32 protein-coding genes and 1 pseudogene are annotated in these 44,354 nt (G+C 71.0%); 12 read left to right on the top strand and 21 right to left on the bottom strand.

Going from position 1 to position 44,354, the window contains the following annotated elements:
* Positions 1-153: 153 nt before the first annotated feature.
* A complete protein-coding gene (locus ACIQTP_RS45430; RefSeq protein ID WP_095853046.1) occupies positions 154-948 on the bottom strand; it encodes a class II aldolase/adducin family protein in 795 nt (264 codons plus the stop codon).
* Positions 949-1,137: 189 nt separating this feature from the next.
* Here ACIQTP_RS45430 and ACIQTP_RS45435 point away from each other — a divergent pair, with 189 nt between their 5' ends.
* On the top strand, positions 1,138-1,656 hold the full coding sequence (locus ACIQTP_RS45435; protein ID WP_403411720.1) for a pyridoxamine 5'-phosphate oxidase family protein: 519 nt from the start codon (positions 1,138-1,140) through the stop codon (positions 1,654-1,656).
* Between the two features lie 9 nt (positions 1,657-1,665).
* Here the strand turns inward: ACIQTP_RS45435 and guaA are convergent, their stop codons facing one another.
* On the bottom strand, positions 1,666-3,246 hold the full coding sequence (gene guaA / locus ACIQTP_RS45440; protein WP_402034829.1) for a glutamine-hydrolyzing GMP synthase: 1,581 nt from the start codon (positions 3,244-3,246) through the stop codon (positions 1,666-1,668).
* A 404-nt stretch (positions 3,247-3,650) separates the two neighbouring features.
* On the opposite strand from guaA, the gene ACIQTP_RS45445 reads away from it, so the two are divergent.
* Positions 3,651-3,974, top strand: a complete 324-nt coding sequence (locus tag ACIQTP_RS45445; RefSeq protein WP_402036000.1) for a chorismate mutase — start codon at positions 3,651-3,653, stop codon at positions 3,972-3,974.
* Between the two features lie 499 nt (positions 3,975-4,473).
* Here the strand turns inward: ACIQTP_RS45445 and ACIQTP_RS45450 are convergent, their stop codons facing one another.
* Positions 4,474-5,715, bottom strand: coding sequence for a hypothetical protein (locus ACIQTP_RS45450; protein ID WP_403411723.1), 1,242 nt, complete (start codon positions 5,713-5,715; stop codon positions 4,474-4,476).
* Positions 5,716-5,938: 223 nt separating this feature from the next.
* Here ACIQTP_RS45450 and ACIQTP_RS45455 point away from each other — a divergent pair, with 223 nt between their 5' ends.
* Entirely contained in the window at positions 5,939-6,913 is a 975-nt protein-coding gene (locus ACIQTP_RS45455) for an LAETG motif-containing sortase-dependent surface protein (RefSeq protein WP_403411726.1), read from the top strand.
* 118 nt (positions 6,914-7,031) lie between these two features.
* Here ACIQTP_RS45455 and ACIQTP_RS45460 read toward each other — a convergent pair whose 3' ends face one another.
* Both ACIQTP_RS45460 and ACIQTP_RS45465 read right to left on the bottom strand, forming a co-directional pair.
* Complete coding sequence (locus tag ACIQTP_RS45460) at positions 7,032-8,837, bottom strand: GMC family oxidoreductase N-terminal domain-containing protein (RefSeq protein WP_403411729.1); 1,806 nt, start codon at positions 8,835-8,837, stop codon at positions 7,032-7,034.
* A gap of 56 nt (positions 8,838-8,893) precedes the next feature.
* Positions 8,894-10,531: a succinic semialdehyde dehydrogenase gene (locus tag ACIQTP_RS45465; RefSeq protein WP_403411732.1), complete on the bottom strand. Its 1,638-nt coding sequence runs from the start codon at positions 10,529-10,531 to the stop codon at positions 8,894-8,896.
* A gap of 590 nt (positions 10,532-11,121) precedes the next feature.
* Here ACIQTP_RS45465 and ACIQTP_RS45470 point away from each other — a divergent pair.
* Positions 11,122-13,071, top strand: a complete 1,950-nt coding sequence (locus ACIQTP_RS45470) for a glycosyltransferase family 2 protein (RefSeq protein ID WP_403411735.1) — start codon at positions 11,122-11,124, stop codon at positions 13,069-13,071.
* 483 nt (positions 13,072-13,554) lie between these two features.
* Here the strand turns inward: ACIQTP_RS45470 and ACIQTP_RS45475 are convergent.
* The 5 genes and pseudogenes from ACIQTP_RS45475 to ACIQTP_RS45495 all read right to left on the bottom strand — a co-directional run.
* Positions 13,555-14,076, bottom strand: a pseudogene (locus ACIQTP_RS45475) (protein kinase); the annotation flags it as partial.
* 102 nt (positions 14,077-14,178) lie between these two features.
* On the bottom strand, positions 14,179-15,858 hold the full coding sequence (locus ACIQTP_RS45480) for a protein kinase (RefSeq protein WP_403411738.1): 1,680 nt from the start codon (positions 15,856-15,858) through the stop codon (positions 14,179-14,181).
* 110 nt (positions 15,859-15,968) lie between these two features.
* A complete protein-coding gene (locus tag ACIQTP_RS45485; protein WP_403411783.1) occupies positions 15,969-17,747 on the bottom strand; it encodes a serine/threonine-protein kinase in 1,779 nt (592 codons plus the stop codon).
* A gap of 164 nt (positions 17,748-17,911) precedes the next feature.
* On the bottom strand, positions 17,912-20,722 hold the full coding sequence (locus ACIQTP_RS45490; RefSeq protein ID WP_403411741.1) for a protein kinase: 2,811 nt from the start codon (positions 20,720-20,722) through the stop codon (positions 17,912-17,914).
* A 225-nt stretch (positions 20,723-20,947) separates the two neighbouring features.
* The gene (locus ACIQTP_RS45495) at positions 20,948-23,236 is read right to left on the bottom strand and encodes a protein kinase (RefSeq protein WP_403411744.1); all 2,289 of its coding nucleotides are present in this window, start codon (positions 23,234-23,236) and stop codon (positions 20,948-20,950) included.
* A 184-nt stretch (positions 23,237-23,420) separates the two neighbouring features.
* Between ACIQTP_RS45495 and ACIQTP_RS45500 the strand changes: the two genes are divergently transcribed.
* A complete protein-coding gene (locus ACIQTP_RS45500) occupies positions 23,421-24,584 on the top strand; it encodes a serine hydrolase domain-containing protein (RefSeq protein ID WP_403411746.1) in 1,164 nt (387 codons plus the stop codon).
* Positions 24,585-24,734: 150 nt separating this feature from the next.
* Here ACIQTP_RS45500 and ACIQTP_RS45505 read toward each other — a convergent pair whose 3' ends face one another.
* Positions 24,735-26,441 (bottom strand): glycerol-3-phosphate dehydrogenase/oxidase, encoded by a 1,707-nt coding sequence (locus tag ACIQTP_RS45505; RefSeq protein WP_403411749.1) that lies wholly within the window; start codon positions 26,439-26,441, stop codon positions 24,735-24,737.
* Between the two features lie 261 nt (positions 26,442-26,702).
* On the opposite strand from ACIQTP_RS45505, the gene ACIQTP_RS45510 reads away from it, so the two are divergent.
* Both ACIQTP_RS45510 and ACIQTP_RS45515 read left to right on the top strand, forming a co-directional pair.
* Positions 26,703-27,911 carry a nucleotide sugar dehydrogenase gene (locus tag ACIQTP_RS45510; RefSeq protein ID WP_403411752.1) on the top strand — a complete coding sequence of 403 codons (1,209 nt, stop codon included), beginning with the start codon at positions 26,703-26,705 and terminating at the stop codon, positions 27,909-27,911.
* Positions 27,912-28,035: 124 nt separating this feature from the next.
* Positions 28,036-28,638 (top strand): hypothetical protein, encoded by a 603-nt coding sequence (locus ACIQTP_RS45515; protein WP_403411755.1) that lies wholly within the window; start codon positions 28,036-28,038, stop codon positions 28,636-28,638.
* An 82-nt stretch (positions 28,639-28,720) separates the two neighbouring features.
* On the opposite strand, the gene ACIQTP_RS45520 is transcribed toward ACIQTP_RS45515, so the two are convergent.
* The 4 genes from ACIQTP_RS45520 to ACIQTP_RS45535 all read right to left on the bottom strand — a co-directional run bounded on the left by ACIQTP_RS45520 (position 28,721) and on the right by ACIQTP_RS45535 (position 33,198).
* Complete coding sequence (locus ACIQTP_RS45520) at positions 28,721-29,845, bottom strand: GuaB3 family IMP dehydrogenase-related protein (RefSeq protein WP_403411758.1); 1,125 nt, start codon at positions 29,843-29,845, stop codon at positions 28,721-28,723.
* A 126-nt stretch (positions 29,846-29,971) separates the two neighbouring features.
* On the bottom strand, positions 29,972-31,477 hold the full coding sequence (guaB, locus tag ACIQTP_RS45525) for an IMP dehydrogenase (RefSeq protein WP_403411761.1): 1,506 nt from the start codon (positions 31,475-31,477) through the stop codon (positions 29,972-29,974).
* Positions 31,478-31,754: 277 nt separating this feature from the next.
* On the bottom strand, positions 31,755-32,330 hold the full coding sequence (locus tag ACIQTP_RS45530) for a sigma-70 family RNA polymerase sigma factor (RefSeq protein WP_060901477.1): 576 nt from the start codon (positions 32,328-32,330) through the stop codon (positions 31,755-31,757).
* Between the two features lie 256 nt (positions 32,331-32,586).
* Positions 32,587-33,198: a response regulator transcription factor gene (locus ACIQTP_RS45535; protein WP_003948568.1), complete on the bottom strand. Its 612-nt coding sequence runs from the start codon at positions 33,196-33,198 to the stop codon at positions 32,587-32,589.
* Positions 33,199-33,588: 390 nt separating this feature from the next.
* On the opposite strand from ACIQTP_RS45535, the gene ACIQTP_RS45540 reads away from it, so the two are divergent.
* Positions 33,589-33,921 carry a WhiB family transcriptional regulator gene (locus ACIQTP_RS45540; protein ID WP_060901471.1) on the top strand — a complete coding sequence of 111 codons (333 nt, stop codon included), beginning with the start codon at positions 33,589-33,591 and terminating at the stop codon, positions 33,919-33,921.
* Between the two features lie 86 nt (positions 33,922-34,007).
* On the opposite strand, the gene ACIQTP_RS45545 is transcribed toward ACIQTP_RS45540, so the two are convergent.
* Positions 34,008-34,904 carry a LysR family transcriptional regulator gene (locus ACIQTP_RS45545; RefSeq protein WP_168510402.1) on the bottom strand — a complete coding sequence of 299 codons (897 nt, stop codon included), beginning with the start codon at positions 34,902-34,904 and terminating at the stop codon, positions 34,008-34,010.
* 79 nt (positions 34,905-34,983) lie between these two features.
* Here ACIQTP_RS45545 and ACIQTP_RS45550 point away from each other — a divergent pair, with 79 nt between their 5' ends.
* The 3 genes from ACIQTP_RS45550 (at position 34,984) to ACIQTP_RS45560 (ending at position 37,347) form a co-directional block, all read left to right on the top strand.
* On the top strand, positions 34,984-35,652 hold the full coding sequence (locus ACIQTP_RS45550; protein WP_403411766.1) for an MOSC domain-containing protein: 669 nt from the start codon (positions 34,984-34,986) through the stop codon (positions 35,650-35,652).
* 129 nt (positions 35,653-35,781) lie between these two features.
* The gene (locus ACIQTP_RS45555) at positions 35,782-36,555 is read left to right on the top strand and encodes an SDR family NAD(P)-dependent oxidoreductase (protein WP_403411769.1); all 774 of its coding nucleotides are present in this window, start codon (positions 35,782-35,784) and stop codon (positions 36,553-36,555) included.
* Between the two features lie 84 nt (positions 36,556-36,639).
* Complete coding sequence (locus ACIQTP_RS45560; protein WP_403411772.1) at positions 36,640-37,347, top strand: ester cyclase; 708 nt, start codon at positions 36,640-36,642, stop codon at positions 37,345-37,347.
* 144 nt (positions 37,348-37,491) lie between these two features.
* On the opposite strand, the gene groL is transcribed toward ACIQTP_RS45560, so the two are convergent.
* From groL to ACIQTP_RS45580, 4 genes are all read right to left on the bottom strand, one after another.
* Positions 37,492-39,120, bottom strand: a complete 1,629-nt coding sequence (gene groL / locus ACIQTP_RS45565; protein WP_095853064.1) for a chaperonin GroEL — start codon at positions 39,118-39,120, stop codon at positions 37,492-37,494.
* Between the two features lie 129 nt (positions 39,121-39,249).
* Complete coding sequence (groES, locus tag ACIQTP_RS45570) at positions 39,250-39,558, bottom strand: co-chaperone GroES (protein WP_060901476.1); 309 nt, start codon at positions 39,556-39,558, stop codon at positions 39,250-39,252.
* Between the two features lie 308 nt (positions 39,559-39,866).
* On the bottom strand, positions 39,867-40,646 hold the full coding sequence (locus ACIQTP_RS45575) for a polysaccharide deacetylase family protein (RefSeq protein WP_403411776.1): 780 nt from the start codon (positions 40,644-40,646) through the stop codon (positions 39,867-39,869).
* The gene (locus ACIQTP_RS45580) at positions 40,643-41,572 is read right to left on the bottom strand and encodes a polysaccharide deacetylase family protein (RefSeq protein ID WP_402034781.1); all 930 of its coding nucleotides are present in this window, start codon (positions 41,570-41,572) and stop codon (positions 40,643-40,645) included. Before ACIQTP_RS45580 ends, ACIQTP_RS45575 begins: the two co-directional genes overlap by 4 nt.
* Positions 41,573-41,682: 110 nt before the next feature.
* Here ACIQTP_RS45580 and ACIQTP_RS45585 point away from each other — a divergent pair, with 110 nt between their 5' ends.
* The gene (locus ACIQTP_RS45585; protein WP_403411780.1) at positions 41,683-42,870 is read left to right on the top strand and encodes a methyltransferase domain-containing protein; all 1,188 of its coding nucleotides are present in this window, start codon (positions 41,683-41,685) and stop codon (positions 42,868-42,870) included.
* Here ACIQTP_RS45585 and ACIQTP_RS45590 read toward each other — a convergent pair.
* Complete coding sequence (locus ACIQTP_RS45590) at positions 42,867-44,117, bottom strand: RNA polymerase sigma factor (RefSeq protein WP_403411786.1); 1,251 nt, start codon at positions 44,115-44,117, stop codon at positions 42,867-42,869. The genes ACIQTP_RS45585 and ACIQTP_RS45590 overlap by 4 nt on opposite strands.
* Between the last annotated feature and the right edge of the window lie 237 nt (positions 44,118-44,354).

A 44,354-nucleotide genomic window follows, 5' to 3' on the forward strand; every position in this document is an offset into this window, starting at 1 on the left:
GCGGTGCAGTCCTAGACAGCTCCACCACACCGGAGGTCTTCGCCATGATCAAGCACCGGCGAGTGTCAACAACGCTCGTGATCAATACACCTAGGGCCTGTCCGACCCCAGGGCCTGTCCGACCCCAGGGCCCTGGCCGTCGCGCTCCGGAATTCAGCTGAGGAGGTCCGGTTCGCTGCGGCTGATGTCCTGCCAGAGCGGCTGGTAGTTGATCCACGCCACCAGGTCGCCGCCGAGCTGCTCCCGGGTCGCGACCGCCTGCTTGTGGTCGATGAGGATCGGGCGGCCCGCGGCCCGTGCGGTCAGCTGAACCTGGCTGGAGCGCTCCATCGACAGGAACCACCAGGCCGCCGCGTCCACCGAGTCGCCCACGGTCAGCAGCCCGTGGTTGCGCAGCACGAGCGCCTTGCGGGTGCCGAGCGCGGAGGCGATCCGGCGGCCCTCCTCGGTGTCCACGGCGACACCGGTGTACGAGTCGTACAGCGCGTGGTCCTCGTAGAAGGCGCAGCTCTCCTGGCTGATCGGGTCGAGCAGGTCACCGAGGGCGGACAGCGCGCGGCCGTGCACGGAGTGGCAGTGCGCGACGGCGACGACGTCGGGGCGGGCGGCGTGGACCTGGGCGTGCACGGTGAACGCCGCCTGGTTCACGTGGTAGCGGCCCTCGATCACCTGCCCGTCCTGGTTGGCCATGACCAGGTCGCTCACGGTGACGTGCTTGAAGGGCATCCCGAAGGGGTTCACCCAGAAGCAGTCGCTGTACTCCGGGTCGCGCGCGGTGATGTGGCCGGAGACCCCGTCCTCGAAGCCGAGCCGCCCGAAGATCCGCAGCGCCCCGGCCAACCGCTCCTTGCGATGGCGTCGCTCGTCGTCCAACGAGTCGTACATCGGCGGCATGGCGAACTGCAGCTGGTCGGTGGGCAGGGGCACGGGCGGCGTGGGCCCTTGCATAGGTCCTCCAGCACTGGCGTGTCCGATACGGAGCGGAAGTTACCTCTGGTCGGTGCAGGAGAACAGAGCCGTTCGGTGAAGAGAGTGCGCAACCGTTACGAGAGGGCCGGGGCCGGGGCCCGAGGGCGCCGGCCGAGCGCTCGCCAATACCCGACAGTAGGTGTCGGGTATTGGCGCCACCCTCACCGTATGAGCGCTGCCAACGGCCTTACCGAGAGCCCCGCCGAACATGCGAACCCCACGCGCTGGGGCACCTTCGCCGCCGCCGAACCCTCCCTCGCCCAGTCGGTCGAAGAACGTTTCGGGGCCTTCACCCACCACGTCCTCGCCACTCTCCGCAAGGACGGTTCGCCCCGGACCACCGGCCTGGAGGTGCGTTTCCTGCGCGGCGAGCTGTGGCTCGGCATGATGCCGGACTCGCTCAAGGCACTCGACCTGCGCCGCGACCCGCGCTTCGCGCTCCAGGCGAACCCGGGGCCGGGCACCGCGATGGGGGGCGGGGACGTCCGGATCAGTGGACGGGCCGTCGAGGTCGACGACGGGGCGGCCAGGGCCGCGTACGTGAAAGAGGTGGAACCGCCGGAGCCGTTCCACCTCTTCCGCACCGAGCTGACGGAGGTCGTGCGGACCTGCGTCGAGGACGACACGTATCTGGTCGTCCAGGTCTGGACGCCCGGAGAGCCGGTGCGGACTCTCAGGCGGACCTGACGGGTGGGACTACTCCCACTCGATCGTGCCCGGGGGCTTGCTCGTGACGTCGAGGACGACTCGGTTGACGTCCGCGACCTCGTTGGTGATGCGGGTCGAGATCTTGGCCAGGACCTCGTACGGAAGGCGCGACCAGTCGGCGGTCATCGCGTCCTCGGAGGAGACGGGGCGCAGCACGATCGGGTGGCCGTACGTGCGGCCGTCGCCCTGGACGCCCACGCTGCGGACGTCCGCGAGCAGGACCACCGGGCACTGCCAGATGTCACGGTCCAGACCGGCCGCCGTGAGCTCCTCGCGGGCGATGGCGTCGGCCTCGCGGAGCAGGTCGAGCCGCTCCTTCGTCACCTCGCCGACGATCCGGATGCCGAGGCCCGGGCCCGGGAAGGGCTGGCGCTGGACGATCTCGTCGGGGAGACCGAGCTCCTGCCCGACCATCCGGACCTCGTCCTTGAACAGCTTGCGCAGCGGCTCGACGAGCTCGAACTCGAGGTCCTCGGGGAGACCGCCCACGTTGTGGTGGGACTTGATGTTGGCCGTGCCGGTGCCGCCACCGGACTCGACCACGTCCGGGTAGAGCGTGCCCTGGACCAGGAAGGCGACGTCCTCGCCCTCCGCGGCCTCGGCGATGATGTCCGCCTGGGCCTGCTCGAAGACCCGGATGAACTCCCGGCCGATGATCTTCCGCTTCTCCTCGGGGTCCGAGACGCCCTTGAGCGCGGTGAGGAACCGCTCCTGCGCGTCCACGACCTTCAGCTGTACGCCGGTCGCGGCCACGAAGTCCTTCTCGACCTGCTCGGTCTCGCCCTTGCGCATGAGGCCGTGGTCGACGTACACGCAGGTCAGCTGGGAGCCGATGGCCTTCTGTACGAGGGCGGCGGCGACGGCGGAGTCCACGCCGCCGGAGAGGCCGCAGATGGCGCGCTTGTCGCCGACCTGCTCGCGGATGAGGGCGACCTGCTCGTCGATGACGTTGCCGGTCGTCCAGTCCGGCGTGAGGCCCGCACCGCGGTACAGGAAGTGCTCGAGCACCTGCTGGCCGTGCGTGGAGTGCATGACCTCCGGGTGGTACTGGACGCCGTACAGCTTCTTCTCGTCGTTCTCGAAGGCCGCGACCGGGACGACGTCCGTGGACGCCGTGACCGTGAAGCCCTCGGGGGCGGCGCTGCACGCGTCGCCGTGCGACATCCACACCGACTGCTCGTCCGGGGTGCCTTCGAAGAGGGTCGATCCGGACTTGGAGACGTGCAGGGGCGTACGGCCGTACTCGCGGGCGCCGGTGTTGTCGACCGTGCCGCCGAGGGCCGTCGCCATCAGCTGGAAGCCGTAGCACATGCCGAAGACGGGGACGCCGGCCTCGAAGATCGCTCGGTCGAGGCGGGGGGCGGCCTCGGCGTACACCGACGAGGGGCCTCCGGAGAGGATGATCGCCGCCGGGTTCTTGGCGAGCATCTCCTGGACCGGCATGGTGCTCGGCACGATCTCGCTGTAGACCCGGGCCTCGCGGACGCGGCGGGCGATGAGCTGGGCGTACTGCGCACCGAAGTCGACGACCAGGACGGTGTCGGGGGCGGCGGGGGACGCTTCTGGCACGGTTTGCCTTCCGGCGGTGAGCAGGGGGTGTGGGGTATCGAGTCTACCGGGGCTCCACGGGGACGTGCCTGCCCCGGGTTCTGCGCCCCCGCCGCCCCTACCCGTCCCATCCCCCAGTCCTCCAGGGGCTCCGCATCGCCCGAAGGGCTCGTCCTCAGACGCCGGACAGGCTGAAGACGCCCGCAGCGCCCCTCAAGGGGCTCTCGGGATCTCAGTATCCGAACCCGCTTGGACGTGGCACGGCCCTGTGGGCATACTGTTTTCATGCTTACGCAGGCGACCTTCCTGTTTACCTATGGCAACCGGCCCACCGGCTGCCATGGTCGTGCTGCTTGAGCAACTGACAAGCGACTTCCCAGGCGCCCCGGGCCGACAAGGCCCGGGGCGTCTGTCGTTTCCGGGTCCTGCCGATCCGGGGCACCTCATCCCAAGAGGAGCCCACCATGGCCGACGTACTCGACAAGACCGGCGCCCGTACCGACGAGGCCGCAGACGTGATCACCGGCGCCCGTGAACGCATCGACGCCCTCGACGACCGGATCATCGGCCTCGTCCAGGAACGGATGGCCGTGTCGAAGGTGATCCAGGAGGCCCGGATCGAGTCCGGTGGCCGCCGGGTGAACCTCTCGCGCGAGATGGAGATCCTCGCCCAGTACAGGGACGCGCTCGGCAGGCCCGGTACCTCGCTCGCCATGACGCTGCTGGAGCTGTGCCGCGGCCGCGTCTGACCCGCTGCGCAACGTACGCACGTACGCATGCCCTCTCACCCGTACGGCGCGTGACCGGGGCGCCGCGGACTTCGTTGGTCCCGGTGTCCGTGCCAGCCAGGGGCGGGCCCGAAAGAACCACGCGTGGCTCCACTGGGGCGATGAGACGTACGGATCGTGCCGTACGTCGTGGGACCTCGTCCCAGGGGTGTGACCGGACGGCAGGGGACAGCAGCCCGGTCACTCAAGAGAACGGTCGGCTCCGGGGACGCCCGGGGCCGTCCGGCGGAATCTGTTCAACGGGCCGAGCACACCCCAGGCTTCGGCTTCCGCTCCACGGTCCCAAGTCCCGTGCCCAGTGTCCGAACCCCCCACCCCGTGTCCGTACCAAGACCCGCGGCGCAACCCCCGGCGCCGCTCCCCAGGCACCGGCGCTGCCCTGACGTCGGTGCTGGCGAAGAAGGGCCCCGCGGTCTCCGTCCCGCGGGGCCCTTCGCGCGCCCGTCAGATCCCGTTCCCGTCAGGTGCGGGACAGCGTGCCGCACGTCTCCGTGCCGGAGTGCTGGATGTCCCGGCTGCGGTCGTACGGGTCGGTCGTGGGCCCCGTCGGAGGTGCGCCGGTGGGGGCGGCCGAGTCGAACCGGGGGTGCAGGAAACCGTCGTAGACATCGCAGGCGGTGTTGCCGAGGTCCTGGTCGTACCGGATGACCGACAGCTTGCCGGGAGTGGCCTGGTACTTCCGCGGGTCGAGGAGTTCGAGGTCGAGAACGCGGCGCACGATGGTGCGGGCCACCTCGGTCGAGCCCCCGCCGGCGCCCTCGGCCGAAGCGCCCGTCGCCCCCGGCGCCCCCGGCGTCTTCGATGCCTGGTCGGCCTGCACCAGGGGGTAGACGAACGTGTAGTCCATGTGGATGCCGACGGACCCGTGCGCGCCCGCCTTGAACGTCATCCGGCCACGGACCTTGACCACATCCCCGGCCGGCCGCACCTCGGCCGGGTCGAACCGGCTGAAGAGCATCAGCGGATCGTGCTTCTTGCCCGGCGCGCGCAGCCAGCTGTTCACGTCGTCGAGCATGCGGGGCTGCTTCGGGTCGAGGACGGCGAGCGCGCTCACGGGGCGCTCGCCGCGCAGGGTCCCCGGGGTCAGGTTCGCGCCGACGAGCAGGGTCTTCGCCTGCTTCAGGGCCGCGGCCACCTGCGCGCCCGTGAACGTACCGACCGGCGTCGCCTTCGGTACGACGATGGCGGCGGCGCCGTCGGCCCAGCGCTCGGCGGGCGAACCGGCGAACGGCCGGTCGAGGGTGGGAGTGTCGGGCGCGGCGCTGGAGGGAGCGGCGGTCGGAGACGCGGTTTCGGCGGGCAGCGCGGCGGCGGAGGCGCCCCCGGACGGCGTACCGGACGACGCATCGGACGACGTGCCGAAGGGGTCGCCGGGCAGCAGCGACGGCTTGACCGCCACCAGCGCCACGGCGATCGCGACGGGCACGCCGAGGATCGCCCACAGCCGGCGCCGACGGGCCGCGCGCCCGTTCATCTCCCGCCAGGCCGGACCCGTTCGCCACCCCTCCGGCTGGACGCCCCGGGCGTCCTTCTGCCGGAGCCGTTCGGTCACCATGCGCGCCCGGGCGGACGGCTCCTTCGGCGCCGAACTGCGGATGTCGCGTTCGGTGTCGCGGGCGAACCGCTCCCACACGTCGTCGGGGACGGAGGGTTGCTCGAACTCCCCGGACTCCCCCGCCCCTTCGGGCTGCTTGTCAGACACGAGGATCAGTTCTAAGTGGATCGAAAGCCTGTACACAAGGCAGATCCATGCAGATCCGCGTGTGACACAGCCCACATAAGAATTCTGTGAGTGAAGGCACAACCGTTCTCAGGTTTCGCGGGTCACACCTGCAGAACCAACGGCCACACCCGCGCCCCACACGCGGAGGCCTCATCCCATACGCGTACCGTTACGACGCGGTACCGGACTTTCCGAGGTCTTCATGAAGCTTCGCCGTGCCATGGCCCTTGCGGCCGCAACGGCAGCAATAGCCCCGCTGGCGCTGCTTTCGGCGCCGGCCGCGTTCGCGGACGAGAGCCCCACCCCCACCGCGACGGTGTCCGAGTCCGCGAGCGAGTCCGCGTCGGCGTCCCCGACCGAGACCACTCCCGAACCCACCGAGACCGCGTCCACGTCGGCGACCGCGACCCCTCCGGCTTCGAGCGCCACCGCCACCCCCTCGACCTCCGCGACCCCCACGCCGAGCACCACGTCGCCGGAGCCGTCCGGCACGCCGGAGCCCGAGCCGTCCGAGTGCCAGGACTCCAAGGTCGACGTCTCCATCTCCGGCCTGCCCGGCAAGATCGCGGCGGGCAGCGGTTGGCACAAGTTCTCCCTGAACGTGGTCAACAACTCCAAGTCCACGCTGAACGAGCTCGGCTTCTTCGCCGGCGCGTCCTCCGACAAGGCGGGCGACGACCTCTTCCAGAGCAAGAAGGTCCAGCTCCAGGCGTACAACGAGGACACCAAGGCCTGGGAGGACGTCGACTCCGAGGGTTACGCGGTCGGTTACGTCGGCTACACCGACGAGCTCAAGCCCGACTACGAGGTCGACATCCCGCTCCGTATCAACGTGAAGTCCAGCGCCCCGGTCGGCGCCGGCTTCTCGCTCGGCGCCAGCATCTACGGCGACACGGACGGCCAGTGCACCGGCTTCGGCGAGGTCGCGTACAAGTTCCAGATCGTCTCCTCGGGTACCGACACCGATGGCACCAAGCCGCAGGAAGGCGGCAAGGTTCCGGTCTCGGACAAGCCGGCCGACAAGGGCAACACCCCTGAGGTCAACGGCAGCCTCGCCGAGACCGGCTCCAGCTCGGCCCTGCCGATGATCGCGCTTGCCGGTGGCATCGCCGTCGTCGCCGGTGCGGGTGCGGTGTTCGTGGTGCGTCGTCGCAAGTCGGGTGACGCGACCGCGTAAGCGGTGACCGGCCCACCCACGTGGGCAGCAGCCTCGTAAGAGAAGAAGGACCTGGGCTCGGAGGGGGGCACAGGTCCTTCTTCGCGTTCAGACGAGCCGTCCCACCCACGGCCGCCGCTTACTGCTTCGGGGGCACCGTCGGCATCCCCAGGAACGGCAGCCGCAGCGCGCCGAAGGCGTCCGCGGGCACCGCCGGGTCACGGGGCTCGACCGGCTTCAGACGCTCGTACGCCGCTCCCGGCGCCGGACGCGGGTCCGCCTCGCCCTTGTTGGGCCAGTACGACATCGCGCGTTCGGCCTGGGCGGTGATGGTGAGCGAAGGGTTCACCCCGAGGTTCGCGGAGACCGCGGCGCCGTCGACGACGGAGATGCCCGGGTGGCCGTACAGCCGGTGGTACGGGTCGATCACGCCGGTCTCCCGGGAGTCGCCGATCGGGCAGCCGCCCAGGAAGTGCGCGGTCAGCGGCGTTCCCATCAGCTCGCCCACGTTGCTGCCCGCGAAGCCGTTGATCTCCGCGGCGACGGCGGACGCGGCCTCGGACGCGGCCCTGATCTGCTTGGGGTTGGGCGCGCCGTGGCCCTGCCGGGCCGTCAGCAGGCCCTTGCCCGCGCCCTTCGGCTTCAGGTAGGTCGTCAGGGAGTTGTCGAGCGACTGCATCACCAACCCGATGATGGTCCGCTCGGACCAGCGGCGGTTGGAGAGCGAGCGGAGCACGAGGAGGGGGTGCTTCGCCGCGTTCGCCAGCCAACCCGCCACCCTCGACGAGCCCTCCGCGTACGGGACCTGGAGGATGGACAGGCCGCCCATGGCGTTCGAACCCTTGCCGTAGCGGACGGGCTCGATGTGGGTGTTCTCGTCCGGGTGGATCGACGACGTGATGGCGACACCCTGGGTGAAGTCGGCCTTGGGCGTGCCGTGCGCCTTGCGGTAGCGGCGGTTGTCGGTCTGCGCGCCCACCAGCGCCTCCGAGTTGGTGCGGGTCAGCTCGCCCAGCCTCGGGGAGAGGTAGGGCAGTTGGCCGCCCGCCTTCATCCGGTGCAGCAGTGTCTGCGTGCCGTACGTACCCGCGGCGATGACGACCCTGCGCGCCTTGAACGTCCGCCCTTCGCCCTTGCGCTTCTCGTCCGTGGGCAGGGTGGCGACGGCGTATCCGCCCTGCGAGTCGTCGGCGACGGACACGACGGTGGTCATCGGGTGCACGACCGCGCCCGCCTTCTCCGCCAGGTACAGGTAGTTCTCGTTGAGGGTGTTCTTCGCGCCGTGCCGGCAGCCGGTCATGCACTCGCCGCACTCGGTGCACGCCTTGCGGGCGGGCCCGGCGCCCCCGAAGTACGGGTCCTCCGCCTCACCGCCGGGCAAGGCCTTCGCCGTGCCGTCCGCGTCCTGCCCGTCGCCGAAGAAGACACCGACCGGCGCCATGTGGAAGGAGTCGCCGACGCCCATCCGCTGCGCGGCCGCCTTGAGATGGACGTCGGAGGGGGTCATCGTCGGGTTGAGCCGTACGCCGAGCATGCGGCGGGCCTGGTCGTAGTACGGCGTCAGCTCCGCCTGCCAGTCGGTGATGTCCTTCCACTGCGGGTCGTCGAAGAAGGCCTTCGGCGGTACGTAGAGGGTGTTGGCGTAGTTCAGGGAGCCGCCGCCGACTCCGGCGCCCGCCAGCACCATGACGTTGCCCAGCAGATGGATGCGCTGGATGCCGTACATACCGAGCGCCGGCGCCCACAGGTAGTTCTTGATGTCCCAGGAGTTCTTGGGCAGGGCGTCGCGGGTGAAGCGACGGCCGGCTTCCAACACACCTACGCGGTAGCCCTTTTCGGTGAGCCTGAGGGCCGTGACCGAACCACCGAATCCGGAGCCGACGACGATGACGTCGTAGTCGTAAGCGGTGTCGTCCGGGTAGTGGACGGAGTTCTCCTGTGACACGTGCTGCTCTCCTCATTGAGAACGTGGTGCGGCCTGACGGAACCCTTGCCGGGGCCTTATCGCAGCCGGATCGCCTTCATCACCCTCAGGCTGCGGCTCATGAACTGCGCGTACTTCTCGTCGTCCATGCCGAGCGAGGGCGCCATCGGCAGCAGCCGCTGCTGGGCGACGGTCTGCGCCTCGGTGTACTTGAGGATGCCCTCGGAGCCGTGCCGGCGGCCGAGGCCGGAGTCCTTCATGCCGCCCATCGGCGACTGGACACTGCCGTACGCGGGCGCGTATCCCTCGTTGACGTTCACCGTGCCGGTGCGCAGCCGCGCCGCGACCGCGCGTCCGCGCCGCCCGTCCTTCGTCCAGACGGAGGAGTTGAGACCGTACGACGTGGAGTTGGCGAGTTCGACGACCTCGTCGTCCGTCTTGAAGCGGTAGAGGGAGACGACAGGCCCAAAAGTCTCCTCGTTGCAGACGGCCATGGGGGCCTCCACGCCGTCGAGGATGGTGGGCTCGTAGAAGTAGGGGCCGATGTCGGGGCGGGCGACGCCACCGGCGACGACCTTCGCGCCCTTCGCGACCGCCTCCTCCACATGCCGGGTCACGGTCTCCAGCTGCCGCTCCCCCACCAGCGAGCCCATGTCGGCGCCGTAGGCGAGGGAGGTGCCGAGCCGCATGGCCTTGGTCCGGGCGGCGAAGCGCTCCGCGAACGCGTCGGCGACGGACTCGTGGACGTACAAGCGCTCGATGGAGATGCAGAGCTGCCCTGCGGAGGAGAAGCAGGCGCGGACGGCGCCCGCGGCGGCCTTGTCGATGTCGGCGTCCTCCAGGACCACCATCGCGTTCTTGCCGCCGAGTTCGAGGGAGACGCCCACGAGCCGGGCGGCGGCGCCCTGGGCGACCTCGCGGCCGGTCCGGGTGGACCCGGTGAAGGAGACGTAGTCGGCGTGCTTGACGACCTCCGGCCCGACGACCGGACCGTCCCCGATGACGACCTGGAAGACCTCGGCGGGCAGCCCGGCCTCGATGAGCAGGTCACGCGCCCACAGGGCGGTGAGGCAGGTCTCGGTGTCCGGCTTCATGACGACCGCGTTGCCCGCGACGAAGGCCGGGAGCGCGTCGCCGACGGAGAGTTCGAGGGGGTAGTTCCAGGGCGCGATCTGGCCCACGACGCCGCGCGGGTGGCGCAGTTCGGTGACCTTGGTGAGGGTGGGCATGGCCCCGGCGTGCCGCTTGGGGCGGAGGTAGGCGGGAGCCTTCCTGCCGTAGTGGCGGGCGGCCACCACGACGGCCTGCACCTCCTCGTGCGCGTGCAGCCGGGCCTTGCCGGTCTCCAGCTGGATGAGGTCGAGCACCTCGGCCTGGCGGGCGAGCACCAGGTCGTGGAAGCGGAGCAGGACGGCGGCGCGCTGCCGTACGGGCGTGGCACCCCAGGCGACCTGCGCCCTACGGGCCCGCTCGAAGGCCTCCTGTACGTCCTCGGGGGTGGACTCGGGCAGGTCGGCCAGCTTCTCGCCGGTGAACGGGGTGTGGTTGGCGGTCCGTCCGGAGCCGACGACACCCTTGGTGAGCTGCGCGACCAGCTCGGGCGTGACCACGTCGGCGGCGGTCCGGGCGCCCACGGGGGCGGGGGCGAGGGGGTTGGTGCCGGTCTTTTCCGACTTGACCGTGCCGGTGCTTTCCGAGGCCTGCGAGTCCGTCATGAGGCGCAGCGTATGACGGAGCGGGGGCTTTGGGTACCCGTTGGTAACCCGCTTTCACCGACTGCGCACATCGTGCCAGTGGGCACTGGCAGCGAACGCCCTGATCAGGGCGTTGTTCGGGAGCTCAGCGCCGTCTGCCGACGCCGAGGCGTGCGCGGGCGCTCCTGAGCAGCGAGGTGCCCCGACGGCGTGCGCGGCGTCCGGGGCACCCTTTATGCCCCACTTATGCTCCGCCGATACCCAACGATTACCGCAAGGGAAATTTCCCAGGAAAACCCTCTTTTACCGCGCTACCCTTTCCCGCACCAATTATCCGGAGCACTGTTTTCAGGAGAAAGCGTGAGCGAATCGGTCATTCGAGAAGTGAGCTGAACCACACTCCGGGTTCTCACTTCACCGACCATTCATGTTGAACGCACTGACGACTCACGGTATGTTCACATCTCTGTCGGCACCTTCTCCCACCTATATGGATCTTGCTTACGCGGTTCCCCAAGTGGCCAGCAAACGAGGGGCGTGCCCCGTCTTGCCAGGAGAACGTGACGATGGCTGTGCCCACTGTTTCGGTGATTGTCGCTGCTTATAACGCGATGCCCTACCTGACACGGTGCATTACGTCCGTCGCCGATCAGAGCATCGGGCAGGACAAGCTGGAGATCATCGTCGTCGACGACGGCTCCACGGACGGCACGGCCGCCGAACTCGAGCGGCTGTCCGACGCGTATCCGGCCCTGATGCGGGTGATCCATCAGGAGAACTCGGGTGGCCCCTCCGCCCCGCGCAACCGCGGACTCGACCACGCGCGGGGACAGTTCGTGTTCTTCCTCGACGCCGATGACTACCTGGGGCCGGAGGCCCTGGAGCGCATGGTGGCGATGGCCGAGGAGAACGGCACGGATGTCGTCCTCGGCAAGATGGTCGGCGTGGGCGGACGCGGCGCGCCCACGTCCATGTTCCGGCGCGACCAGCCGAAGACCGACGTCTTCTCCTCGCGGGTCTACTGGACCCTGAACCCGATGAAGCTGTTCCGTCGCGACCTCCTGGAACGGCACCACCTCCGCTTCCCGACCGATCTCAAGATCGGCGAGGACCAGATGTTCGTCGGCCCGGCGTACCTGCACGCCTCGGGGATCTCCGTGCTGGCCTCGTACGACTGCCTGTACTGGGTGCAGCGGGACGACGACGGCAACATCACCCTGCAGACCGGGGGCTCCGAGCCCCGCCTGCGGTTCCTGCCGCGCATCGTCGACGTGATCCTGGAGAACGTGCCGGCCGGCCCGGGCCGCGACCACCTCGCACACCGGCATCTGACCGTCGAGGTACAGCAGCTCCTCGGTCATGTGGCGCGCGAACCCCGCGAGCTGCAGCAGAAGCAGCTGGACCGGCTCGCCGACGCCATCGCACCGCTGTGGCACGAGGGGCTGAACGACCAGCTCTCGGCGATGGCCCGGCTCCGGCTCCACCTCGTACGACACCGGATGCTCGACGAGGTGCTCGAACTGACCAGGTTCGAGAATCAGCTGGCCAAGAGCAAGGTCGCCACTCCCGTGCTGGTCGACGGGGGCCGGGCCTACGCCCGCTACCCCTTCCTCCGCGACCCCGCCCGCTGCGTCCCGGACGGCTGCTACGACGTCACCGACCAGCTCGGCCTGCGTCACCAGGTCACCCGCGCCGAGCTGCACGGCACCACCCTCCGCCTGGCCGGGCATGCCTACCTCCACCGCGTCGCCACCGAGGACGTCACCACCGACCTCGTCCTGCGCGAGCGCGACAGCGGGACCGAGTACCGGCTTCCCGTCCGGCACACCGCCACGCCGGGGCTCGGTGCGCACGAGGACGAGGGCGCGTACACCTACGAAGAGGCCGGATTCGAGACGACCGTCGACATCGACACCGCCGCGGGCGGCGCGCCGCTCGGCGACGGGCTGTGGGACATCTCCCTGGCCGTCGGCGCCCAGGGGCTGTCCCGTGAGGTACGGATCGGCAGCAAGCGGGCCCTGGACGTCTCCGGCGAGGCGGACACCCGTGTCGTGGACACCACCCGCGGCGTGCGCGCCGTCACCCTCTACACCACCAAGCCGCACGGCAACTTCACGCTCGACCTGGGCGAGAAGAAGAACCGGGTCCTGCCGCACGTCAAGTTCGGGGAGTCGCGCTGGAACGCCAGCAACCCCACCGAACTGCTGATCACCGGCCGCTGGACCCTCGGCGCCTACCCGGACGGCCCGCTGACCCTGGCCCTCAGCAACGACAGCGGCGCCACCGCCGCCTTCCCCGTCGCACGCACCGCCCACGCCGACACCTTCACCGCCCGCGTACCGGTCTCCGACCTCGCCGCCGGCGTCTGGACCGGCGAGCTTCGACTCTCCGGCTGGTCCTTCGCCCTGCCGAAGATCCCGAAGGACCTGGAAGCGAGCAAGTGGCGCCGCCGGGGTCTGCCCTGGTACGCGAAGTCGGCTTCCGGCTCCGGCGGGCGCTTCGCCCTGCTGGTCGCGAGGACCGACCTGGTCAAGGCAGTCGCGGGCAAGCTGAAGGCGTGACCGCCACCATCCTGGGCTGCGCTTCACCGACTTGACGTTTCCCTGGCCACGGGCTGTTCCGACTCTAGTTCGGACTCCGGCTCAGGTGACAAGGCGAAGGGCGGCACGGGGGCGACGGCCACGGTCAAGGCCCTGAGCGGCGCCGAGTTGAAGAAGCTGATCGTCGGCAGGGGCGACCTCGACGGATACCGCTTCGCGGCGGCCGACCAGTCCGAGCGGTTCGCCTCCTCCAAGGAGGAGATCACCGTCGTCGACGAGAAGTGCGCGCCACTCGCCTATGTCCTCACCGGCTTCGCGCCGGGCGACTCGACCGCGTACGTCAACACCATGGCCACACCGGTGGAGGCCAAGCGCCATCGTCTCGCTCTCCTCGTACGAGGGCGACGGCGCCCAGAAGGCCATGTCCTCCGTCTCCGACGCGGTCAAGGGCTGCGCGGGCGGGTTCAAGGCCACGTCGAAGAGCGCGAAGGACGGCCCCCAGAAACCGATACGCGCCGCCTCCCGCACCCCGAGGGTGCCCTCCTGGAGGGCTGCGCCCAGCGAACGGCCCCGCACCAGCTCCATGACGATCCAGGGCTGTCCGTCCACGACCGCGACGTCGTGGACGTTCACCACCGCGGGGTGGTCGAGCCGGGCCGCGGCGCGCGCCTCGCGGCGCATCCGCTCGAAGACATTGGCGCGTTCACGCTCGGGAAGGTGGTCCGGGACGCGCGGCTCCTTGACGGCGACCTCACGGTCCACCGTCTCGCCCTTGGCCCGCCAGACCGTCCCCATCCCACCGTGACCGAGCTTGCCGAGCAGCCGGTAGCGGCCCGCGACGAGCCGCCCGGTGCCGGGGTCGGGATGGGGTGCGGTCACGGGATCGGGTGCGGGCACCGGATCGAGTGCGGGCACCGGATCGAGTGCGGACTCGACCGTCGGCTCCGGGGCGACCCGGGTCGGCGGTTGCAGAACGAAACTCGTCGGTTCGTCGGACCCGTAAGGGACTCCCCCGTTGTTCCTCATGGGTCCATCCCTGTCGCGGCACGCTCTCCGGCATCCAGACCCGTCGCGCACCGGTCACAGACCCGTGACGCGGGGCGCCCCTTATCTCCTGTTCATCTCCGTCTACGGGGCCACGAAGGTGTCCAACGCCACGTCGAAGTACTCCTTCGCCTCCGTCACCTTGCCGACCGGCGCCGACACCCACACGTCGTACATCCGGCCGCCCTCCTCCCAGCAGAGGTCGTACGTGTGCCGCCCGCCCTCCGCCTCGCTGAAGCCGCTCCAGGTGAACTCCCAGAGCGCGGCGGACTGTCCGTCGTGCGTGGTCGAGGTGACGGTGCCGTCGTGGTAGCCCGGGTTCGTGGACGGCCCGTCGGCGTCGGCGCGCCGCATCACCCCGAGCGGGCCGCCCGCCTCGGGGTCGGTCGCCTTGATGCCGAGGCGGAAGGTCTGGCCCGGCGACAGATAGAAGATCCGCTCGCCCTCCGGATCGCGGGTGAAGCCGTCCGGCACGGCGAGCGAGAACCCGTCCGGGTCATGGACCGTCCGGTAGCCCGAGGGCGCCGTGCCGGATGCGGCGGTCGGCTTCTGGTGCCGGGTGACGGTGACCGTGGGGGCGGGGCTCGGTGAGGCCGAAGTCCCCGGCGCTCCGGGCGCGCTCGGGGAGTGCGAGGCGCTCACGGACGTGCCCGGCGCCGAACTGGCGGACGGAGTCGACGTACCGCCCCCGCCGCCACCCCCGCCGTGGTTCACCAGCAGCGCCGCCGACACGCCCGCCCCGGCCACGGCGGCGGCCAGCGCCGCGACGACGAGCATCGTCCGCGCCGAGCGCTTCGGGACTCGATCGGACGCGGCGGCAGGAGGAGGGACCGGTGGAGGGGAGGGGTGCGCGGCCTGCTGGACGGGCGACTTCCGCTTCGGTACGTCCCGTTGCGTGGGCGTGTAACCGGCCGACGCGGCCCGCGGCGTACGGCCCGTCTCCAGGAACGCCTTGAGCAGCCGCTCCGCCTCCACCGCGCCGAGCCGCCGCTCCGGATCGCGCTCCAGCAGCCCCCGTACGACGGGCAGCAGGGGCGCGGCCTGCGCGGGCGGGCGGATCTCGTCCATGACGACGGCGTGCAGGATGCCGCCCAACGAGTCACGGCGGAAGGGCGATTCGCCGCTCAGGACCGTGCAGAGCAGCGCGCCGAGCGACCACAGATCGGACTCGGGGCCGGTCCTGACCCCGGACATCCGCTCGGGCGCGGTGTACTCGGGCGAGCCGACGAACGACCCGCTCTCGGTGAGGGTCGTGGCGCCCGCGACCTGGGCGATACCGAAGTCGGTGAGCACGACACGGTCGCTGCCCGCCTCCATCAGGACGTTCGCGGGCTTGAGGTCACGGTGCAGGACACCCGCTTCGTGCGCGCGGTGCAGGGCGCCGAGGAGGGCGAGGCCGATCCGGGCGGCCTCGCGCGCGTCGACGGGACCGTCGGCGGAGATCCGCTCGGCGAGCGAGCCGCCGTCGATCAGCTCCATGACGATGTACGGCCGTTCGGCCTCCTCGACCACGTCGTGCACGACGATGATGTGCGGGTGGTGCAGCTGGGCGACCGCGCGGGCCTCGCGCAGGGTGCGGTCGCGCTGCATCCGGGACTCGTCGTCGGAGAGCGAGTCGTCGAGGGCGAGTTCCTTCACCGCGACCTGCCGGCCGAGCAGTTGGTCGGTGGCGCGCCAGACGACGCCCATGCCGCCCCGGCCGATCCTGGCCTCCAGCCGGTAACGGCCGGCGATCACACGGACGTTCTCCCCCTCGGTCCCCATACGCCCCATCATGCCGCACCGGACGGACGCGCTCCGGGTCCCTGCACACGCGATGGCTGTTATCCGGCCTCGTCAGACCGGTTGCGGCCAGTTCCTGTCCGTCCGGCCCGTCAGGTCTTGGGAAGCCAGCTGCGGAGTATCAGGTCGAACTGCCGCCGCGCGGTGTCCCAGTCCGCCGCGGGCGAGGACATGTAGATCGCGTATTCGACACCCTCACGGCTGAGGTACGTCTGTTCGATCGCCCGCCGCTTGCCGGGGAACGGTGTCTGCTTCTCCAGCGCGGTCCAGGTGAAGTCCCACAGGGAGCCCGGGCAGTCGCGGAACGTGTTGGACTGCAGAAGCGCCCGGCGGTAGTCGACCAGCTTGGTCAACTGCTGTTCCAGGTCCAGCTGATGTGCGTACGGGGTGGGGAAGTCCGGCGAGTCGTCGATGGCGATGCGGACGAAGTGCTTGCCGCCGTCGGGCGTGTAGTCGACCTGGTTGCCGTTGGCCTGCCGCTGCCAGGTCTTGTCGGGCAGGGAGATGGTGAAGCCCTCGACGTCGTCCCGCTGCACCCAGGAGTCGGGCACGGCGCCGGATGGCTCCTGGGTGCCCGAAGTCGCGGTCGGGGTGCTGCCGGGCTTGGTGGTACCGGGGTTCGCGGTGCCGGGCGAGGCACTGTTGTGCGAGTCGCCGTTCCGCGCGCCGTTCATGTAGTTCGTGGCCACGGCGCCGCCACCGCCGATCAGCGCGGTGAGTACGACGACGAGGGCGATCGTACGACCGCGGCGCCGTCGCCCGGACGCGCCCCCGGTGCCGGTGCCGTCGCCCAAGGGACCGGGCACCGGCGCATGAAGCGTCGGAGTCGCCCCGTGCGCGCCCGATCCGTGCGCGCCCGGTCCGTGCGCCACGGACCCGTGCGCCACGGACCCGTGCGACGCCGTCTCGTGCGCCCCCGGTCCGTGGGGCGCGGCGCCCTGCGATCCCGTGCCATGGTGCGCCGTCCCGTAGGACGCCGCCCGCTGCGCACCCATCCCCATGGTGCCCGTGTCCACGTGCTGCTGCGTCGGCACATACGCCTGCGCCGCACTCGGCCGGCGCCCCTCCGCGGCCTCGGCGAGCATCTGCTCGGCCTCATCCGCACCCGGCCGCACGGCCGGGTCCTTGTGCAGCAGCGCGGTGATGACGGGCCCGAGCGGACCGGCGTGCTGCGGTGACGCGGGCTCCTCGTCGACCACGGCCTGCATGGTGGTCAGCGGCGAGGTTCGCCGGAACGGCGACCGCCCCTCCACCGCCGTGTACAGCGTCGCGCCGAGCGCCCACAGGTCGGCGGACGGACCGGGGTCGTGCCCGCGCACCCGCTCGGGCGCCAGATAGTCGACCGAGCCGACGATCTCGCCGGTACGCGTGATGGTCGTGTCGCCCTCGACCTGCGCGATCCCGAAGTCGGTGAGCAGCACCCGCCGGTCGGAGGACAGCAGTACGTTCCCGGGCTTCACGTCACGGTGCAGCACGCCGGCGGAGTGCGCGGCGCGCAGGGCGCGCAGCACCCACAGCCCGATCCGCGCCGCCTCGGCCGGCTCGACGCGCCCCTTCTCCTTGACCTCGTCGGCCAGTGAGTTGCCCTCGACCAGCTCCATGACGATCCAGGGCCGGTTGTCGTGATCCAGGACGTCGTGCACGGTGACGACGGCCGAGTGGTTGATCCGGGCGGCGGCCCGCGCCTCGGCGTGGGTGCGCGCCAACAGCACGGCCCGGTCGCTCTCCGTCACATACAACGCGGCCGTCAGCTCCTTGACCGCGACGGCACGGTGCAGCACTTCGTCGTGCGCGCGCCACACGCGGCCCATGCCACCGCTGCCGATGGATTCGACAAGTCGGTAGCGGCCCGCGAGGAGCAGGCCCTGCATCTGATTCACGTTTCCCCGCAATGGTATTGACAGGGTCAGACTAAAGAGCGGTCCCCGCGCAGGGAACCGGCGGGGTCGTACGGAGACCGCACTGTGACGGTTCTCCCTTCCGGATACGGGAGGGAACCATTCGGCGTTCAGCGGTTCACGACTACGGGAATTGCTCAGCCGGTGACTTGGTACGTCGCCGACGCCTGCTCGTACAGCCGGGTGACCTCGTCCCGTTCGGCCTCCGGGCCGCGCACCTGCACCACGTGGTAGCGGCCGGCGACGACGATCGCGAGATTGCGGACGTACAGCGACTGCCCGGCGGAGTTCTGCCAGGTGAACTGCCCCTCCGCCATGGTCCGTCCGCCCACGTCGATCCGCCGCATCCCGCTGGACGTGGCCCATGTCGAGTCGCGGAACGGCTGCAACTCACTCTCGGTCTCGCGCTGGTACGTCAGCGGATCACTGCCGTACTTGCTGGTGCTGTCCCGTCCGGGTACGACGATGAGCTCGAAGTCGCCCTGGGAGTAGACCACCTGGCCGCGCCCGTTCTTGGGCGTGCGGTTCCAGCCGTTGGCCACGGCGACCTGGAAACCCTCGGAATCCTTGCGCAGGGTGAAGCCCTGGCCGACCGCCGGGTCGTTGGACTGCGAGGTCGTCGAACTCGCGCCGCCCGACGGGTTCGTGTCCGTGCCGGGAGAGGTCTGGTCGGGGCGCGGCCGGCTGCTGGCGCTGCCGTCGGCGCCCGTGCCCGCGGTGTTCCCGGGTGCCGGGCTCACCTGGCCCGCGGAGCCGGTCCGTTCGCCGTTCGCGTCGGTCTTCTTCGGCATGAAGACCATCGCGTACGCGACCGCCGCGGCCAGCAGGAGCAGGACCAGCAGGACCAGGTTCCGGCCCAGCTTGCGGGGCTTGGCCGACTCCGTCGACCTGGCCGGCCTCGCCTGCCGGTCGGGCTTCGCGCGCTTGTGGCGGGCGTGTGCGCTGGTGGCGGGCAGCCTGGCCCGGCGCCTGCGGACGAGCTCGCCCCTGCGCCGTACGATCGGCAGCCGACTGGGGTCGACGGGCGGCGCCGCGACCACGTGTGCGCCCGCCTCGGGCTCCGGCGCGGACCTCACCAGCGAGCGCAGCCAGCCGCTCAGCTCCTCGAAGTCCAGCCGCTCGGTGGGGTCCTGACGCAGCAGTGACTCCACGACGGGCCGCAGTGGCCCGCACTCCTCGGCGAACGCGGGTGGCTCCGCGCAGACCAGCTGCACCAGCTCCGCGGTGTTGTCCTCCGGGTAGGGCGCGTGTCCCTGGACGGCCCGGAAGAGCAGGGCGCCCAGCGCCCACAGATCGGTCTGGGGGCCGATCGGCGCCGCCAACTGCCAGTTCTCGTGCACCGGCCCGGCCTGCTCCGGCGCCCATCGCTCGGTCACCGGACCGACGACGGCCATCCGCGCCTGCCGGGCCCGCTCCGCGGCGAGCGCGGTGGCGGGACCGCGCCGCGGGGGCGCGCCGGCGACCAGTTCGTCCCAACGGCCGTTGGGGGCCGGGGCGGGGGCGGACTGCTGTCCGGGCACGAGGGCAGGGGTGCCGTGGTTGTGGATGCCGTGGGGGCCCTGGGCGCCGTGCGGGCCCTGGGGTCCCGGGGTGCCGCTGTGGCCACTTCCCTGACCGGCCGCGGGGCCGGGGAGCGCCGGGCGCCCCTGACCGCCGTCGCCGCCGGGGCCGGGACCACCGAAGCCAGGGCCGGTACCGGGGCCGGGGGTGGTTCCGGGGCGGGGCTGCGCGCTGGGCCACGCGCCCGCGCGCCCGACGCCGTACGGGTCGGCGATCTGACCGGGGGGCGGGGTCTGGGGCCGCTGCTCCACGCCCTGCCCGGAACCCTGCTCCCCCGGCACGGAGCCGTCGGCCGGTGGGGCGGGACGGGGCGCGGGCAGTGCCGCCGGACCGCCCCGCTGCTGTTCGTGCACGCGCGCCGCGGCCCGGGCCCCGGCCCGGTACGCGGCGATGGCCCCGGCCCGGGCCGCCCGGGCGTCGCCTCCGGCCTCCAGCGCCCTGCGCGCCAGGGCCGCCCCGCCGTCGGCGGGCGGCTCGCCCACGGGAGTGGCGTTCTCGGCCCGCGCCTCGATCGCGGCCCGCCGCGCGGCCTCGGCGTCGGCCCCCTGAGCACTGGCCACCACCGCGCCGGACGAGGCGCCAAGGCCCCCGCCGGACACACCACCGGCTCCCCCGCCGGGCAGCCCTCCGCTCACTCCACCAGGCGCGGTACCGCGCGTACGGGCCGCGCCACGCGGGACGCCGGCGCCCGTGTCCGTGCCCGCTCGTGAGTCCGCACCGGCACCCGCGTGGGGTGCACCGGTGCCTCCCCCGCCCCCGGGGCCCTCGAAGTCCTGTACCGGCACCGGGTCGTACCCGCACAGCGCCTCCTCCGCGGCGCCGGCGGCCAGGCCGGTCAGCATCACACGGCCGTCGTCGCAGACGAGCACCGTGCGCACGGTGATGTTGCGGTGGATCCATCCGTGCGCGTGCAGCACCCTCAGCGCGGTGACGACGTCGGCGGCGACCTCGGCCGCCCGATAGGGGCTCAGCGGCTTCTCGGCGAGCAGCGCGGCCAGCGACCGCGCCGGCACCAGCTCACTCACTATCCACAACGACCCGCCCTCGGCGAACACGTCGAAGACCTGGTCGAGCCGGGGATGGTCGGGAATCTGCGCGGCGGCCTGCGCCGCCTCGATCGCCCGTCGTACGGCGGGTTCGGTGGGCCTGCGCGTAGTCCGTGCGGAGGCGCGCCGCACCCCGCCGTCCCGCGCCACGAACCCCTCGGGCAGGCCGTCCGCGTCGAGCATCTCCGCCTCGACGACCTCCGGCAACGGCACCTGCCGGACGAGGACTTCCTGTCCGCTGTAGGTGTCGAAGGCCCGGCTCTCGGCGAGTTCGTACTCGTCGGAGGGCGGCAGCGGCAGGCGGTAACGGTCGGCGAGTACCCGTCCCGCATAGTCGTCCACGATGCCTCCCCCGGCCGCCCGGTGGTCAATTCCGTTCGCCTTGCGTCCCGTTACGGCTTCGTACGGTCCGCAACCACTCACGATACGTGCCGGAGGCAAGGCGCAATGTCGGGATGCGAGATGTCACCGCCCCGTGACCGACCCCTACAACAGACACCCCGGGCGAACCGGCCCGAACCTCACGACATGGGCACGCGCCTCACGACGTGGGTTCGGGCCCATGCCTCACGACTTCGGCTGGAACGTCTTCGTCAGTGTCTGCCACGTGTCCTTGCGCAGCCGGCTGTCCCAGTCGGACGCCTTCGCCGTGTACATCAGCCCGTACCCGAGGTGATCGTTCACGACGAATCCGCGGTCGATCGACCGGTACTTCGTGCCACCGTCCTGATAGGTGAACTCCCAGTCGGCCGTGTTCCAACCGCGGTAGTCCACCTGCTCTATGCGCACCCGCTTGTACTGCGAGCGCACCATGTACCCCTCTTGGTTCTTCCAGTCCGCCACGGGATCGCTCTTGGGCGTGGCCGTCCAGCCGACGAGGAGCTTCTGCCCGTCGGGACCGGTGAAGCGGGCCCCCGCGTCGTCCGTCGACTGGTACTTCCACCCCTTGGGCAGCCCGATCTTGAACCCCTGGCCGGCCGCATACGTCAACACGGCGGTGGAGCCCGAGGAGTCCGACTCCTTGCCGTCGCCGCTCGTCCCGCTCGCCCCGTTCGTGGCGGCGGCGCTGCCCGACGCGTCGGTGTTCGGCGTGCTGTCCGAACTCCCGTCCCCGGTCGAACCGGTGGCACCGCCCGTCTTGTCGCCGGTGTCGGTGTGAGAGCCGCTGGTCGCGTCCTTGCCGCCGCCGCCCGCGGTCGCCCCGTGGGACGCGGCCGCCTTGGTGTCACCGCTCTTGCCGTTCTTCGACCCGTTGTCGTCACCGCCACCGAGGACCAGGGCCAGCACGGTCCCGATCACGGCGAGCGCCACGACCACCGCGATGATCACCAGGGTCCGCCGCGGCACCACATCGGTGAGCGGTGCCCGCGGCACGGGCCGCGGCGGCCGCTCGGGCGCCACGGGCCACCCGGAGGCCGGCCTGGCCTCCTCGGCCGAACCGGTGGAGCCGGCACCCCCCGAACCCGCCGAGCCGAGAGCCCCCTTCGAGCCGACGGAACCGGAGGCCGAGCCCACTGGCGCGCCGTCGCGCGCGCCCGGCTTCGGGGAGCCCTCCGCCGCCTTGCCACCCTGGCCGGGTGTGACCGTCCCGGACTTCCCCGCAGCCGCGGCGGGCTTCGACACGTCCACGCGCGGCGGAGCCGGGGGAGCCGCCGGAGCCTTCGCAGCCGCCCCCTTCACACCCACCGAACCGGAAGCCGCGGTACCGCCGGAACCACCCGCACTGCCCGTGCTGCTCGCGCTGCCCGTCCCGCCCGCAGCGCCGGACTTCGCACGGGCCGTCGCCGCGGCGGTCGCCGCCGCCGTGGCCGCACCGGCGACCGAGGCGGCCTTCCGCACGGAACGCAGCGCCCCACGGAGCCGCTCCCCGGCCTCCTCGCCCCGCTTGGCCCCGGAACCGCCCGAGCCGCCCGAACTCTTCTTGCCCGGGCCCTCGTCCGGCACCGGCGGCAGCGCCACGACCTTCGTCGCGTCCGCCGGCTCCGGCACGGTCTGCCTGGGCTCGGGGGCGTGGACCACCTCGCTGAGCATCGCCCGGGCGCCCTCGTTGTCGAGCCGCTGCGCGGGGTCCTTCACGAGCAGCCCGTAGATCACGTTCTCCAGCGGGCCCGCGTTCTTCGGCTGCTCCACCGGCTCGGTCATCACCGCGGTGAGCGTCGCGATCGCGGAACCCTTGTCGTACGGCGGCACACCCTCGACCGACGCGTACAACAGCCCGCCCAGTGACCACAGGTCGGCCGCGGGGCCGGGCTTGTGCCCGCGCGCCCGCTCCGGCGAGATGTACGAGGGCGCGCCCACGAGCATGCCGGTCGAGGTGATGGACGGGTCGCCCTCGACCTGCGCGATACCGAAGTCGGTCAGCACGACCCGGCCGTCGTCGGAGATCAGCACGTTCGACGGCTTCACATCGCGGTGCAGGATGCCCTCGCGGTGCGCGGAACGCAGCACGTCGAGTATCGCGAGCCCCACCTCGGCGGCGCGCTTCGGCGTGAGCAGGCCGTCCTCGCGGATGACCTCGGCGAGCGACTTGCCCTCGACGAGCTCCATCACGATCCACGGCCGGTTGTCCTCGTCGACCACGTCGAAGACCGTCACCGCGCCGTTGTTGCGAATCCGCGCGATCGCCTTGGCCTCACGCAGGGTGCGCGTGATCAGTCGCCGTTTCTCGTCGTCATCGATGCTCGACGGGAACCGCAGCTCCTTGACTGCGACCGTGCGGCCCAGCGTCTCGTCCTGGGCCCGCCACACCGTGCCCATGCCGCCGCGGCCGAGAACATCTCCCAGCCGGTAGCGCCCGGCGAGGAGACGTTCGCTCTTGTCCTGACGGGATGCTCCCGCCCGCTCCGCCTCCGACATGCGTCCCCTCATGCAACCCGCCCTGACAGAGCCTTCATTGTCCCTCACCCGACAAGCGCTCAGCGCCCAGGGGGCCCTTCGGCCGACAAGCCCTCGGCGACCGGCACGCCCCTCACCTGCGGACCACCCGCTCGTGCGCACAGGTCCGTCCCCCATGATGTGCCGCAACAAGGAAGGAACGCCGATGCCTGCGCCCCGGACACCTCGGACACTCCTGGTCATACCCGTGTCTCTGGCCGTCCTGGTCCTGGCCCCGGTCGGTCTGCCGCGCATGGTGCCGACCGCCGGCCCTTCCCACTCCACCACATCCTCGGCCGCCCGTCACACCCCCGGGTCCGCGGCCCCGACGGGCTCGCACTCCCCCGCCGCCGCCCCGGCATCGGGCGCCACCCGTGCCTTCCGCCGTCTGCTCCCCCTTCTCGTCACCCGCGGCAAGGCTCCCGCCGCCGCTCTACTGGCCAGTGATGCCTCCGGCGCACGCTTCGCCCGAGCCGGCGACGGCATCGCCCGCGGCGACCACTTCCGCGCGGGCAGCATCACCAAGACGTTCATCGCGACCGTGGTGCTGCAACTCGCCGCCGAGCACCGGCTGTCCCTGTCCGACGCCCTGGACGCTCACCTTCCGGGTCTGGTGCGCGGCGCGGGCAACGACGGCCGGCGTCTGACGCTGCGCTCCCTGCTCACCCACACCAGCGGCCTGTACGACTTCACCGATGACACCAAGGGCGCCGTCCCCCTCACCCCGCTCCAGGCCGTCCGCATCGCACTCTCCCACCCCCCGGCCGCCCGCGGCCGCTTCGCCTACTCGAACACCAACTACGTCCTGCTCGGCATGGTCATCCGCCAGGTCACCGGCCACTCGTACGCCACAGAGGCCGAGCGCCGCATCATCAACCCCCTTCGTCTGACAGACACCTCCTTCCCCGGCGCCCGCACCTCGCTTCCCTCCCCGCACGGCCGCGCCTACTCCGCCGACGGCACCGACGTGACCGCCCTCGACCCGCGCGTGGCCGGCGCGGCGGGTGAGCTGGTCACCACGCTCGCCGACCTGAACCGCTTCTACGCGGCCCTGCTCGCCGGCGACCTGCTCCCGCCCCGCCAACTGCGCGAGATGCTCGACACCCGCACCGCGCAGGGCCTGTACGGCATGGGTCTGTATCCGGTGAAGCTGTCGTGCGGCACCACGGTGTGGGGGCACGCCGGCCATATCTCCGGCAGCTACGTGCGCACCGCGGCCACCGTCGACGGCCGTCGTGTCCTCACCTTCCGGGTGAACACGGACGGGATCGAGGACCCGGACCTGGAACCCGAACTGCTCGCCGCCGAGTTCTGCCCCCGCACCCAGTAGAACGCCCGGGTTTCGAGCAAAGATCCCAGCTCACGACACCCGTTCGAGTGACATTCACGGGAACCCCCGGACAGACCCTCATGGACGGCGGCCCGGGCAGACCCCCATGGACGGCGGCCCGGGCAGACCCCCATAGACGGCGGGGCCCGATCAGCGCGGCACGATGTCCGGCGCCCCCAGCCGCGCCGCGTCCGCCGTCTGGTCGTCCGGCTGGCGCTGGGACTCCCGCTCGGCCTCGACCCGCTTCTCGTAGTGCTCCACCTCGCGCTCGATCTGGTCCTTGTCCCAGCCGAGGACCGGCGCCATCAGCTCGGCGGCCTCGCGGGCGCTGCGCGTGCCGCGGTCGAAGGTCTCGATGGAGATACGGGTGCGCCGGGTCAGCACGTCGTCCAGATGCCGGGCACCCTCGTGAGAGGCGGCGTAGACGATCTCGGCCTTGAGGTAGTCCTCGGCGGCCGGAAGGGGTTCGCCCAGCGCGGGGTCGGCGGCGATGAGCTCGAAGAGCTCCTCGGCCAGCACACCGAACCGGTTCAGCAGATGCTCGACACGGACCACATGGAGCCCGGTGCGCTGCGCGATCCGCGCCCGCGCGTTCCACAGCGCCCGGTACCCCTCGGCCCCGAGCAGGGGAATGTCCTCGGTGACGCATTCGGCGACCCGCTGGTCGAGGCCGTGCACCGCCTCGTCGACCGCGTCCTTGGCCATCACCCGGTAGGTCGTGTACTTGCCGCCCGCCACGACCACCAGTCCCGGCACCGGATGGGCCACGGTGTGCTCGCGCGAGAGCTTGCTGGTGGCGTCCGACTCGCCCGCGAGCAGCGGCCGCAGTCCCGCGTACACGCCCTCCACGTCGTCGCGGGTCAGGGGCACCGAGAGCACCGAGTTCACATGCTCCAGCAGATAGTCGATGTCGGCGCTGGAGGCCGCGGGGTGGGCCTTGTCGAGGTTCCAGTCGGTGTCCGTCGTGCCGATGATCCAGTGCCGACCCCAGGGGATCACGAAGAGGACGGACTTCTCCGTGCGCAGGATCAGGCCCGTCGCGGCGTTGATCCGGTCCTTCGGCACGACCAGGTGTATGCCCTTGGAGGCCCGTACGTGGAACTGGCCCCTCTCGCCCACCATGGCCTGGGTGTCGTCGGTCCACACGCCCGTGGCGTTGACGATCTGCTTGGCGTGGATCTCGTACTCCCCGCCGCCCTCGACGTCCTGCACCCTGGCGCCGACCACGCGCTCGCCCTCGCGCAGGAATCCGGTCACGCGGGCACGGTTGGCGACCTTCGCGCCGTACGCCGCCGCCGTGCGCACCAACGTGGCCACATAGCGGGCGTCGTCCACCTGCGCGTCGTAGTACTGCAACGCGCCGACCAGCGCGTCCTTCTTCAAGGCGGGTGCTATGCGCAGGGCGTGGCTGCGCGTCAGATGGCGGTGGGCGGGCAGTCCCCGTCCATGTCCGCTCGTCATCGACATGGCGTCGTACAGCGCGACGCCCGATCCCGCGTACAGCCGCTCCCACCCCTTGTGCTGGAGCGGGTAGAGGAATGGCACCGGCTTCACCAGGTGCGGTGCGAGCCGCTCCAGAAGGAGTCCGCGCTCCTTCAGGGCCTCGCGCACGAGGGAGAAGTCGAGCATCTCGAGATAGCGCAGGCCGCCGTGGATCAGCTTGCTGGACCTGCTGGAAGTGCCCGACGCCCAGTCGCGCGCCTCGACCAGGCCCGTGGACAGGCCGCGCGTCACGGCGTCGAGCGCCGTCCCCGCACCGACCACGCCCGCGCCCACCACCAGCACATCCAGCTCACGCTCGGCCATTCCCGCCAGGGACTCGGCGCGCTCCGCCGGCCCCAGTTTCGCTGTCCTCACCGCTGCCTCCCGCTGTCTGTCGCGCTGGCCGCACCTGTCCGGCTACGCCCGGCTCACGTCCCCCTGCCCCAAAGTCTGACCGTGATGTCCGTCATCGGCCACCACGCGCCCCCAGCCTGTGGACAACACTCCCGGAAACGCGCCCGCCCAATACCGCGAATCGGTCATATTTACTCCTAGTCTGACATTGCGCTCGCCCGTTCTGTCCACAGGGCTTGCGCACCTGTCCCGCTTCGGTTACTGGGAAGGACGGCCCACGCCATGCCCGCAGATCTCGCCGTCATCGGACTCGGACATCTCGGCCTGCCCCTGGCCCAGGCCGCCGTCGCCGCCGGCATCCCCACGCTCGGCTACAAGACCGGGCCGGAGGGCGGCTCACTTACTCCGGCCGAACTGCGCCGGATGCTCTCGGGAGGCTTCCGGCCGACCACCAACCCCGCCGAGCTCGGCCGCGTCCGCACGGCCGTCATCTGCGCCCCGACCCCACCCGGCCCGGACGGCATCCCCGACCTGGGCCAAGTGGCCTCGGCCGCCCGCACCCTGGCCGAACGGCTGCGCCCGCACACCACCGTCATCCTGGAGTCGCCGGTCCACCCCGGCACCACCGAGGACTTCCTGCGCCCGCTCCTCGAAGAGGGCTCGGGCCTGCGCGCGGGACGCGACTTCCACCTCGCGTACTCGCCCAGCCGCGTCGATCCCGGCAACCGCGACTTCACCCCCGCCAACACCCCCAAGGTCATCGGCGGCCTCACCCCCGCCTGCACCGAGTCGGCCGCCGCCTTCTACGGGCGCCTCACCGACAAGGTCGTACGCGCGCGTGGCCCCCGTGAGGCGGAGACCGTGCAGCTCCTGGAGACCAACTACCGGCACGTCAACATCGCCCTGGTCAACGAGATGGCCGTGCTCTGCCACGACCTGAACGTCGACCTGTGGGACGTCATCCGCTGCGCCGAGACCAAGCCGTTCGGATTCCAGGCGTTCCGGCCGGGACCCGGCGTCGGCGGCCACGGCGTCGCCCAGGACCTCACGGGCCACTCGGGCCGCACCCTCCGGATGGTCGAACTGGCCCAGCAGGTCAACAGCCACATGCCGCAGTACGTCATCCAGCGCGCCGCCGCGCTCCTCAACGAGCACGGGAAGTCGGCCCGCGCCGCGCGCGTGCTCCTCCTCGGCGTCACCTACAAGCCCGACCTCGCCGACCAACAGGGCTCGGCCGCCCACGAGATCGCCCTGCGGCTGATGGAACTCGGCGCGTCCGTCAGCTATCACGACCCGCTCGTCCCGGCCTGGAACGTCCTCGGCCACCCCGTGCCGCGCGCGGACTCCCTCTACGAGGCGGCGGCCGACGCCGACCTCACGATCCTGCTCCAGCAGCACCGCACGTACGACCTGCAGGGGCTTTCCGTGAAGGCCCAACTCCTCCTGGACACCCGGGGAGCGACCCCGACCGGAGCCGCGCACCGACTCTGACCCCGGCGAAATCTCTGTTACGGGATGTCACTGCCGACTGCTACTGTGCGTCAGCTCTCGCACGCCTGTGCGCCCGAGTCCCGGGCGCTCGCAGGTGTGCGCTCACGTCCCTGGGGGGAACCACATGACTCAGTCGTCTCCGCCGCCGTCCGGTCCACCGGTCGACAACCCGTACGCGGACCAGAACCCGTACGCCGGCCAGCCGGGCCAGCCGCCCGCGCCGCCGCAGGACGCCGCCCAGGCCGGGTTCCCGCAGCAGGGTGCCCCGCAGGGCGCACCCCAGCCGGGCTTCCCGATGGCCCCCGTCGCCCCGGCCGCTCCGGTGCGCGACAAGCTCGGGCTCGGCCTCGCGGCCGCCGTTGGTGCCGCCCTGGTCGCGGCGGGCGTCTACGGAGTCGTCATCGGCCTCACCAAGCACGAGATCGGCTGGGCGGCCGTCGGCGTCGGCTTCCTGATCGGCCTCGCCGCGGGCCGGGTCGGCGGACGCAACCCGATCCTGCCGATCGCCAGCGTGATCCTGTCGGTGGCCTCGGTCTACCTCGGCCAGCTGGTCGGCGAGGCCATGCTCGGCGCCAAGGAGGTCGGCGTCGGCTTCAACGAAATCTTCTTCCACCACTTCGACGTGGTCCAGGAAGCCTGGAAGGCCGAGGCCGACCCGCTGACCTTCCTCTTCTTCGCCATCGCCGCGTACGCGGCCTTCTCCGGCGCCAAGAAGGCCGGTCAGTAACCCCGCCCGGTATGCGCGAGGGCCCGCCCACCTCATGGTGGACGGGCCCTTCGGCGTCGTACGAACCGCCGTACCGCTCCCGCTAGCGCTTGTGCTGGGAGTCCGCGACCGTCACCTCGACGCGCTGGAACTCCTTGAGCTCGCTGTAGCCGGTGGTGGCCATGGCGCGGCGGAGGGCGCCGAAGATGTTCATGGAACCGTCGGGGATGTGCGAGGGCCCGGTGAGGATCTCCTCGATGGTGCCGACGGTGCCGAGGTCGACCTTCTTGCCGCGCGGCAGCTCCTCGTTGACCGCTTCCATGCCCCAGTGGTGGCCCCTGCCGGGCGCGTCCGTGGCGCGGGCCAGCGGGGAGCCCATCATCACCGAGTCGGCGCCGCAGGCGATCGCCTTGGGAAGGTCGCCGGACCAGCCGACACCACCGTCCGCGATCACGTGCACATAGCGGCCGCCGGACTCGTCCATGTAGTCGCGGCGGGCCGCGGCCACGTCGGCGACGGCGGTCGCCATCGGGACCTGGATGCCCAGCACGTTGCGCGTGGTGTGCGCGGCGCCGCCGCCGAAGCCGACGAGGACACCGGCCGCGCCCGTGCGCATCAGGTGCAGCGCCGCCGTGTACGTGGCGCAGCCGCCGACGATCACGGGGACGTCGAGCTCGTAGATGAACTGCTTCAGGTTCAGCGGTTCGGCGGCCCCGGAGACGTGCTCCGCGGAGACCGTCGTACCGCGGATGACGAAGATGTCCACGCCCGCGTCGACGACGGCCTTGGAGAACTGGGCCGTGCGCTGCGGCGACAGGGCGGCCGCGGTGACGACGCCCGAGTCGCGCACCTCCTTGATGCGCTGCCCGATCAGCTCCTCCCTGATGGGAGCGGCGTAGATCTCCTGGAGGCGGCGGGTCGCGGTGTCCGCGTCCAGCTCGGCGATCTCGTCGAGCAGCGGCTGCGGGTCCTCGTACCGCGTCCACAGGCCTTCGAGGTTCAGTACGCCCAGGCCGCCCAGCTCGCCGATGCGGATCGCGGTGGCCGGGGAGACGACCGAGTCCATCGGGGCTGCCAGGAACGGCAGCTCGAAGCGGTAGGCGTCGATCTGCCAGGCGATCGAGACCTCCTTCGGGTCTCGCGTACGGCGGCTCGGGACGACGGCGATGTCGTCGAAGGCGTACGCCCGGCGGCCGCGCTTGCCGCGCCCGATCTCGATCTCAGTCACGTGTGTGGCCTTTCCCTCTTCGCTTCTGCGCCTCCCAGTATCCCCGACACCTACGACAAGGGCGGCCCCGGAACCTCCGGGACCGCCCTCACGTACCTGTACGGCTGGTCGTCAGTACACGTACGGCTAGTCGTTGCGGCTGTAGTTCGGCGCCTCGACCGTCATCTGGATGTCGTGCGGGTGGCTCTCCTTGAGGCCCGCCGAGGTGATCCGGACGAACCGGCCCTTGGACTCCATCTCGTCGATGGTGGCGGCGCCCACGTACCCCATGGTCTGGCGCAGACCGCCGACGAGCTGGTGCAGCACGTTGGCCAGCGGGCCGCGGTAGGGCACCTGGCCCTCGATGCCCTCGGGCACGAGCTTGTCGTCGGACGCCACGTCCGCCTGGAAGTAGCGGTCCTTCGAGTACGACCTGCCCTGCCCACGGGACTGCATGGCACCGAGGGAGCCCATGCCGCGGTACGACTTGAACTGCTTGCCGTTGATGAAGAGCAGCTCGCCGGGCGACTCCTCACAGCCCGCCAGAAGGCTGCCGAGCATCACCGTGTCGGCACCGGCGGCCAGCGCCTTGCCGATGTCGCCGGAGTACTGCAGACCACCGTCGCCGATCACCGGGACACCCGCGGCACGGGCCGCGAGGGCCGCTTCGTAGATGGCGGTGACCTGCGGGACGCCGATGCCGGCCACCACACGGGTGGTACAGATCGAGCCAGGGCCCACGCCCACCTTGACGCCGTCGACACCGGCGTCGATCAGGGCCTGCGCACCGTCACGGGTGGCGACGTTGCCGCCGATCACGTCGACGTGCACGCTCGACTTGATCTTCGCCATCCAGTTGAGCGCGTTGCTGTTGTGCCCGTGCGAGGTGTCGACGATCAGGAAGTCCACCCCGGCCTCGGCCAGCGCCTGAGCGCGCTCCAGTGCCTCGGGGCTGGCGCCGACGGCGGCACCCACCAGCAGGCGGCCCTCGGCGTCCTTCGCGGCGTTCGGGTACTTCTCGGCCTTCACGAAGTCCTTGACCGTGATGAGGCCCTTGAGGACGCCCGCGTCGTCCACCAGCGGAAGCTTCTCGATCTTGTGGCGGCGCAGCAGTTCCATGGCGTCGCTGCCGGAGATGCCGACCTTGCCGGTGACCAGGGGCATCGGCGTCATGACCTCGCGCACCTGGCGCGAACGGTCGGTCTCGAAGGCCATGTCACGGTTGGTGACGATGCCGAGCAGCTTGCCGCTGCCGTCGGTGACGGGGACACCGCTGATGCGGAACTTGGCACACAGCGCGTCGGCCTCGGCCAGCGTCGCGTCCGGGTGCACCGTGATCGGGTCGGTGACCATGCCGGACTCGGAGCGCTTCACCAGGTCGACCTGGTTGACCTGGTCCTCGATGGAGAGGTTGCGGTGCAGTACACCGACGCCTCCCTGCCGTGCCATGGCGATCGCCATGCGCGACTCGGTCACCTTGTCCATCGCCGCGGAGAGCAGCGGGATGTTCACCCGTACGTTGCGGGAGATACGGGACGAGGTGTCGACCGCGTTGGGCAGCACCTCGGAGGCGCCCGGCAGCAGCAGCACGTCGTCGTAGGTCAGCCCGAGTGTCGCGAATTTGGCGGGCACTCCGTCGACGTTGGCAGTCATGACACCTTCCCCAAATGGCCTTGATCGGTGCGGATGTCCATGCTAACGGGAAGCAAGGCTCTCCCATTCCACGGTTCGGATCGCCCTCGGGCTTCGTAGGTTCGTACGGGCGGGGTGGCGATGCCGTTCAGTTGCGGACCGGGGCCCGGTCCCCGTGGCACGGCGACGCGACTCCCGCGCCCGAGGAAAAACCGGTCCGCCCCTTGGGAGGGCTGACCCGCCGCGCCGGACGACGCGTCCCCAGAGGTCCCGGTGGCCAAAGACCCCTGAGACCCGCCTACTGCTCCGCCAGCGCCCGCAACCGGCTCAGCGCGCGGTGCTGGGCCACCCGTACGGCGCCCGGTGACATTCCCAACATCTGGCCCGTCTCCTCGGCCGTGAGCCCCACCGCGATGCGCAGCAGGAGCAGCTCGCGCTGGTTTTCGGGGAGGTTGGCCAGGAGTTTCTTGGCCCACTCGGCGTCGCTGCTGAGGAGAGCGCGCTCCTCCGGGCCGAGGGAGTCGTCGGGGCGCTCGGGCATCTCGTCCGAGGGAACCGCCGTCGAACCGGGGTGGCGCATCGCGGCGCGCTGCAGGTCGGCGACCTTGTGCGCGGCGATGGCGAAGACGAACGCCTCGAAGGGGCGCCCGGTGTCCTTGTAGCGCGGCAGTGCGAGGAGCACCGCTACGCAGACCTCCTGGGCCAGGTCCTCGACGAAGTGCCGCGCGTCGCCCGGAAGCCGGGAGAGGCGGGTGCGGCAGTAGCGCAACGCCAAGGGATGTACATGCGCGAGCAGGTCGTGCGTGGCCTGCTCGTCGCCGTCGACCGCGCGATGGACGAGCGCACCGATCACCGTCGTCTCGTCGTCGCGCATCGGTCCATGGTGCCTTGGCGTCGTCTTGTCCGTGGCACCGCGTCCGTAGTTGTGCACCGAAGCGTTATGAGCAGGTGCGCCGGAACTCATCTCCTGCGCCCTCCCCTTCCGCTCGACCGACTCGTCCCCGAGGAACTCCACACCTCAAGCATGCGGCATCCGCGGCGAAACGAGCAGCGGGCACTCGGCGGGCGCTGTTGTCGGCCCCGCCCACCATGAGGTAGGCGGGGTGCGTCATACCCCCGCGACGGCTCACCTAACGAACCAGACCCCACCGGAAACCGAGCGCCACGGCGTGCGCGCGGTCCGAGGCGCCGAGCTTCTTGAAGAGCCGCCGGGCGTGCGTCTTCACGGTGTCCTCGGAGAGGAACAGCTCGCGGCCGATCTCGGCGTTGGAGCGACCGTGACTCATGCCTTCCAGCACCTGGATCTCACGCGCCGTGAGCGTCGGCGCCGCGCCCATCTCGGCCGACCGCAGTCTGCGCGGGGCGAGCCGCCAGGTGGGGTCGGCGAGCGCCTGGGTCACGGTCGCGCGCAGCTCCGCGCGGGAGGCGTCCTTGTGCAGATAGCCGCGGGCCCCGGCGGCGACGGCGAGCGCCACACCGTCCAGGTCCTCGGCCACGGTGAGCATGATGATGCGCGCACCGGGGTCGGCGGACAGCAGCCGCCGGACGGTCTCGACGCCGCCCAGTCCGGGCATGCGTACGTCCATCAGAATCAGGTCCGAGCGGTCGGCACCCCAGCGGCGGAGGACTTCCTCGCCGTTGGCTGCCGTCGTCACGCGCTCGACGCCGGGCACGGTCGCCACCGCGCGGCGGAGCGCCTCTCGGGCAAGCGGGGAGTCGTCGCAGACGAGGACGGATGTCATGGCCGCCCTCCGCAGCTGATGCGCGTCACCTTGAGCCTCCAGGCTGGTACGAATCGTCATCTGTGCGGTCGACACTCGCCGACGGAACTGCCGTCTGCCCGAGCGCTTGTTCCTTCAACCGCCTCGGCACTCTCAACGATGGTCACTCGAAAGAGTTACGGGGCAGTCGGTCGTCTTCGGCACTCTACGTGAGGGCGCGGACACGACGCAGACATGCGCAACGGACCCTCAACGTTTCATCACAACCTATGCCCCATTCAGCCTGTTTTCTTCCCATTTGCTGGTGTCTGCGGCTAGATTCGCAATGAGTCATATTTTCATCTCCTTAGATCGTAGATGTACGGTCGGTGGGCACAGAGCGGCCCAGAACGGCAACAAGGGGACAAAGCAATGGCAGATTTCTCCCGCCTTCCCGGTCCGAACGCGGACCTCTGGGACTGGCAGCTCCTCGCGGCCTGCCGCGGGGTCGACAGCTCGCTCTTCTTCCACCCGGAGGGCGAGCGCGGTGCGGCACGGAGCGCTCGCGAGAACTCGGCCAAAGAGGTCTGCATGCGATGCCCGGTACGAGCCCAGTGCGCGGCGCACGCCCTGGCGGTGCGCGAACCGTACGGCGTATGGGGCGGCCTGACCGAGGACGAGCGCGAGGAACTCATGGGGCGTGCGCGCAACCGGCTGGTGGCGGCGTCGACCACGGGGAGTGGCGATCCCGCTTCGAACAACTGAAGGAACGTTTCTGCTTTTCAGTCCACAGTCGGGCACGCGCAGGCGTGCCCATGCTTTTTGGCGGCGTCAGCCGATTTTCGGCGTCGTCAGCGGCTCGCGGCCCGCGCCAGTTGGTCGAGCGTCGCCGCCACGGCCGGCACCTGTGCCAGGTCCGGCAGGGTGAGCGCGACGATCTCGCGCCGCACCGGCGGCTCCACCGTCACGGTGCGTGCGCCCTTGGGGCGTACGGACTCGATCGCGAGCTCCGGCAGGACCGCGACCCCGAGGCCCGCGCCGACCAGCCCGACCACGGCCGGGTAGTCGTCGGTGGCGAAGTCGATGCGGGGCACGAAGCCCGCGGCGCGGCAGACCTCCACCAGTTGTCCGCGACAGCGCGGGCAGCCCGCGATCCACGGCTCCCCGGCGAGTTCGGCGATCGCGACCGACCCGGCCCGCGCGAGGCGGTGCCTCTCGGGGACCAGCCCGACGAGCCGGTCCCGCAGCAGGGGCCGTACGACCAGGTCGTCCCACTCCTCGGCACCCGCGGCTCCCTCGTAGCGGAACGCGAGGGCGATGTCGCAGTCGCCGGCCCGCAGCTTCTCGACGGACTCCGGCGGCTCGGCCTCCTCCAGGGAGACCCGGGTGCCGGGGTGCGCGGCGCGCAGCGCGGCGAGGGCCGTGGGGACGAGCGTGGAACTGCCGCTGGGGAAGGAGACGAGCCGGACCCGGCCCGCGCGCAGGCCCGCGATCGCCGCGACCTCCTCCTCCGCGGCGGTCAGGCCCGCGATGATGCCCGCCGCGTGCCGGACCAGTGCCTCGCCCGCCTGGGTGAGGCGCATCTCGCGGCCCGTGCGGATGAGCAGCGGGGTGCCGACGGACGATTCGAGCGCCTTCATCTGCTGGCTGACGGCGGGCTGGGTGCAGCCCAGTTCACGTCCCGCCGCCGAGAAGGAGCCGGTGGCGGCGACGGCGCGCAGGACACGGAGATGACGGGCCTCGATCACCTTTCGAGCATAAGTGAGCCTTGGGTACGGCGGCGAATATTGCGTCGCCGCTTTGGACCTCATCGCCTAGCGTGCTGCCATGAAGCTTCTGTCCCTGAACATCGGCCGCCCTCGGGCGGTCCCCTACACGGACCAGCCCGAGGGTGTGACCGGCATCGACAAGCGGCCGGTGGACGGGCCGGTGCGGGTGGCGGCACCCGGGCCCAAGGGGGTCGGCGCGAGCGGCCTCGCCGGGGACGCGGTGTGCGATCTGCGTCATCACGGCGGCAACGACCAGGCGGTGTACGCGGTCGCCCGCGAGGACCTCGACTACTGGGGGCGCGAGCTCGGCCGGCCGCTGGCGAGCGGCGCGTTCGGCGAGAACCTGACGACCCAGGGGCTCGACGTGTCCGGCGCGCGGATCGGCGAGCGCTGGCGCGTCGGCTCCGAGGTGGTCCTCGAAGTCACCTGCGGGCGCATCCCCTGCCGTACGTTCCAGGAGCACCTCGGCGAGCAGCGCTGGGTGAAGCGGTTCACCCAGAAGGGCGCGCCCGGCGCCTATCTGCGGGTGATCGAGCCGGGTGATATCCGCTCGGGCGACCCGATCGAGGTCGTGCACCGGCCCGACCACGAGGTGACGGTCGCCCTCGCCTTCCGCGCCGAGACGACCGAACGGGCGCTGCTGAAAAGGGTGTTGGCCGCGGGCGACGCACTGCACCCGGAGTTGCTGGAGATGGCGGAGAAGTACGTGGCACGGCACAGCGCCTAGCCACTCGGAGCGGGGGCGCGGGACGGGGCGCGAGGCGGGGCGTCCGGGGTGTGCGGGGAACTCGTGGAGCAAGGTGGGCGTTGGGTGGCGGGGGCGCGGCGGGCCTGGTCAGGTCACTAGCCTTGGGCCATGACAACGGCTCTGATTACGGGATCGACCGCGGGCATCGGCGCCGCCTTCGCGCGGCGGCTGGCGGCTGACGGGCACAACCTCGTGCTGGTGGCGCGCGACACCAGGCGGCTGGGCGAGCAGGCGACCGAACTGCACGACCGGCACGGCATCGAGGCGGAGGTGCTGACCGCCGACCTGGCGACGGACGAGGGCATCGAGGCGGTGACCGCCCGCCTCTCCGACCGCAAGAACCCGGTCGACCTGCTGATCAACAACGCCGGCTTCGGCAACAAGGGCCACTATCTCGAGGTGTCGATGGCCGACGAGCTGACGATGCTCAAGGTGCACTGCGAGGCGGTGCTGCGGTTGACGTCGGCGGCGACCGAGGCCATGCGGGAGCGCGGCCGGGGCGGAGTGGTCAACGTCGCGTCGGTGGCCGCGTTCGTGCCGCGGGGTACGTACGGGGCGTCCAAGGCGTGGGTCGTGCAGTTCACGCAGGGCGCGGCGCGGGATCTGGCGGGCAGCGGCGTACGGCTGATGGCGCTGGCCCCCGGTTTCGTCCGCACCGAGTTCCACCAGCGGGCCGGGATGAGCACGGACAACATCCCGAACTGGATGTGGCTGGATGCGGACAAGCTGGTCGCGGCGGCGCTCGCGGACCTGGCCCGCGGCAAGTCGCTGTCCGTCCCCGACCCCCGCTACAAGGCGCTGATGGGCCTGGTGAAGGTGGCGCCGCGAGGACTGCTGGGCGGGATCACGTCGAAGACGGGCCGGAAGTACGGCCCCCGGTAAGGGCCACCGCGCGGTGGGTGCTGTCGTCCCTCCGGTGGGAAACTGAGGGTGTTCAACCGGACCCAGGGGGCCGGAGGCGACGCCATGACATTCGTACAGCTCATCGATTGCAGGACCAGCCGGTTCGACGAGATGAACCAGCTGATGGACACATGGGTCGAGAAGACCAGGGGCAGGCGGACCGCGACGCACAACGTGATCGGCAAGGACCGCTCCGACGCGACCCACTACATAGAGATCGTGGAGTTCCCCTCGTTCGAGGAGGCGATGCGCAACTCGCACCTCCCCGAGACCGACAGGATCTTCCAGGAGATGGTGGCGCTCTGCGACGGGCTGCCGAGGTTCACCGACCTGGACGTGGTGCGGGACGAGCAGTTGTTCGCGGCCAACATCCGCAGGTTCTTCGAGACGATGGCCGGCCCGGGCGAACTACCGCCGCTCAACGGTCTGATGACGGAGAGTTACCACGACCACGATCCGGCCAACGCGCAGGACACCATCGGTCTCGACGCGATGCGGCGCGAGATCGAGATGTGGCGCGGCGGATTCGACTTCACGTTCACGGTCGAGGACCAGCTCACCCAGGGCGACCGGGTCTGCACCCGGTGGGCCTGGAACGGCACCCACAAGGGCGACTTCATGGGGATCCCGGCGACCGGGAAGCAGGTCACCATGACCGGCACGACCGTCTTCCGCTGCCAGGAGGACGGGAAGATCGCCGAGGGCTGGTGGCAGTACGACCAGCTGGGGCTGATGGGTCAGCTGGGGGCGTTGGACGCGCTGGAGCAGTAGCCGGAGCAGTAGTAGCGGCCGGAGCAGTAGTACCTGGGCAGTGGTACTGGGCGGAGCGGGTGGTGCCGGTCGGAGCAGGGGGTACCGAGTACGGGAGAAGCCCCCGTTCCGTGCGGAACGGGGGCTTCTTCGGGAGTACGAGACTCAGTGGGAGTGCCCGTGGCCGTGGCCGTGACCGGCGTCGGCCTCTTCCTCGGCCGGCTTCTCGACGACCAGGGTCTCGGTCGTGAGGAGCAGGGAGGCGATGGAGGCGGCGTTCTCCAGGGCGGAGCGGGTGACCTTGACCGGGTCGATGACTCCGGACTTGACCAGGTCGCCGTACTCGCCGGTGGCGGCGTTGAAGCCCTGGCCCTTGTCGAGCTCGGCGACCTTGGAGGTGATGACGTAACCCTCCAGGCCGGCGTTCTCGGCGATCCAGCGCAGCGGCTCGACGGCGGCCTTGCGGACGACCGCGACACCCGTGGCCTCGTCGCCGGTCTTGTCGAGGTTGCCCTCGAGGATCTTCACGGCGTGGACGAGCGCGGAGCCACCACCGGAGACGATGCCCTCCTCGACCGCGGCGCGGGTCGCGGAGATGGCGTCCTCCAGACGGTGCTTCTTCTCCTTGAGCTCGACCTCGGTGGCGGCGCCGACCTTGATCACGCACACGCCGCCGGCCAGCTTCGCGAGGCGCTCCTGGAGCTTCTCGCGGTCCCAGTCGGAGTCGGTGTTCTCGATCTCGGCCTTGATCTGGTTGACCCGGCCGAGGACCTCCTCGGAGTTGCCGCCACCGTCGACGATGGTGGTGTCGTCCTTGGTGACGGTCACGCGGCGGGCGCTGCCGAGCACGTCCAGGCCGACCTGGTCGAGCTTGAGGCCGACCTCCTCGGCGATGACCTGACCACCGGTGAGGGTGGCGATGTCGCCGAGCATGGCCTTGCGGCGGTCACCGAAGCCGGGGGCCTTCACGGCGACGGCGTTGAACGTGCCGCGGATCTTGTTCACGACCAGGGTCGACAGGGCCTCGCCCTCGACGTCCTCGGCGATGATCAGCAGCGGCCGGGAGGCGTTGGACTGGATGACCTTCTCCAGCAGCGGCAGCAGGTCCTGGATGGAGCTGATCTTGCCCTGGTGGATGAGGATGTACGGGTCGTCGAGGACGGCCTCCATACGCTCCTGGTCGGACACCATGTACGGGGACAGGTAGCCCTTGTCGAAGGCCATGCCCTCGGTGAAGTCCAGCTCCAGGCCGAAGGTGTTGGACTCCTCGACGGTGATGACACCGTCCTTGCCGACCTTGTCCATCGCCTCGGCGATGAGCTCGCCGACCTGCGGGTCCTGGGCGGACAGCGCGGCGACGGCCGCGATGTCGGACTTCTCCTCGATCGGGCGCGCGGTGGCGAGGAGCTCGTCCGAGACCGCCTTGACGGCCGCGTCGATGCCCTTCTTCAGCAGCGCCGGGGAGGCACCCGCGGCGACGTTCTTCAGGCCCTCGCGGACGAGCGCCTGGGCCAGCACGGTGGCGGTGGTCGTACCGTCACCCGCGATGTCGTTGGTCTTGGTTGCCACCTCCTTCACCAGCTGGGCGCCGAGGTTCTCGTACGGGTCGTCGAGCTCGACCTCGCGGGCGATGGTGACACCGTCGTTGGTGATGGTGGGTGCGCCGAACTTCTTGTCGATGACGACGTTGCGGCCCTTGGGGCCGATCGTCACCTTGACCGTGTCGGCAAGCTTGTTGACGCCGCGCTCGAGGGCGCGACGGGCGTCCTCGTCGAACTTCAGGATCTTCGCCATGGGAGCGATTCAGCCCTCTCGGAAAACTGGGGTGAACGAACCGCGCCCCCGACGCCCGGCTGGTTATGGTCGCGGGGGCCAGGGGCGCAGTTCACTGCAAAACTGGGTGAAACGGTGAAGCTCGGCGAACTACTTCTCGATGATCGCGAGCACGTCGCGAGCCGAGAGTACGAGGTACTCCTCGCCGTTGTACTTCACCTCGGTGCCGCCGTACTTGCTGTACAGCACGATGTCGCCGGTGCTGACGTCGAGCGGCAGGCGCTCGCCGTTCTCGAAGCGGCCCGGGCCCACGGCGAGGACGACGCCCTCCTGGGGCTTCTCCTTCGCGGTGTCCGGGATGACCAGGCCAGAAGCCGTGGTCTGCTCGGCGTCCAGCGGCTGGACCACAACACGGTCCTCGAGCGGCTTGATGGCAACCTTGGAGCTGGTGGTCGTCACGATCCGACCTCCCCCTTCGGAGATCTCACGGGGTTAACTGTCTGAGGTGGCGACCAGGTGGATCCGTCGTCGCGGGTGCCGGACCTGCCCGTCGCTATTGGCACTCTCCAGGGGGGAGTGCCAGGGCCGAGACTATGACCGCGATTAGCACTCGGTCAAGCGGAGTGCCAAAGCCTCCGGCGTGGCGTGGGGTTTTGGGCACCCGGCGCGCGTGTCGGCGTACCCCTGGGGGCTGCGCCCCCAGCCCCCCTTTCTCGGCCTGGACGGCCTCGTCCTCAAACGCCGGACGGGCTGCCCCGGCCGAACGGTCAGAGGTAGTTCTCCAGACGCGCCGGCGTGAAGCCCTCCGCCTGGATGCGTCGCAGGAGTCGGACCGTCGCCTCCGTGAGGTTGGGCTCCTCGAAGCCGGAGAGGATGTCACCCGGTCGCAGGCGGCGGGCGTCGGGCTCCCGGCCGAGGACGACGGCCGCGACCCCGCAGTCGGCGGCGGCGTGCAGCGTGGTGGTGTCGTAGGTGCCGTAGGGGGGACGGAAGAGCCGGGGGCGGACGCCGAAGCGGGCCTTGAGCTTCTCCTGCTGACCGCAGATCTCGGCCCGCTGGCCCGCGTACGGCAGTCCGCGCAGCGAGGCGTGGTGGAGGGTGTGGTTCTGCACGCTCGCGCCGACCGTCCGCAGCTGGGCGAAGTGCCCGTACCCCGGCCCGACGACACTGTCCGTGAGGAACATGCTGACCGGCAGCCGCAGTTCACGGACCATGTCGACGAACCGCGGATCGCGCTCGGCGCCGTCGTCGTACGTCAGGAACACCACCTTGTCGCGGGTGGGCACGCGCTCCACGACGGGAGCCAGTCCCGGCGCCGCGCCGCGGAGGGCGGGCCGGGCGGGCTGCTGCGGCGGGGTGGCGAGCGGGGTGGGCAGCCCCCAGTGGCGGTACGTCGCCGGGGTCGGCCCGTTCGGCCTGGACCTGCGCACCTCCTGCGCGGCCTTCTTGCCCAGCCGTTCGATCGGGTCGACGGACTGGGCACAGCCGGTGCAGCCGGTCAGGAGCGCCGCGGTGAGCGCCCCCGCGACCAGCGCCCGTGTTCTCACAGGTAGTCCTCCAGCCGTGCCACCGCGTACCCCTTGTCGGTGACCATCTTCAGGAAGCGGCGGATCATGTCGGGCATGGTGCCGTCCCAGTCCTCCCTGCCGCGGAAGTGGGTGAGGACGATGTCGCCGGGGTGCAGGTCGCGGTCCCAGTCGCGGTACTCCCAGTGGTCGACGAAGACTTCCTCGTCCCAGATGGGCGCGTACTTGATGCCGCAGGACTTGGCGGCGCGCAGGGTGTCCTGGTTGTAGTTGCCGTAGGGCGGCCTGAAGACCCTCGGGCGCTTGCCGAACTGCTTCTCCATGATGTCCTGCATGCCGCAGATCTCGTGCCGCTGCTCCTCGTACGACAGCCCCGGCAGGTAGGGGTGGGTGAGGGTGTGGTTGTTGAGGGTGACGCCCCGGTCGCGCATCTTCCGGAAATACCCGTAGTCGTCCTTGACCAGGTAGTTGCTCAGGAAGGCGGTGTAAGGGATCTTCAGGTCGCTCATCATCCTGAGGAACGCCGGGTCCTTCTCGGAGCCGTCGTCGATGGTGAGGAAGACGACCTTGTCCTTGGTGGGGACGGTCGTGAAGACCGGCGGCAGGCCGAGCTCCTCCTGATCGGTGACCTCGAAGCCGTCGCGGGGTCCGATGACCGGCTTCCTCGCCGGGGCCGGCGGCGCGGCCAGCGGGACCTTCGCGAGCCCCCAATGCTTGGCCGCGGCGGCCCGGGCGGCCTGCTGCGCGCGGAGTCTGGCGGCGTAGGAGTCGAGGGCGCGGGCCGGGGGCGCGTGCAGCGCCTGCTCGGGTCCCCCGGCCTGACGGGCGCCGTTGGTGTCGTCGTCGGCGCAACCGGACGCGAGGGCGGCGACGGCGAGGACGGCGACCCCGCCCCACACACGCGCCCTCTTTGCGTTGTTTTTGTACTTTTGTCGTACTGATCGCATGGTGTCGGATCCTCGCAGGCCACCGCCCGTCCGGGGCTCCGACACCGCGACCGGGGGCGCACCGTCCACCGACTGGCCCACACCCACCCGCACTGACCGACAATGGGCCGGTGAACGACGTCTCCTTCGCCTCCCTCCTCACCCCCGAGGGCCGCGCCCTGCTCGACGAGGTGCGCGGCACCGAACCGGCCCAGGAGCTGGCCGTCGCCACCCGGCTGCGCCGCGACCACCCGGCCGAACTGGTCTCGGCCGCGCTCGGGCAGGCGCGGTTGCGGCAGCGGGCGGCGGCGAAGTTCGGCGCCGAGGACGCGGAGCGGATGTACTTCACCCCGAACGGGGTCGAGCAGTCGACGCGCACCACGGTCGCCACCCATCGCGCGCGGCGGCTGCGGTCCCTGGGCGTGCGCTCGGTCGCCGACCTGTGCTCCGGCATCGGCGGCGACGCGATCGCGCTGGCCCGTGCCGGGATCCGCGTCCTCGCCGTAGACCGCGACCCGCTGACGGTGGCGGTGGCACGCGCGAACGCCGAGGCGCTCGGGCTCGCCGAGCTGATCGAGGTGCGCGAGGCCGATGTCACGGAGGTCGACACGCAGGCGTACGACGCGGTCTTCGTGGACCCGGCGCGGCGCGGCGGACGCGGCCGTATCTTCGATCCGGAGGCTTACTCGCCCCCGCTCTCCTGGGCGATCGCGACGGCGCTGAAGGCCCCGCTCGCCGCCCTGAAGATCGCCCCGGGCATCCCCCACGAGGCGGTCCCCGCCGAGGCCGAGGCCGAGTGGATCTCGGACGCCGGGGATGTGAAGGAGGCGGTGCTGTGGTTCGGCACCGAGCCGGGGCTGGTGCGGGCCACCCTGCTGCCCGGCCCGCGCGAGCTGCGCGGCCGCGGCCTGCCCGACCCCGCGGTGCGGGAGGTCGGGCGCTACCTGTACGAGCCCGACGGCGCCGTCATCCGGGCCCATCTGGTGGCCGAGGTCGCCGAGGAAGTCGACGGCGGGCTCGTCGACGAGACGATCGCGTACGTCACGGCGGACGAACTGCGACCGACGCCGTACGCCTCGGCCTACGAGATCACCGACCGTCTTCCCTTCAACGTGAAGAAGTTGAAGGCGCTGCTGCGGGAGCGGGGTGTCGGGGTACTGACGGTGAAGAAGCGGGGGTCGGCGGTCGAGCCGGAGGAACTCCGCAAGAAGGCCCTGCCCAAGTCGCACGGCCCCCACTCGGCCACCGTCTTCCTGACCAGGGTCGCGGGGGCACCGACGATGCTGCTCGGCCACCCGGCCCAGCGGCACGCCTCCTAGCGGCAGTCCCGCGCCCGCGTCTCCAGCAGTTCGCGTTCCCGTTCGTTGCGGGCCAGGCCCGCGGCTCGTTCGAACTCCGCGCGGGCCTCCTTCGTGCGGCCGAGGCGGGCCAGCAGGTCGCCGCGGACGCTGGGCAGCAGGTGGTAGTCGCGCAGTGCCGGTTCGCCGGCCAGCCGGTCGACGATCTCCAGCGCCGGGGCGGGGCCCTCGGCCATGGAGACGGCGACGGCGCGGTTCAACTCGACCACGGGAGACGGGGAACGGGCCGCCAGCAGCCCGTACAGGGCGGCGATCTGCCGCCAGTCCGTGTCCTCGTACGCGTATGCCTGGGCGTGGCAGGCGGCGATGGCGGCCTGGAGGGCGTACGGGCCGGGGGGCCCGGTGGTGACGGCGCTCGCCCGGCCGAGGGCGGCGAAGCCGCGGCGGATCAGCAGGCGGTTCCAGCGGCGACGGCTCTGGTCCCTGAGGAGGACGGGCTCGCCCGAGGGGCCGGTGCGGGCGGCGGCGCGGGACTCCTGGAGCTCCAACAGGGACACCAGCCCGTGCACTTCGGGTTCCTTGGGCATCAACTCGGCCAGCACGCGGGCCAGTCGCAGCGCGTCCTCGCACAGCGCGGGGCGCAGCAGGTCGTCGCCCGCCGTGGCCGCGTACCCCTCGTTGAAGACCAGGTAGATGACCTCGAGCACGGACCCGAGGCGGGCCTCGCGGTCCGGGCCGTAGGGGACCTCGAAGGGGACGCCCTTCGTCGCCAGGGTCCGCTTGGCGCGCACGATGCGCTGGGCGACGGTCGCCTCCGGGGCGAGGAAGGCGCGGGCGATCTCGGGGGTGGTCAGACCGCCGACCAGGCGCAGGGTGAGGGCGATGCGGGCCTCGGCGGAGAGGACGGGGTGGCAGGCGGTGAAGACGAGCCGCAGCAGGTCGTCGTCGATGTCGTCCGGGTCGGAGGGTTCGTCGAGGTGGTGCGCGGCGGTCACCGAGAGGTCCCGCCCCACCTCCGCCAGCTTGCGCGCGTACTGCTCCCGGCGGCGTACGAGATCGATCGCACGACGCTTGGCCGTGGTCGTCAGCCAGGCGCCCGGGTTGTCCGGGACGCCGTCCCGGGGCCACTGCTCCAGCGCCGCGACCAGGGCGTCCTGCGCGAGCTCCTCGGCGATGCCGACGTCGCGCACGATGCGGGAGACGCCGGCGATGATGCGGGGCGACTCGATCCGGAAGATCGTCTCGACGGCTTCGACGGCTTCGACCACTTCGTCGGCACCTCGGGCGGCCCCGGACGCGACGGGCTGCGAGACGGGCGTGACGGCGGGCTGCTGCTCTTCCACAACCCACCATCAGACACCCGTGTCGGCCGCAGGCCAAGGAACCGCTGGGGCATGATCCGCCGGACAGGTCCTAGTAGTGCTTCGTTAGGTTGTGGGCTGTCTGCGGCTGCTCCGAGGGCTGGGCAGGGGGCGTCCGCAGGTGGTGCAGGTACCGGTCCAGCA

It is taken from the genome of Streptomyces sp. NPDC090798 (assembly GCF_044768965.1).
GTDB lineage: Bacteria > Actinomycetota > Actinomycetes > Streptomycetales > Streptomycetaceae > Streptomyces.

What these genes read in the sequence shown, in the direction of transcription:
- ACIQTP_RS45430 (WP_095853046.1), bottom strand. Translation starts at nt 948, where the DNA reads ATGCAAGGGCCCACGCCGCCCGTGCCCCTGCCCACCGACCAGCTGCAG.
- ACIQTP_RS45435 (WP_403411720.1), top strand. Translation starts at nt 1,138, where the DNA reads ATGAGCGCTGCCAACGGCCTTACCGAGAGCCCCGCCGAACATGCGAAC.
- ACIQTP_RS45455 (WP_403411726.1), top strand. Translation starts at nt 5,939, where the DNA reads ATGAAGCTTCGCCGTGCCATGGCCCTTGCGGCCGCAACGGCAGCAATA.
- ACIQTP_RS45465 (WP_403411732.1), bottom strand. Translation starts at nt 10,531, where the DNA reads ATGACGGACTCGCAGGCCTCGGAAAGCACCGGCACGGTCAAGTCGGAA.
- ACIQTP_RS45470 (WP_403411735.1), top strand. Translation starts at nt 11,122, where the DNA reads ATGCCCTACCTGACACGGTGCATTACGTCCGTCGCCGATCAGAGCATC.
- ACIQTP_RS45480 (WP_403411738.1), bottom strand. Translation starts at nt 15,858, where the DNA reads ATGGGGACCGAGGGGGAGAACGTCCGTGTGATCGCCGGCCGTTACCGG.
- ACIQTP_RS45485 (WP_403411783.1), bottom strand. Translation starts at nt 17,747, where the DNA reads ATGCAGGGCCTGCTCCTCGCGGGCCGCTACCGACTTGTCGAATCCATC.
- ACIQTP_RS45495 (WP_403411744.1), bottom strand. Translation starts at nt 23,236, where the DNA reads ATGTCGGAGGCGGAGCGGGCGGGAGCATCCCGTCAGGACAAGAGCGAA.
- ACIQTP_RS45500 (WP_403411746.1), top strand. Translation starts at nt 23,421, where the DNA reads ATGCCTGCGCCCCGGACACCTCGGACACTCCTGGTCATACCCGTGTCT.
- ACIQTP_RS45510 (WP_403411752.1), top strand. Translation starts at nt 26,703, where the DNA reads ATGCCCGCAGATCTCGCCGTCATCGGACTCGGACATCTCGGCCTGCCC.
- ACIQTP_RS45515 (WP_403411755.1), top strand. Translation starts at nt 28,036, where the DNA reads ATGACTCAGTCGTCTCCGCCGCCGTCCGGTCCACCGGTCGACAACCCG.
- guaB (WP_403411761.1), bottom strand. Translation starts at nt 31,477, where the DNA reads ATGACTGCCAACGTCGACGGAGTGCCCGCCAAATTCGCGACACTCGGG.
- ACIQTP_RS45530 (WP_060901477.1), bottom strand. Translation starts at nt 32,330, where the DNA reads ATGCGCGACGACGAGACGACGGTGATCGGTGCGCTCGTCCATCGCGCG.
- ACIQTP_RS45535 (WP_003948568.1), bottom strand. Translation starts at nt 33,198, where the DNA reads ATGACATCCGTCCTCGTCTGCGACGACTCCCCGCTTGCCCGAGAGGCG.
- ACIQTP_RS45540 (WP_060901471.1), top strand. Translation starts at nt 33,589, where the DNA reads ATGGCAGATTTCTCCCGCCTTCCCGGTCCGAACGCGGACCTCTGGGAC.
- ACIQTP_RS45550 (WP_403411766.1), top strand. Translation starts at nt 34,984, where the DNA reads ATGAAGCTTCTGTCCCTGAACATCGGCCGCCCTCGGGCGGTCCCCTAC.
- ACIQTP_RS45555 (WP_403411769.1), top strand. Translation starts at nt 35,782, where the DNA reads ATGACAACGGCTCTGATTACGGGATCGACCGCGGGCATCGGCGCCGCC.
- ACIQTP_RS45560 (WP_403411772.1), top strand. Translation starts at nt 36,640, where the DNA reads ATGACATTCGTACAGCTCATCGATTGCAGGACCAGCCGGTTCGACGAG.
- groL (WP_095853064.1), bottom strand. Translation starts at nt 39,120, where the DNA reads ATGGCGAAGATCCTGAAGTTCGACGAGGACGCCCGTCGCGCCCTCGAG.
- ACIQTP_RS45580 (WP_402034781.1), bottom strand. Translation starts at nt 41,572, where the DNA reads ATGCGATCAGTACGACAAAAGTACAAAAACAACGCAAAGAGGGCGCGT.